The 54,821-nt window shown below is 73.6% G+C and carries 52 protein-coding genes, 1 tRNA gene and 3 pseudogenes (1 of these 56 cut by a window edge); 18 read left to right on the top strand and 38 right to left on the bottom strand.

All coding sequences use genetic code 11. From position 1 onward, the window contains the following. Position 1: 1 nt before the first annotated feature. From ACFWWU_RS21825 to ACFWWU_RS21760, 14 genes and pseudogenes are all read right to left on the bottom strand, one after another. Positions 2 to 86, bottom strand: a tRNA-Leu gene (locus ACFWWU_RS21825). 223 nt (positions 87 to 309) lie between these two features. After that, positions 310 to 1,365, bottom strand: a complete 1,056-nt coding sequence (locus ACFWWU_RS21820) for a sugar phosphate isomerase/epimerase family protein (protein ID WP_384147469.1) — start codon at positions 1,363 to 1,365, stop codon at positions 310 to 312. 58 nt (positions 1,366 to 1,423) lie between these two features. Next, a pseudogene (locus ACFWWU_RS21815) lies at positions 1,424 to 1,702 on the bottom strand (alkaline phosphatase family protein); the annotation flags it as partial. A 19-nt stretch (positions 1,703 to 1,721) separates the two neighbouring features. Continuing rightward, positions 1,722 to 2,523: pseudogene (locus tag ACFWWU_RS21810) on the bottom strand (inositol-3-phosphate synthase); the annotation flags it as partial. 126 nt (positions 2,524 to 2,649) lie between these two features. Further along, positions 2,650 to 6,396, bottom strand: a complete 3,747-nt coding sequence (locus tag ACFWWU_RS21805) for a ThuA domain-containing protein (protein WP_384147468.1) — start codon at positions 6,394 to 6,396, stop codon at positions 2,650 to 2,652. 328 nt (positions 6,397 to 6,724) lie between these two features. After that, positions 6,725 to 7,729, bottom strand: a complete 1,005-nt coding sequence (locus ACFWWU_RS21800) for a sugar phosphate isomerase/epimerase family protein (protein ID WP_329620311.1) — start codon at positions 7,727 to 7,729, stop codon at positions 6,725 to 6,727. A gap of 13 nt (positions 7,730 to 7,742) precedes the next feature. Beyond that, the gene (locus tag ACFWWU_RS21795; RefSeq protein WP_384147467.1) at positions 7,743 to 9,005 is read right to left on the bottom strand and encodes a Gfo/Idh/MocA family protein; all 1,263 of its coding nucleotides are present in this window, start codon (positions 9,003 to 9,005) and stop codon (positions 7,743 to 7,745) included. Positions 9,006 to 9,071: 66 nt separating this feature from the next. Further along, a complete protein-coding gene (locus tag ACFWWU_RS21790) occupies positions 9,072 to 10,118 on the bottom strand; it encodes a substrate-binding domain-containing protein (protein WP_384147466.1) in 1,047 nt (348 codons plus the stop codon). Between the two features lie 57 nt (positions 10,119 to 10,175). Next, positions 10,176 to 11,177, bottom strand: coding sequence for an ABC transporter permease (locus tag ACFWWU_RS21785; RefSeq protein WP_384147465.1), 1,002 nt, complete (start codon positions 11,175 to 11,177; stop codon positions 10,176 to 10,178). Then, positions 11,174 to 12,688 carry a sugar ABC transporter ATP-binding protein gene (locus tag ACFWWU_RS21780; RefSeq protein WP_384147464.1) on the bottom strand — a complete coding sequence of 505 codons (1,515 nt, stop codon included), beginning with the start codon at positions 12,686 to 12,688 and terminating at the stop codon, positions 11,174 to 11,176. Before ACFWWU_RS21780 ends, ACFWWU_RS21785 begins: the two co-directional genes overlap by 4 nt. A 116-nt stretch (positions 12,689 to 12,804) precedes the next feature. Continuing rightward, positions 12,805 to 13,986 (bottom strand): ROK family protein, encoded by a 1,182-nt coding sequence (locus ACFWWU_RS21775; RefSeq protein ID WP_384147463.1) that lies wholly within the window; start codon positions 13,984 to 13,986, stop codon positions 12,805 to 12,807. Between the two features lie 197 nt (positions 13,987 to 14,183). After that, positions 14,184 to 14,885 carry a class F sortase gene (locus ACFWWU_RS21770; protein ID WP_384147462.1) on the bottom strand — a complete coding sequence of 234 codons (702 nt, stop codon included), beginning with the start codon at positions 14,883 to 14,885 and terminating at the stop codon, positions 14,184 to 14,186. Positions 14,886 to 14,990: 105 nt separating this feature from the next. After that, positions 14,991 to 15,560 carry a hypothetical protein gene (locus tag ACFWWU_RS21765; RefSeq protein WP_384147461.1) on the bottom strand — a complete coding sequence of 190 codons (570 nt, stop codon included), beginning with the start codon at positions 15,558 to 15,560 and terminating at the stop codon, positions 14,991 to 14,993. A gap of 199 nt (positions 15,561 to 15,759) precedes the next feature. Next, entirely contained in the window at positions 15,760 to 16,716 is a 957-nt protein-coding gene (locus tag ACFWWU_RS21760) for a beta-ketoacyl-ACP synthase III (RefSeq protein WP_384147460.1), read from the bottom strand. Positions 16,717 to 16,952: 236 nt separating this feature from the next. Here ACFWWU_RS21760 and fdhD point away from each other — a divergent pair, with 236 nt between their 5' ends. Then, positions 16,953 to 17,780, top strand: a complete 828-nt coding sequence (gene fdhD / locus ACFWWU_RS21755; protein ID WP_384147459.1) for a formate dehydrogenase accessory sulfurtransferase FdhD — start codon at positions 16,953 to 16,955, stop codon at positions 17,778 to 17,780. 9 nt (positions 17,781 to 17,789) lie between these two features. Here fdhD and ACFWWU_RS21750 read toward each other — a convergent pair whose 3' ends face one another. From ACFWWU_RS21750 to ACFWWU_RS21740, 3 genes are read right to left on the bottom strand one after another with little or no spacing between them, the layout of a single operon-like run. Continuing rightward, positions 17,790 to 18,173 carry a hypothetical protein gene (locus ACFWWU_RS21750; RefSeq protein ID WP_056647137.1) on the bottom strand — a complete coding sequence of 128 codons (384 nt, stop codon included), beginning with the start codon at positions 18,171 to 18,173 and terminating at the stop codon, positions 17,790 to 17,792. Continuing rightward, the gene (locus tag ACFWWU_RS21745) at positions 18,170 to 18,691 is read right to left on the bottom strand and encodes an isochorismatase family protein (RefSeq protein ID WP_384147458.1); all 522 of its coding nucleotides are present in this window, start codon (positions 18,689 to 18,691) and stop codon (positions 18,170 to 18,172) included. The genes ACFWWU_RS21750 and ACFWWU_RS21745 overlap by 4 nt, the downstream gene beginning before the upstream one ends. A 25-nt stretch (positions 18,692 to 18,716) precedes the next feature. Next, positions 18,717 to 19,832, bottom strand: a complete 1,116-nt coding sequence (locus ACFWWU_RS21740; protein ID WP_384147457.1) for a bile acid:sodium symporter family protein — start codon at positions 19,830 to 19,832, stop codon at positions 18,717 to 18,719. Positions 19,833 to 19,949: 117 nt separating this feature from the next. Here ACFWWU_RS21740 and ACFWWU_RS21735 point away from each other — a divergent pair, with 117 nt between their 5' ends. The 7 genes from ACFWWU_RS21735 (at position 19,950) to ACFWWU_RS21705 (ending at position 29,370) form a co-directional block, all read left to right on the top strand. Then, positions 19,950 to 20,825: a LysR substrate-binding domain-containing protein gene (locus ACFWWU_RS21735; protein WP_384147456.1), complete on the top strand. Its 876-nt coding sequence runs from the start codon at positions 19,950 to 19,952 to the stop codon at positions 20,823 to 20,825. A 305-nt stretch (positions 20,826 to 21,130) separates the two neighbouring features. After that, positions 21,131 to 22,960 carry an AMP-dependent synthetase/ligase gene (locus ACFWWU_RS21730; protein ID WP_384147455.1) on the top strand — a complete coding sequence of 610 codons (1,830 nt, stop codon included), beginning with the start codon at positions 21,131 to 21,133 and terminating at the stop codon, positions 22,958 to 22,960. 113 nt (positions 22,961 to 23,073) lie between these two features. Next, positions 23,074 to 24,360 (top strand): ABC transporter substrate-binding protein, encoded by a 1,287-nt coding sequence (locus ACFWWU_RS21725; protein WP_384147454.1) that lies wholly within the window; start codon positions 23,074 to 23,076, stop codon positions 24,358 to 24,360. A 12-nt stretch (positions 24,361 to 24,372) separates the two neighbouring features. Beyond that, positions 24,373 to 27,195 carry an ATP-binding cassette domain-containing protein gene (locus tag ACFWWU_RS21720; protein ID WP_384147453.1) on the top strand — a complete coding sequence of 941 codons (2,823 nt, stop codon included), beginning with the start codon at positions 24,373 to 24,375 and terminating at the stop codon, positions 27,193 to 27,195. Then, positions 27,192 to 27,950: an ABC transporter ATP-binding protein gene (locus ACFWWU_RS21715; protein WP_384147452.1), complete on the top strand. Its 759-nt coding sequence runs from the start codon at positions 27,192 to 27,194 to the stop codon at positions 27,948 to 27,950. Before ACFWWU_RS21720 ends, ACFWWU_RS21715 begins: the two co-directional genes overlap by 4 nt. A gap of 99 nt (positions 27,951 to 28,049) precedes the next feature. Continuing rightward, positions 28,050 to 28,844, top strand: coding sequence for an aldo/keto reductase (locus ACFWWU_RS21710; protein ID WP_384147483.1), 795 nt, complete (start codon positions 28,050 to 28,052; stop codon positions 28,842 to 28,844). Between the two features lie 61 nt (positions 28,845 to 28,905). Next, on the top strand, positions 28,906 to 29,370 hold the full coding sequence (locus tag ACFWWU_RS21705) for an RICIN domain-containing protein (protein ID WP_384147451.1): 465 nt from the start codon (positions 28,906 to 28,908) through the stop codon (positions 29,368 to 29,370). Positions 29,371 to 29,386: 16 nt separating this feature from the next. Here the strand turns inward: ACFWWU_RS21705 and ACFWWU_RS21700 are convergent, their stop codons facing one another. Both ACFWWU_RS21700 and ACFWWU_RS21695 read right to left on the bottom strand, forming a co-directional pair. Then, the gene (locus tag ACFWWU_RS21700) at positions 29,387 to 30,352 is read right to left on the bottom strand and encodes a class I SAM-dependent methyltransferase (protein WP_384147450.1); all 966 of its coding nucleotides are present in this window, start codon (positions 30,350 to 30,352) and stop codon (positions 29,387 to 29,389) included. 88 nt (positions 30,353 to 30,440) lie between these two features. Beyond that, entirely contained in the window at positions 30,441 to 31,373 is a 933-nt protein-coding gene (locus ACFWWU_RS21695; protein ID WP_384147449.1) for a cupin domain-containing protein, read from the bottom strand. 151 nt (positions 31,374 to 31,524) lie between these two features. Between ACFWWU_RS21695 and ACFWWU_RS21690 the strand changes: the two genes are divergently transcribed. Beyond that, positions 31,525 to 32,403, top strand: a complete 879-nt coding sequence (locus ACFWWU_RS21690) for an NmrA family transcriptional regulator (protein WP_384147448.1) — start codon at positions 31,525 to 31,527, stop codon at positions 32,401 to 32,403. 81 nt (positions 32,404 to 32,484) lie between these two features. After that, positions 32,485 to 32,997 carry a hypothetical protein gene (locus ACFWWU_RS21685; RefSeq protein ID WP_384147447.1) on the top strand — a complete coding sequence of 171 codons (513 nt, stop codon included), beginning with the start codon at positions 32,485 to 32,487 and terminating at the stop codon, positions 32,995 to 32,997. Here the strand turns inward: ACFWWU_RS21685 and ACFWWU_RS21680 are convergent. Both ACFWWU_RS21680 and ACFWWU_RS21675 read right to left on the bottom strand, forming a co-directional pair. Continuing rightward, a complete protein-coding gene (locus tag ACFWWU_RS21680; protein WP_384147482.1) occupies positions 32,984 to 33,718 on the bottom strand; it encodes a class I SAM-dependent methyltransferase in 735 nt (244 codons plus the stop codon). The two genes, ACFWWU_RS21685 and ACFWWU_RS21680, sit on opposite strands and share 14 nt — an antisense overlap. Positions 33,719 to 33,769: 51 nt before the next feature. After that, on the bottom strand, positions 33,770 to 34,075 hold the full coding sequence (locus tag ACFWWU_RS21675) for a 4a-hydroxytetrahydrobiopterin dehydratase (RefSeq protein WP_384147446.1): 306 nt from the start codon (positions 34,073 to 34,075) through the stop codon (positions 33,770 to 33,772). 91 nt (positions 34,076 to 34,166) lie between these two features. Between ACFWWU_RS21675 and ACFWWU_RS21670 the strand changes: the two genes are divergently transcribed. Continuing rightward, positions 34,167 to 34,985 carry a helix-turn-helix domain-containing protein gene (locus tag ACFWWU_RS21670; protein ID WP_384147445.1) on the top strand — a complete coding sequence of 273 codons (819 nt, stop codon included), beginning with the start codon at positions 34,167 to 34,169 and terminating at the stop codon, positions 34,983 to 34,985. On the opposite strand, the gene ACFWWU_RS21665 is transcribed toward ACFWWU_RS21670, so the two are convergent. The 6 genes from ACFWWU_RS21665 to ACFWWU_RS21640 all read right to left on the bottom strand — a co-directional run bounded on the left by ACFWWU_RS21665 (position 34,975) and on the right by ACFWWU_RS21640 (position 39,464). Continuing rightward, the gene (locus ACFWWU_RS21665) at positions 34,975 to 35,397 is read right to left on the bottom strand and encodes a hypothetical protein (protein WP_384147444.1); all 423 of its coding nucleotides are present in this window, start codon (positions 35,395 to 35,397) and stop codon (positions 34,975 to 34,977) included. The genes ACFWWU_RS21670 and ACFWWU_RS21665 overlap by 11 nt on opposite strands. Before the next feature lie 82 nt (positions 35,398 to 35,479). Then, positions 35,480 to 35,794 (bottom strand): hypothetical protein, encoded by a 315-nt coding sequence (locus ACFWWU_RS21660; RefSeq protein ID WP_384147443.1) that lies wholly within the window; start codon positions 35,792 to 35,794, stop codon positions 35,480 to 35,482. A gap of 196 nt (positions 35,795 to 35,990) precedes the next feature. Continuing rightward, complete coding sequence (locus tag ACFWWU_RS21655; RefSeq protein WP_384147442.1) at positions 35,991 to 36,149, bottom strand: hypothetical protein; 159 nt, start codon at positions 36,147 to 36,149, stop codon at positions 35,991 to 35,993. A 59-nt stretch (positions 36,150 to 36,208) separates the two neighbouring features. Next, positions 36,209 to 36,595 carry a hypothetical protein gene (locus ACFWWU_RS21650; RefSeq protein WP_384147441.1) on the bottom strand — a complete coding sequence of 129 codons (387 nt, stop codon included), beginning with the start codon at positions 36,593 to 36,595 and terminating at the stop codon, positions 36,209 to 36,211. A gap of 115 nt (positions 36,596 to 36,710) precedes the next feature. Next, positions 36,711 to 38,813 (bottom strand): phage holin family protein, encoded by a 2,103-nt coding sequence (locus ACFWWU_RS21645; RefSeq protein WP_384147481.1) that lies wholly within the window; start codon positions 38,811 to 38,813, stop codon positions 36,711 to 36,713. 246 nt (positions 38,814 to 39,059) lie between these two features. Further along, positions 39,060 to 39,464 (bottom strand): recombinase family protein, encoded by a 405-nt coding sequence (locus tag ACFWWU_RS21640; protein ID WP_384147440.1) that lies wholly within the window; start codon positions 39,462 to 39,464, stop codon positions 39,060 to 39,062. A gap of 137 nt (positions 39,465 to 39,601) precedes the next feature. Here ACFWWU_RS21640 and ACFWWU_RS21635 point away from each other — a divergent pair, with 137 nt between their 5' ends. Further along, positions 39,602 to 40,381, top strand: coding sequence for an MBL fold metallo-hydrolase (locus ACFWWU_RS21635; RefSeq protein ID WP_384147439.1), 780 nt, complete (start codon positions 39,602 to 39,604; stop codon positions 40,379 to 40,381). Further along, on the top strand, positions 40,378 to 41,133 hold the full coding sequence (locus ACFWWU_RS21630; protein WP_384147438.1) for a DedA family protein: 756 nt from the start codon (positions 40,378 to 40,380) through the stop codon (positions 41,131 to 41,133). Before ACFWWU_RS21635 ends, ACFWWU_RS21630 begins: the two co-directional genes overlap by 4 nt. Here ACFWWU_RS21630 and ACFWWU_RS21625 read toward each other — a convergent pair. The 3 genes from ACFWWU_RS21625 to ACFWWU_RS21615 all read right to left on the bottom strand — a co-directional run bounded on the left by ACFWWU_RS21625 (position 41,113) and on the right by ACFWWU_RS21615 (position 44,870). Beyond that, the gene (locus ACFWWU_RS21625) at positions 41,113 to 42,183 is read right to left on the bottom strand and encodes an MBL fold metallo-hydrolase (protein WP_384147437.1); all 1,071 of its coding nucleotides are present in this window, start codon (positions 42,181 to 42,183) and stop codon (positions 41,113 to 41,115) included. The genes ACFWWU_RS21630 and ACFWWU_RS21625 overlap by 21 nt on opposite strands. A 55-nt stretch (positions 42,184 to 42,238) precedes the next feature. Then, entirely contained in the window at positions 42,239 to 43,474 is a 1,236-nt protein-coding gene (locus ACFWWU_RS21620; RefSeq protein ID WP_384147436.1) for an aminotransferase class I/II-fold pyridoxal phosphate-dependent enzyme, read from the bottom strand. A gap of 178 nt (positions 43,475 to 43,652) precedes the next feature. Further along, positions 43,653 to 44,870: a sulfite oxidase gene (locus tag ACFWWU_RS21615; protein ID WP_384147435.1), complete on the bottom strand. Its 1,218-nt coding sequence runs from the start codon at positions 44,868 to 44,870 to the stop codon at positions 43,653 to 43,655. Between the two features lie 185 nt (positions 44,871 to 45,055). Between ACFWWU_RS21615 and ACFWWU_RS21610 the strand changes: the two genes are divergently transcribed. Together ACFWWU_RS21610 and ACFWWU_RS21605 are read left to right on the top strand one after the other, a co-directional pair. Then, positions 45,056 to 45,598 (top strand): GNAT family N-acetyltransferase, encoded by a 543-nt coding sequence (locus ACFWWU_RS21610; protein WP_384147434.1) that lies wholly within the window; start codon positions 45,056 to 45,058, stop codon positions 45,596 to 45,598. A 90-nt stretch (positions 45,599 to 45,688) separates the two neighbouring features. Then, positions 45,689 to 46,525 carry a methyltransferase domain-containing protein gene (locus tag ACFWWU_RS21605; protein ID WP_384147433.1) on the top strand — a complete coding sequence of 279 codons (837 nt, stop codon included), beginning with the start codon at positions 45,689 to 45,691 and terminating at the stop codon, positions 46,523 to 46,525. Between the two features lie 21 nt (positions 46,526 to 46,546). Here ACFWWU_RS21605 and ACFWWU_RS21600 read toward each other — a convergent pair whose 3' ends face one another. Beyond that, entirely contained in the window at positions 46,547 to 46,780 is a 234-nt protein-coding gene (locus tag ACFWWU_RS21600) for a hypothetical protein (protein ID WP_384147432.1), read from the bottom strand. Between the two features lie 74 nt (positions 46,781 to 46,854). Further along, positions 46,855 to 48,807, bottom strand: a complete 1,953-nt coding sequence (locus tag ACFWWU_RS21595) for a DUF5107 domain-containing protein (RefSeq protein ID WP_384147431.1) — start codon at positions 48,805 to 48,807, stop codon at positions 46,855 to 46,857. Positions 48,808 to 48,984: 177 nt separating this feature from the next. On the opposite strand from ACFWWU_RS21595, the gene ACFWWU_RS21590 reads away from it, so the two are divergent. Then, a complete protein-coding gene (locus ACFWWU_RS21590) occupies positions 48,985 to 49,317 on the top strand; it encodes a DUF6204 family protein (protein ID WP_384147430.1) in 333 nt (110 codons plus the stop codon). On the opposite strand, the gene ACFWWU_RS21585 is transcribed toward ACFWWU_RS21590, so the two are convergent. From ACFWWU_RS21585 to ACFWWU_RS21575, 3 genes are all read right to left on the bottom strand, one after another. Then, on the bottom strand, positions 49,305 to 49,880 hold the full coding sequence (locus tag ACFWWU_RS21585; RefSeq protein WP_384147429.1) for a GNAT family N-acetyltransferase: 576 nt from the start codon (positions 49,878 to 49,880) through the stop codon (positions 49,305 to 49,307). The two genes, ACFWWU_RS21590 and ACFWWU_RS21585, sit on opposite strands and share 13 nt — an antisense overlap. Positions 49,881 to 50,167: 287 nt before the next feature. Beyond that, positions 50,168 to 50,518, bottom strand: a complete 351-nt coding sequence (locus ACFWWU_RS21580) for a hypothetical protein (RefSeq protein WP_384147428.1) — start codon at positions 50,516 to 50,518, stop codon at positions 50,168 to 50,170. Continuing rightward, on the bottom strand, positions 50,515 to 50,769 hold the full coding sequence (locus ACFWWU_RS21575) for a DUF1049 domain-containing protein (RefSeq protein ID WP_384147427.1): 255 nt from the start codon (positions 50,767 to 50,769) through the stop codon (positions 50,515 to 50,517). Before ACFWWU_RS21575 ends, ACFWWU_RS21580 begins: the two co-directional genes overlap by 4 nt. Positions 50,770 to 50,971: 202 nt before the next feature. Here ACFWWU_RS21575 and ACFWWU_RS21570 point away from each other — a divergent pair, with 202 nt between their 5' ends. Continuing rightward, entirely contained in the window at positions 50,972 to 51,748 is a 777-nt protein-coding gene (locus tag ACFWWU_RS21570) for a GntR family transcriptional regulator (protein WP_384147426.1), read from the top strand. 259 nt (positions 51,749 to 52,007) lie between these two features. After that, positions 52,008 to 53,096, top strand: coding sequence for an adenosine deaminase (locus ACFWWU_RS21565; RefSeq protein ID WP_384147425.1), 1,089 nt, complete (start codon positions 52,008 to 52,010; stop codon positions 53,094 to 53,096). On the opposite strand, the pseudogene ACFWWU_RS21560 reads toward ACFWWU_RS21565, so the two are convergent. From ACFWWU_RS21560 to ACFWWU_RS21550, 3 genes and pseudogenes are all read right to left on the bottom strand, one after another. Next, positions 53,093 to 53,401 (bottom strand): annotated as a pseudogene (locus tag ACFWWU_RS21560) (peptidase S15); the annotation flags it as partial. The gene ACFWWU_RS21565 and the pseudogene ACFWWU_RS21560 sit on opposite strands and share 4 nt — an antisense overlap. An 8-nt stretch (positions 53,402 to 53,409) precedes the next feature. Further along, complete coding sequence (locus ACFWWU_RS21555) at positions 53,410 to 54,363, bottom strand: LD-carboxypeptidase (protein WP_384147424.1); 954 nt, start codon at positions 54,361 to 54,363, stop codon at positions 53,410 to 53,412. Then, positions 54,360 to 54,821, bottom strand: partial view of a prolyl oligopeptidase family serine peptidase gene (locus ACFWWU_RS21550; protein WP_384147423.1) — the 3' end only. 1,554 nt of this gene lie beyond the right edge of the window; 462 of the gene's 2,016 nt are visible here — the last part of the coding sequence; its start codon lies beyond the right edge, outside the window; the stop codon is at positions 54,360 to 54,362. Before ACFWWU_RS21550 ends, ACFWWU_RS21555 begins: the two co-directional genes overlap by 4 nt.

The raw sequence follows: 54,821 nt of genomic DNA, 5'->3' as shown, positions 1-54,821 counted from the left end.
GTGTCCGAGGGGGGACTTGAACCCCCACGCCCGATAAAGGGCACTAGCACCTCAAGCTAGCGCGTCTGCCATTCCGCCACCCGGACAAGGTGTCTGTCGCTTCGGGGTTTCCCTCGCGGCGACAGAGATAACTCTACCAGGGGTTTGAGGTGCCCCTCACCAGGGTTTTCCGTGGTCAGCGGCGTGGAGCAGCCCGAATCTCCATGATCCAGTCCGAATTGTCCGATGGTACGCACAAGGTGTGTTCGAGCGCGCACGGAGAGTGGTCGGGCGGCCTCGGACCCCTGCGTGAGGGGCCCGAGGGATGGCTCAGCGGCCCTTCTCCCGCAGGGAGTGGAGGTGGGCGCTGGACCTGCGGGCGAAGTCGAGCGAGTCGACCGGGTTGTCGCGCTCGGCCTGCCAGTGGTGGGCGTGCCTGCCGTGGTGGGTGCGGTTGACCGCCGAGATGAAGCGCCGGTAGTCGATGTCCCCGTCCCCGACGTCGGTCATCCGGTAGCCGTAGGGAACGGCGGAGTCGTCGCGGTCGCCGTCCTTGACGTGGAACAGCGGGTAGCGGTGGGGCTGGGCGAGGACGTAGTCGAGGGGGTCGAAGGGGGCGGGGGTGCCGTCCGGACGCGTCGAGTAGCGGTACTGGCCCACGTAGGCCCAGAAGACGTCCATCTCCAGGTGGACGAGGTCCGGATCGGTCTCCGCGAGGAGGACGTCGTAGAGCCGCACGTCCGGGCGGTCGGTGGCGAAGGAGAACTCCTCGGAGTGGTTGTGCTGGTAGAACTTCATGCCGCGCCTCCGTGCCGCGGCGCCGAACCGGTTGAACTCCTCGGCGCAGCGCTTCCAGCCGTCGACGGTGGCGCCGTAGCGCCACGGGCCGGAGGCGGTGCCGATGTGGGGCAGACCGAGGGCCGCCGCGTCGTCGAGGACCCGGTCGAGGTTCTGGGCGAAGGTGTAAGCGCCGGGGTCGCTCGCGTAGTAGCCGACGTGGCTGCCGATGCCGCGCAGTCCGTGGTCGCGGGTGAGGCGCTTGAGTTGGGCGAGCGTGAGGGGGCCGCCGGTGCCCTGGGTGTAGCCGGCGTACTCGACCTCGTCGTAGCCGAACCTCTGGAGCTCGGCGAAGACCGCGGCGAATCCGAGGGCGGCGATCTTGTCGCGCAGAGAGTAGAGCTGGATGCCGAGGCGGCCGGGAGGCAGAACCGGCCTGCCGTGGCCCGTGCCATGGGGTGCGGCGGCAGGGGCCGCGGAGGCGGGGGTGGCCGCCGCGCCCAGCAGGGCGGCGGCGGTCGCGCCGGCGGCGACGCCGAGCATGTTGCGCCTGCTGAGCCGGTGGGTGAGCTCGGGGTCGGCGGCTTCCGTACGGCGGCTGAGATTCATCTGTGGACAACTCCTCGGGTGTCGGTGGGGGCTGCTTCACTGGAGTCAGGTCGGCACCTCAGGCGAGTCCGGCCCGTCGGAGCAGCAGGGACTTCACATCGGTGGCCGCGACGCGGCCGCTGACGGCGCGGGGGGTGGAGCACAGAATGAGCGGACCTACGTCATCGCTCGTGGGGAGGCGGCCATGGCTGCCGCGAATAGGTGAGGGGTCGAGGGGCACGACCGCGAGCCGGTAGCGCAGTCGGGCGTCGGCTCTTCGCCGGATGGTGGCGTGGACGTGCCGTGCGTGGTGCTCAGGGTCCGGCCGAAGGTGACGAGGGGGGTGTACTGGGCCGCGAGGGAGGCGGGCGGGGTGCCTGTCCTTCGACGGCGCTGCCGAGGGTGTCGGTGAGGACGCGTTCCTTCCCGGCGTTCTTTGGCGGCCGCTGCCGCCGGGTCGGCGAGGGCGGCTCCGTCGCCGCCGCCGAGGGTGCTGTCGGACCAGGCGCGTACGGTCAGGGCCCGTTGGAGGAACATCGGGGCGAGGACGGCCCGCAGGAGGGTCTGTCCGGTCTTGCCGTCGCGGCCCGCGTGGGGCAGTCCGCTCGCCGCGAGCGGTGCGGCGAGGGCGGGGTGGCGCAGTCCGGTGGACGGGGTGAAGTCGACGTACGGGCAGCCCGCGCGGAGCGCGGCGGCGGCGTAGAGGGTGCTGGGTGGGAGCCCGACGCCCCCCGACGCCGGCTCCGTGGAGGCCACACTGGCGACGACGACGCGGTCCAGGCCAATGCGTTCCCGGAAGTCCGTCAGGTCGGCGGTGAAGGTGGCGACGAGCTGTTCGTCGGTGCGGGTGTCGCCGGGGAGGGGCCCGCCGGGGCGGATCTCCCGGTCAGCGGCTTCGCGTTCGGCGGTGACGGCGCTCGCCAGGCCGTACGGGAGGACTCCGGCGGTGGTGAGCTGTTCGGCCCGCTTGGGCAGGGGGCTGTCGGTGGTGTCGTGTCCGCCGAAGACGAGTGTGGCGAGCGGTGGGAGGCCGGCGTCGGCGAGGTCGGGTGTCTCGGTGGCCATGCCGGTGGGCGGGTGCAGTCCGGCGACGAGGGCGGCGCAGCCGGCCACGGTGGTGGTGGCGACGGATCCTCGCGCGCCGATGAGCCAGATTCCCGTGCGGTGTCCGGTGGGCATGTCGACGGCCTCCCTGCTCGTCCTGCGGGGGGGGTGTGGGGGTGGTGTGTGGGGGGACGGTGGGCGGGGTACGGCGGCCCCGCCCACCGTCGGTCAGGGCGCGGTCAGGGCGCGGTCAGGGGGCGGTCAGGAGGAGAGCTCCCTGATCTGGATGTTGCGGAAGGCCGCCCGGTCCGCGGCTCCGTGGTTCTGGATGCCGATGTGGCCGCTGGTGAGGGAGCGGGCGGGGTCGGTGTTGGTGAAGTCGTTGATCTTGACGCCGTTGAGGATGACCTGGAGGCGTTCGCCCTGGACCCGGATCTCGTAGGTGTTCCACTGGCCGGGCGGGCGGAGGACGCGGTCGCGGGCGGTGAGGTTGGCCGTTTTGAAGCCGTAGATGGCGCCGGTGGTGCGGTCGGCGGTGTCGGTGGCGTCGATCTGGATCTCGTAGCCGTTGTTCACGGCCGACCAGGGGTCGTCGGAGGCGGGGAAGCCGACGAAGATGCCGGAGTTGTCGTCGCCGGTGAGTTTCCAGTCGAGGGTGAGGGAGTACGACCGGAATTCCTTGGCCTGGTACCAGAGGAGGCCCATGCCGCCGGTGGAGCGGAGTTCGCCGTCGGTGACGTCGAAGCCGCCGGGTCCGGCCTGCTTCCAGCCTTCGGTGGTTTCGCCGTTGAAGAGGCTACGGCTTCCGGTCCGGGGTCGGCAGTCGGCCTTGACCTGGCCGGTGGCGTACTGGAGTCCGCCCGACAGGTGCTGTCGGAAGGCGGGTTCGGTGTACGACTCCTTGGTGTGGCCTCCGCCGGTGTAGAAGGAGCGGCCGCCGCCGTAGGACTGGCACCAGGCGATGGGGTGGTCGCCCTTCATGGTGCCGCCCTGGTAGGTGGTTTCGTCGAGGGTGGCGAGGATGCGGGCCTGACCGCGGGGGTTGGTGCGGTAGTTGTACCACTCGTCGGTGCGCTGCCAGGGGCCGTCGAGGTGAGCGGTGGCGGGGTGGGTGTGGTCCTCGACGCGTACGGTCGCGGGCTGGATGTGGGGGTGGGACTGGAAGTGGGCGCCGACGAGGCCGCCGTAGAAGCTCCAGTCGTACTCGGTGTCGGCGGCGGCGTGGACACCGAGGTAGCCGCCGCCGGTGGAGACGTAGTTCTCGAAGGCGGTCTGCTGGGCGGCGTCGAGGACGTCGCCGGTGGTGGAGAGGAAGACGACGGCGTCGTAGCGGGCGAGGTTGTTGGTGGTGAACTGGCGTGGTTCTTCGGTGGCGTCGACGGTGATGCCGTGCTCGGCGCCGAGTTCCTTGAGGGCGGTGATGCCGGTGGGGATGGAGTCGTGGCGGAAGCCGGCGGTCTTGGAGAAGACGAGGACGCGTTTGGCGGTGCGGTCGGCGGGGGTGTGGGAGATCGTGAAGTCGTCGAGGTCGTAGAGGGCGCCGGTGCCGCCCTTGAAGACCAGGTAGAGCTGGGTGGTCTTGCGGGGTACGGCGCGGAGGGGGACGTCGACGTCCTGGAAGGTCTCCCAGCTGCCGGTCACGGGGACGGTGGTGGAGCCGAGGAGGGTGCCGGTGGGTGAGCCGGTGCGGACTTCGAGGTAGCCGCCGGTGCCGCCGGAGGAGACGCGGGCGGTGAGCTTGGTGGCGCCGGTGAGGTTGTACGGGGTGAAGGAGATCCAGTCGCCGTCGTTGATGTCGCCGACGGTGCGACCGCCGTTGGCCTGGGTCTTGTCGTAGGTGCGGATGCCGTTCTGGCTGTCGAAGTGTTCGGCCTGGCGGTGGCGGGGCTGGAGTTTGGCCTGGTCGCGGCCGGTGAGGGCGGCTTGTCCGCCGCCTCCGCCGTCGGTGTACTCGGCGGTGAAGACGGCGAAGATGTTGGCGTCGTCGTCGTGGCCGCCGTCGGCGGAGGTCTTGATGGTGCCGGTGCAGCCGTTGGCGGAGGTGACGGGATGGCCGTGGCTGTCGTGGCCGAGGACGTAGGTGACCTTGATCTTGGCGCAGTCGATGGGGCCGGTGGTGGCGTCTTCGGGGTCGGTGACGGTCACCTTGAAGGGGATTTCGTCGCCGAAGGAGAAGAGGGCTCCTTCAGCGGGGAGTTGGAGGTCGACCTTGGGTGCGGTGTTGCCGACGACGATGTGGGCGGAGGCTGATCCGGTGCGGCCGGTGGGGTCGTGGGCGGTGACGGTGGCGGTGTAGGTGCCGTTCTTGCGGTAGGTGTGGGTGGGGTTGGCGGTTGCTGCGGTGGTGCCGTCGCCGAAGTCCCAGGTGTAGGTGAGGGGTTCACCGTCGGCGTCGGTGGTTCCGGCGGAGGAGAAGGCGACCTTGAGGGGTGCGGTGCCGGAGGTCTTGTTGGCGGTCGCTTCGGCGACGGGTGAGCGGCCTCCGGTGGCGTTCTCGATGCGGTAGAGGCCGGAGTTGTCGTCGCCGCCGAACCAGGCGGTTCCGTAGTCGAGGACGTAGAGGGCGCCGTCCGGCCCGAAGGCCATGTCCATGATCTGGGTGCCGGTCCAGGGCACGGGGTTGATGGACTGGACGGTGCCGTCGGTGTCCTGGTCGACGCGCTTGATCCAGCGGCGGCCGAACTCGCCGGCGAAGAAGTCGCCGTCGTAGGCCTCGGGGAACTTCACCGGGGAGGTGTTGGCGGGGTCGTACCGGTAGACGGGGCCGCCCATGGGTGATTCGGAGCCGGTGCCGAACTCGGGTACGGAGCCGCCGTTGTAGGGGATCCAGGCGGGTTCGGCGGCGGGCAGGTCGACGAGGCCGGTGTTGTGGGGCGAGTCGTTCCTGAGGGCTCCGCAGTCGAAGGTGGCGCCGGAGGTGCCTGTGGCGAAGTCGTAGTCGACGTAGGGCTCGTTGTCGCCGGTGCAGAAGGGCCAGCCGAAGTTTCCGGGCTTGGTGACGCGGGCGAACTCGACCTGTCCGGCGGGGCCGCGGGTGGGGTCGGCGGCGCCGGCGTCGGGGCCGTAGTCGCCGACGTAGAGGATGCCGGTGGCCTTGTCGACGCTGAAGCGGAAGGGGTTGCGGAAGCCCATGGCGTAGATCTCGGGCCTGGTCTTGTCGGTGCCCGGGGCGAAGAGGTTGCCGGCGGGGACGGTGTACGTGCCGTCGTCGGCGACCTTGATGCGGAGGATCTTGCCGCGGAGGTCGTTGGTGTTGCCGGAGGTTCGGCGGGCGTCGAACGCGGGGTTGCGGCCGGGGCGTTCGTCGATGGGGGTGAAGCCGTCGGAGGCGAAGGGGTTGGAGTCGTCGCCGGTCGACAGGTAGAGGTTGCCCTGGGCGTCGAAGTCGATGTCTCCGCCGACGTGGCAGCAGATGCCGCGGGTGGCGGGGATGTCGATGACCTTCTTCTCGCTGGCGTTGTCGAGGGTGAGGTCGGCTTTCAGGGTGAAGCGGGAGAGGCGGTTGACGCCGTCGTACTTCGCGAGGTCGGCGGGGGTGCCGTCGTTGGGGGCGTCGCCGGCGGGGGTGGTGAGGGGTGGGGCGTAGTAGAGGTAGATGGCGTGGTTGCGGGCGAAGTCCGGGTCGAGGCCGATGCCTTGGAGGCCTTCTTCGTCGTGGGAGTAGACGGGGACAGTGCCGATGACGGTGGTGTTGCCGGCGGCGTCGGTGCGGCGGAGTTCGCCGTTGCGGGAGGTGTGCAGGACGCTGCGGTCGGGGAGTACGGCGAGGGACATGGGTTCGCCGACTTCGGCGGCGCCCTTGGCGAGGGTGACCTGCTGGAAGTCCTCGGCAGCGGCGGCGGGAGCGGCAGCCGTGGCGGGGTCGCGGGTGGGGGTCTCGGTGTCGGCGGCGTGGCCGGTGGGGGCGCCGAGGGTGAGGCCGGCGAGGGCGAGCACGCCGCTGGTGAGCAGGGCGAGGGATTTTCCGGCGAGCGGGGTCCTGGTGCGGGGCCGTCGTTGTCTGTGCACGAGTGTCCTCCGGGAAGGGGGCCGGTCGTACGGGGTCCGCCGTGCCATGGGGGGCGCGGGGCGGGGTGGGGTGGGTGCCGTGGCGCCCGGGAGCGGCGTGCGCCGTCACGCCGTCCGGGGGGCGATGGGCGCGGCGGGTGGGCCGCGACAAGAGGCGCCATGTACACATCAGGTTCGTCTGGGACCGTAGCGGTGTTCGTCCGGGTCGCAAAGCCCTTGTGCGCGAGGAGGTTCGAACTTTCTCCCCCCAGTGGACAAAGGCGTGCGCGGGCAGCACGGCCCGGCCCGGCGGCGCTGTCGCCGCCGGGCGTGGACCTGCGTGTTCAGTTCAGTCGGCGTTCCCGAAGGCCGCGTCGAAGGAGGCGGCGGGCGGGTCGAAGTCGTACCGCTTGAGGTGGGCGAGTGCCTCCGGGGCGCCGGTCAGGCGGTCCATTCCGGCGTCCTCCCACTCCACCGAGACGGGCCCCGCGTAGCCGATCGACCGGAGCATCCGGAAGACGTCCTCCCAGGGCACGTCGCCGTGCCCGGCGGAGACGAAGTCCCAGCCGCGCCGCGGGTCGCCCCAGGGCAGGTGGGAGCCGAGCCGCCCGTTGCGGCCGTCGAGCCGCTTGCGGGCCTCCTTGCAGTCGACGTGGTAGATCCGGTCGCGGAAGTCCCACAGGAAGCCGACGGGGTCGAGGTCCTGCCACACGAAGTGGCTCGGGTCGAAGTTGAGCCCGAAGGCCGGGCGTCGGTCGACGGCCTCCAGGGCTCGCTGGGTGGTCCAGTAGTCGTAGGCGATCTCGCTGGGGTGGACCTCGTGGGCGAAGCGCACGCCTTCGGCGTCGAAGACGTCGAGGATCGGGTTCCAGCGCTCCGCGAAGTCCTCGAAGCCGCGCTCGATCATGCGCTCGGGCACCGGCGGGAACATCGCCACGAGGTGCCAGATGGAGGAGCCGGTGAAGCCGATGACGGTGTCGACGCCGAGGGCCGCCGCGGCCCGTGCGGTGTCGGCGAGTTCGCGCGCCGCTCGCCGCCGTACGCCTTCGGCGTCGCCGTCGCCCCAGATCCGGGCGGGCACGATCGCCTGGTGGCGTTCGTCGATCGGATGGTCGCAGACGGCCTGTCCCACCAAGTGGTTGGAGATCGCCCAGCACTTCAGCCCGTACGCGTCGAGCAGTTCGCGCCTGCCCTTGACGTACGCGGGATCAGCGAGGGCCTTGTCGACTTCGAAGTGGTCGCCCCAGCAGGCGAGTTCGAGTCCGTCGTAGCCGAAGTCGCGGGCGAGCCGACAGACCTCCTCCAGGGGCAGGTCGGCCCATTGGCCGGTGAAGAGGGTGAAGGGTCGGGGCACGGTCGGACACCTCCTAGCTCGATGCGGGCGTGGGCAGCGGTGCGGGCAGGGACGAGGGCAGCGGCGTGGACAGGGATGTGGATACGGGGGTGTAGAGGGCGTTGTTCCGGGCGCTGTCCTCCACCGCGGCCAGGACCCGCTGGACCTGGAGGCCGTCGGCGAAGGAGGGTGCGGGGGCGGTGCCGCTCGCGATGGCGAGGACCAGGTCGCGGGCCTGGTGGGCGAAGGTGTGTTCGTAGCCGAGGCCGTGACCGGGGGGCCACCAGCCCTCCAGGTACGGATGGTCGGGTTCGGTCACGAGGATGCGGCGGAAGCCGGCGGAGACGGCGGGCTCGGTGTGGTCGTGGAAGGACAGCTCGTTGAGCCGTTCGAGGTCGAAGGCGAGTGAGCCCTTCTCGCCGTTGAGCTCCAGTCGCAGCGCGTTCTTGCGGCCGGCCGCCATCCGGGTGGCCTCGAAGGAGGCGAGTGCCCCGGAGGCGAGCCGTCCGGTGAACAGGGCCGCGTCGTCGACCGTGACCTGCCCGTACGCCTCCGAGCCCGCTCCCCCGCCGAGGCCGCCCGCCGAGGCGCCCGCGAGCAGCGGCCGCCTCCGTACGAAGGTCTCGGTGAGTGCCGACACCCCTACGAGCGGCTCCCCCACCAGGTACTGGGCGAGGTCGACGGCGTGTGCGCCGAGGTCTCCGAGGGCGCCCGAGCCGGCGTGTTCGCGTTCCAGGCGCCAGGTCAGCGGGAAGCCGCGGTCGACGAGCCAGTCCTGGAGGTAGGTGACGCGGACGTGCCGCAGCTCGCCGAGGCGGCCGTCGGCGACGAGCTGTCGCGCGTACGAAAGGGCGGGAACCCGGCGGTAGTTGAAGCCGACCATGGCGATCTGGCCGCGGGCGGCGGCGGCCTCGGCGGCCGCCGCCATCGTCTCGGCCTCGGCCACCGAGTTGGCGAGCGGTTTCTCGCACAGGACGTGCTTGCCGGCCTCCAGGGCGGCGACGGCGATCTCCGCATGGCTGTCGCCCGGGGTGCAGACGTCGACGAGCTGGACGTCGTCGCGGGCGATCAGGGCGCGCCAGTCGGTCTCGGTGGCGGCCCAGCCGTGGCGGCGGGCGGCGGCCCTGACGGCGTCGGGGTCGCGTCCGGCGACGGCGGCGAGGACGGGCCTCAGCGGCAGGTCGAAGGCGCGGCCCGCGGTGCGCCAGCCCTGTGAGTGGGCGGCGCCCATGAACGCGTAGCCGACCATGCCGACGCCGAGCGTCGGCGGTGCGGCCCCGCTCTCCGTCGTGTCCATTCGGTTCCTCCGTTTCGTGGTGCGGCGAGGTCCTGCTCCCGGGGGCGGTCGGGCCGCCCGGGCCGGTCAGCTGAAGCCGGTGGGCAGGTACTCGTCGACGTTCTCCTTGGTGACGACGGCCGAGTAGAGGGTGATCGAGGCGGGGATCTCCAGCTCGGCCATGCCGCCGATGCCCTTCTTCTGGCCGAGGGCGCGGGCGAGGTCGATCGCGGAGGCGGCCATGGTGGGCGGGTAGAGGACGGTGGCCTTGAGGACGCCGTCGTCGGCCTTGATGGCGTCCATGGCGGACTTGGCTCCGGCGCCGCCGACCATGAGGAAGTCCTTGCGGCCGGCTTGGGCGATGGCGCGGAGCGCACCGACGCCCTGGTCGTCGTCGTGGTTCCAGAGGGCGTCGAACTTCGGTTGGGCCTGGAGGAGTTGGGCCATCTTGGCCTGGCCGGACTCGACGGTGAAGTCGGCGGCCTGGCGGGCGACCTTGCGGATGTTCGGATAGTTCTTGAGGGCGTCGTCGAAGCCCTGGGTGCGCTGTTTGGTGAGTTCCAGGCTGTCCATGCCGGCGAGTTCGATCACGGTGGCGTTCGGCTTGTCCTTGAGCTGTTCGCCGATGAACCGGCCGGCGTTGAGTCCCATGCCGTAGTTGTCGCCGCCGATCCAGCAGCGGTAGGCCTGGGGGGAGGCGAAGATCCGGTCGAGGTTGACGACGGGGATGCCGGCCTTCATGGCCTGGAGGCCGACCTGGGTGAGGGCCTTGCCGTCGGCGGGGAGGATGACGAGGACGTCCACCTTCTTGTTGATGAGGGTCTGGACCTGCCCGATCTGGGCGGCGGTCTCGTTGGAGCCCTCGGTGATCTCCAGGGTGACGTCGGCGTACTTCTTCGCGCGCCGCTGGGCGTTCTCGTTGATGGCGTTGAGCCAGCCGTGGTCGGCCTGGGGGCCGGCGAAGCCGATGGTGACGGGGGTGCCGGGCTTGTCGTCGGCTCCGGGGGCGGAACTCGCGGCGGGCGCTGTGTTCTCGGGGTTCCTGGGCTCGTTGCTCGTGCAGGCGGTAAGGACGGCACCGGCGGAGACGGCCGCGCCGCCGAGGAGGAGGTGTCTGCGGCTGGTTTCGGGCATGGCGGTGGATCCCTTCTGGAGAGGGGTGGTGCGCGCGAGGGGGTGGGAGGGGGGTCGTCAGGTGTCGCCGTCGCGGGCCGAGCGGCGCTGGACGAGGACGGCGGCGACGATGATGGCGCCCTTGGCGATCTGCTGGACGTCGCTCTGCAGGTTGTTGAGGGCGAAGATGTTGGTGATCGTGGTGAAGACGAGGACGCCGAGGACGGAGCCGACGATGGTGCCGCGGCCGCCGCTGAGGAGGGTGCCGCCGATGATGGCGGCGGCGATGGCGTCGAGTTCGTACAGGTTGCCGTTGGTGTTCTGTCCGGAGCCGGCGAGGACGATCAGCAGGAACGCGGCGACGCCGCAGCACAGTCCGGAGAGCACGTAGAGGAGGAGGCGCTGGCGGCGGACGTCGATGCCGGCCAGGCGGGCGGCCTCGGGGTTGCCGCCGACGGCGACCGTGCGGCGGCCGAAGGTGGTGCGGTTGAGCAGCAGCCAGCCGGCGCCGGTGACGGCGGCGAAGACGAGGACCAGCGGTGGGATGCCGAGGACGTAGGCGTCGGGGACGCCGAGGTCGAGGACGGAGTCGACGGTGACGATCTGGGTGCGGCCGTCGGTGATCTGGAGGGCGAGGCCGCGGGCCGAGGCGAGCATGGCCAGGGTGGCGATGAAGGGGACCATTCCGCCGTACGCGATGAGGACGCCGTTCACGAGCCCGCAGCCCACGCCGACGACGACGGCCGTGAAGAGGATGCCGACGAAACCGAACTCCTGGGTGGCGAGGGTGGTGGCCCAGACGGAGGCGAGGGCGACGATCGCGCCGACGGACAGGTCGATGCCGCCGCTGGTGATGACGAAGGTCATGCCGACGGTGACGACGCCGATGACGGAGGCCTGGGTCAGGACGAGTTGGAGGTTGGAGGTGGCGAGGAACTCGGCGGGCCGGGTGAGGCCGCCGACGGTGATCAGGACGGCGAGGACGCCGAGCAGGGACAGGTTGCGGACGTCGGCCTTGAGTCCGAGTGCCCGCCAACGGCTGTCCTCGGCCGGGGCCTTGGCCGGGGTGGTGAGGGTCATGCGGTCGGGCTCCCTTCCATCACGAGGTCGAGTACGCGGTGTTCGTCGAGGTCGCGGGCGGGTGCCGTGTGGACGACGCGGCCTTCGCGGAGCACCAGCACGCGGTCGGCGAGGCCGAGGACCTCGGGCACCTCGCTGGAGACGAGGAGGACGGCGAGGCCGTCGTCGGCGAGGCGGCGGATGACGGCGTAGAGCTCGGCGCGGGCGCCGACGTCGACGCCGCGGGTGGGTTCGTCGAGGAGGAGGACGCGGCAGCCGCGGAGCAGCCAGCGGGCGAGGACGGCCTTCTGCTGGTTGCCGCCGGAGAGGGTGCGGACGCGGGCCTCGGGCCGGTCGGGGCGGAGCGAGAGCGTACGGGTGGCGGCGCGGGCGGCCTCGCGTTCGGCGGCGCGGTCGAGCCAGCCGGCCCGGGAGAAGCGGGCGAGGGAGGAGACGGAGACGTTGCGGGTGACGGATTCGAGGAGGAGGAGACCCTGTGCCTTGCGTTCCTCGGGTGCGAGGCCGAGGCCGGCGCGGACGGCGGCGGGGACGCTGCCGGGGCGCAGGGGCTTTCCGTCGACGAGGACGCGTCCCGCGGTGGGTCGCCGTGCCCCGTAGACCGTCTCCAGGATCTCGGAGCGGCCGGAGCCGACGAGTCCGGCGAGGCCGACGATCTCCCCGGGGCGGAGTTCGAGGTCGACGGGTTCGAACTCGCCTTTTCTGGCCAGGCCTTGGACGTGGAGGACGGGTGCGGCGGTGGGCGGGCGCACGGGCCGCTCGGGGAAGACGTAGGGGACGTCCCGGCCGGTCATGAGGGCGACGACGTCCCGGGTGGGTGTCGTGGCGGGCAGTCCGCGGGCGACGGCCCGGCCGTCCTTGAGGACGGTGACGCGGTCGCCGATGCGGCGGATCTCCTCCAGGCGGTGGGAGATGTAGACGACGGCGACTCCGTCGGCGGTGAGGTCGGCGACGATCCGGAAGAGGTTGGCGACCTCGTCGGGGTCGAGGGCGGCGGAGGGTTCGTCCATGACGATGAGGCGGACGTCGTGGGAGAGGGCGCGGGCCATGGAGACGATCTGCCGCTGGGCGGCGGAGAGTGCGCGGAGGTGCCGGTCCGGGTCGATCTCGGGGTGGCCGAGCCGTGCGAGGAGGGCGGCGGTGGCGGTGCGGGCGGCGCCGCCCCGGACGAACCCGGCGGTGGTGGGCTCGTGGCCGAGGTGGACGTTCTCGGCGACGGAGAGCCCTTCGACGAGGTCGAGTTCCTGGTAGATGGTGGCGATGCCGAGGCGGACGGCGGCGCTCGGGGAGCGGAGCCGGACCGGTTCGCCGTTCCAGGTGATCCGGCCCGCGTCGGGCTGGTGGGCGCCGGCGAGGACCTTGATGAGGGTGGACTTGCCGGCGCCGTTCTGGCCGAGGAGGCAGTGGACCTCGCCGGGGGCGACCTCCAGGTCGACGCCGTCGAGGGCGCGGACGCCGGGGAAGGACTTGGTGATGCCGTGCATCGTGAGCAGGGGCGGTTGTTCTTGGGGCATGACGGGGATCCCCTCGGCGGGTACGGGTGGCGCCGGAGCGGGTGGGTGAGGTGGGGCCCGGCGGTGCGGGCCGATGGGCACACACCGCCGGGGAGTCGGCGAGCTACTCGGACGCGCTACGCCGGGGAGAAGAGGTGGTCGCTGATGAGACGGGCCGCGCCGGTGACTCCGGCGGTCTGGCCGAGCTCTCCGAGGACGATGGGGAGGTTACCGGTGGCCAGGGGCAGGGACTGCCGGTAGACCTGGGTGCGGACACTGGCGAGGAGGTTGTGACCGAGGCCGGTGACACCGCCGCCGATCACCACCAGACCGGGGTTGAAGAAGCTGACGAGTCCGGCGATGACCTGCCCGACCCGGTTGCCGCCCTCGCGGATGAGGGCGAGTGAGGTGGCGTCGCCGGCGGCGGCGGCCGCCGCGACGTCGACCGCGGTGAGCCGTCCGGCCGCCGCGAGGCGGGCCGCCAGCTCCTCCGACCTGCCGCCCCGCGCCGCGTCCTCGGCGTCCCGGGCCAGGGCGGCGCCGCTGAAGTGGGCTTCCAGACAACCCGTGTTGCCGCAGGCGCAAGCGCGGCCGTCGGGGTCGACCTGGATGTGGCCGATGTCGCCGGCGCTGCCCGTCGTCCCGCGGTAGACCTCGCCGCCGACGACGATGCCGCAGCCGATGCCGGTGCCGATCTTGATGCAGAGGAAGTCGCCGACGGAGCGGGCGACTCCCGCGTGCTGCTCCCCCATGGCCATGAGGTTCACGTCGTTGTCGACCATGACGGGGCAGCCGAGTTCCTGGCTGAGGGCCTCCCTGACGGGGAAGCCGTCCCAGCCGGGCATGATCGGCGGGGCGACCGGGACGCCCTCGGGGAAGCGGACGGGGCCGGGGACGCCGATCCCGGCGCCGTCGAAGCCTTCCGCGATGCCGGTGTCGCGGAGCTTCGCCGCCATCGACAGGGCCTGTTCGAAGACGGCGACGGGCCCTTCGCGGACGTCCATGGGGTGGTTGAGGTGTCCGAGCACCTCCAACTCGGCGTTGGTGACGGCGACATCGACGGAGGTGGCGCCGATGTCGATGCCGAGGAAGCGGAGTTCGGGAGCGAGTCGGATGTTGTGGGAGCGGCGGCCGCCCCGGGAGGCGGCGAGACCGTCGGCGACGACGAGTCCCGTCTCCAGGAGACGGTCGACCTCGACGGCGAGCTTGGAGCGGGAGAGGTCGATCTGATCGCCCAGCTGCGCACGGGAGTTGGGACCTCCGTCGCGCAGCAGGCGGAGGAGTCGCGCCTGATGCCGGTTGGCGGGTCGTGCCGTCATGCGTCTCACGCGCCCCTCCCTCTCGTCGCACGCTCTCCTTCGGGCTTTCGGCAGGAACGTAGCAGCGGGGTTCCGGGGTGGGAAGAAGTCGCGCAGGAATCCGGGCAGACTTTTTCCCGGATGGGGACAAAGGAGGGGTATCGCGGGAAGAACGGAGGAAGGGAGGAGAAGAGGAAGAGAGGAGAGGAGGCGGGGCGTCAGCGGATCTCGACCAGGCGGGCCGAGACCACCACGTTGCCCTCGTAGCCGGTCGCCCGTGTGAAGGTGCCGCCGCAGGTGATGAGCCGCAGCTCGGGGAGGCCGGAGTCGCCGTAGACCCGTTCGGCGGGGAAGCCCTCCTTGGGGACGACCTCGACCCCGTACACGGCGAAGACCGCGGTCCGTCCGTCACGGCGGACGACTTCCACCCGGTGGCCCTTGCCGAGGGCGCCGAGGTCGTAGAAGACGGCACGGCCGCGCGGGGTGTCGACATGGCCGACGACGACGGCGGTGCCGCGCTCGCCGGGGGTGACCGCGCCGGTGAACCAGCCCGCGAGGTGGTCGTCCTCGGGGGGCGGGGCCTCGATCCAGCCGTCCGCGTCGAGGCCGACCTCCGTGAGGGGCGCGTCGACCCGGACCGCCGGGACGCGGACCCGTACGGGCGGCGAGGCGGGCAGCGGATCCGGTACGGAGTCGGTGACCGGCCCCGTACCGGCCGCCCGGGTGCCGTCGGGGGCGGCCACGGCGAGGGGCTGCGGGGGCCCTTCGGCGCGGAGCTCCTCCGCGCCGCCGCGCACGAGATGCACGCCGACCAGGAGGACGACGACTATGACGCCCCAGGCGCCGCGCGTCCCTGTGCCACCCGGCCCTGTGCCACCCGTCCCCGTTCCGTTCGACCCCGTTCCGTTCGACCCCTGCACGGCCGCGCTCCTCCGTCTCCGCGTGGGTGTGTGGGCGCCCCTCCGCCCCGGTCCTCGTCACACCGGGGTGGAGGGGCAGTCTCGGCCCCCCTGGTCCGGCTGTCGTCAGGCGTTGCCGTCGGCGCCGCGGCGTCGGGTCAGGACGACGGCGGCGCCGAGCGCTCCGGCGATCAGCACGACGCCGGTGACGAGTTCGGTGGCGCCGAGCCCTTCGTCGGCGGAACCGGCCTCGGAGCCGAAGCCGGCCTTCACGCCCTTGTGGGCGCCGGGGGACGTGTCGGGACCCGTGACGTTCCCCGGGTCGTGGCCCGGGCCGGTCGGCGGGGCGATCGTGAGGTTCGTGGTGCCGCGCTCGCCCTTGCAGTCGAAGGTGATCTCGTAGCGGGCGCCCGCCTTGGCGTCGACGTCGACGGTGGCGCTGCCGCTCCGGCCCTCGCTCAGGGTCACCGTGTCGAAGACACCGGAGGTGACGGTCACGGACGGCACTTCGCAGCCGTCGGAGGTGAGGGTGACGGTGCCGCCGGGGGCGACCGTCGCGGGGGTGACGGAGAACCCGAACGACGTGATGTTCGGTTCGTTCTCTTCCGCGAGCGCCGCCAGGGCCGGCGGCGCCGCCGCGAGCCCCAGGGCCGCGGCGGAGAGCAGGGCGGCGGAAGCGATACGTATCGCGCGCATGACGGTCCTCCCGATCACGCGAGGGTGCGGGGGCGAAACGATTCCGCGCCCGTCGACTGGACGACCCTCACCGCGATCGAAGCTAGGTGCGCCCCCGGCGCGCCGCCACCGGGCTCCGCCGAACGGGGCACGGCCGGCCGGCCTGAGCGCCGAAGCCCGCACCCCACCGCCCTTCGGCCCCGTCCCTCGTCCGTCCCGCCTACGGAATCCGGATGACCTGCCCCGCGTACGAGAGGTTGCCGCCGAAACCGAAGAGCAGGACCGGGGCGCCGGAGGGCAGTTCGCCCCGCTCGACGAGCTTGGCCAGGGCCAGCGGGATCGAGGCGGCGGAGGTGTTGCCGGAGTCGACGACGTCGCGGGCGACGATCGCGTTGACGGCGCCGATCTTCGCCGCGAGCGGTTCGATGATCCGCAGGTTGGCCTGGTGCAGCACCACGCCCGCGAGCTCCTCGGGCGCGATGCCGGACCGCTCGCAGGTCTTCCGGGCGAGTGCGGGCAGCTGCTGGGTGGCCCAGCGGTAGACGGACTGGCCCTCCTGGGCGAAGCGCGGCGGGGTGCCCTCGATCCGGACGGCGTGGCCCATCTCCGGGACCGATCCCCACAGGACCGGGCCGATGCCCGGGGCGTCGGCCGGATCGGCGTCGTCCACGGCCTCGACGATCGCGGCGCCCGCGCCGTCGCCGACGAGGACGCACGTGGTGCGGTCCGTCCAGTCGCACACCTCGGTCATCTTGTCGGCGCCGATCACGAGGACCCGGCGGGCGCCCCCGGCCCGTACGGCGTGGTCGGCGGTGGCCAGGGCGTGCGTGAAGCCGGCGCAGACCACGTTCAGGTCCATGGTCGCGGGCGAGGGCATGCCGAGGCGGTTGGCGACGCGGGCGGCCGTGTTGGGCGAGCGGTCGATCGCGGTGGAGGTGGCGACGAGGACGAGGTCGATGTCGTCCGGGGTGAGCCCGGCGGCGGCCAGGGCCTTGCCCGCGGCGTGGGCGGCGAGCTCGTCGACGGGCTCGTCCGGCCCGGCGACGTGCCGGGTGCGGATGCCGACCCGGCTGGTGATCCACGCGTCGTCGGTGTCGACCAATTTCGCGAGGTCGTGGTTGGTGAGCACCTTGGCAGGCTGGTAGTGCCCGAGCGCGGCAATGCGAGTGCCCGTCATACCGGGACCCCCTCGGTGGTTCGTTCGTCCGGCAGGACCCCCCAGTCTTGCCAGCGACTCATGGGTAACAGGTGACGTAAACCACCAACATTCCCCCGTACCGCTTGGCCGACCATGACAAGGGCCCTCGGTGGGGTACGGGCCCCCGGTGACGGAGAATGGCCCCGTCAGGGCCGTTTCCGGCGCGTTTTCGCGGCTCCACGGCCTTTCACACGAGAGAAACGAGTGCGATCACGATGGGACGGGTCACCGAGCGGCGGCGTGTCATGCGGATCCGCGGCGGGGCGGTGAACACGCGGCCCGACACCCTGGTGGCCGAGGAGCCGCTGGAGATCCGGCTGAACGGCAAGCCGATCGCGATCACCATGCGTACCCCGGGGGACGACTTCGCGCTCGCGGCGGGCTTCCTCGTCAGCGAGGGTGTTCTCGCCGCCGCGTCGGACGTGCGGAACATCGTGTACTGCGCCGGGGCCACGGACGACGGCCGGAACACGTACAACGTGGTGGACGTGCGGCTGGCGCCGGGTGTGGTCGTCCCCGACATCAGTCTGGAGCGGAACGTCTACACGACGTCGTCGTGCGGGCTGTGCGGGAAGTCCAGCCTGGACGCGGTGCGCACCACGGCGCGTTTCCCGATCGCCGACACTCCCCCCGTACGGCTCGCGCCCGCCCTGCTGTCCGTGCTGCCGGAGCGGCTGCGGGCGGCGCAGCGGGTCTTCGACTCGACCGGCGGGCTGCACGCGGCGGCACTGTTCGCGGAGGACGGCGAGCTGCTCGACGTGAAGGAGGACGTGGGCCGGCACAACGCCGTGGACAAGCTGGTGGGGCGGGCGCTGCGGGAGGGGCTGCTGCCGCTGGAGCGGGCGGTGCTGCTGGTGTCGGGGCGGGCTTCGTTCGAGCTGGCGCAGAAGGCGGTGATGGCGGGGATTCCGGTGCTCGCCGCCGTCTCCGCGCCGTCGTCGCTCGCCGTGGACCTGGCGGCCGAGACGGGTCTGACGCTGGTCGGCTTCCTGCGCGGGCCTGACATGAACGTGTACGCGGGCGAGCACCGGATCGCCGTGTAGCGACCGCGGTCAGTTCTTCGGCGGGTCGATCATCTGGAGGGTGAGGGTGGCCGGGGGCTTAGCGATGCCGGGGCCGCCGGCCGCCGTCCAGGCGAGGATGTCGTCGAGGCAGTCCTCGTCGAGGGTGAAGCCGATCCAGGCGGCCCGGCCGCCGCGTCGGCGGCCCTCGGTGGAGGGCTGGACGACGACGATATTGGCCTGGGCGCAGGGGCCGAGGCAGTCGCTCGTACGGACGGCCAGGCGGCCGCCGGAGGCCGCGGCGGCCTCGCGGAGCCGGGCGAGCTGGGCGTCGTGGTCGGTGCCGGGGTTCTTGCGGGCGTCGCCGCAGCAGCAGCCCCGGCAGACGACGAGGGAGCAGGGGCGGGCCCCGTACCGTATCGGGACGGGTGTCACTCGCGGCCGTCCAGGGTGATCGCCGAGACGGGTGCGACGGTGCCGAGGCGGGGGAAGTCGAGCTCGACGGAGGCCCGGTGCTCGTCGGCGGTGAGGGCGGTCATGGCGTCCTCGGCGAAGACGAGGTCGTAGCCGAGGTCGCAGGCGGCGCGGGCGGTGGACTCGACGCCGAGGTTCGTGGCGATGCCGCCGAGGACGAGGGTGGTGGCGCCGGATCCCGTGAGCAGTTCGTGGAGTCCGGTGTCGTGGAATCCGCCGATCGTGCGCTTGATCACGACGTGGTCGTCGTCCTCGACGAGGTCCGGGACGAGCTCGCTGCCGGGCGGCTGGGTGGCGACGTTCGGCCGCTCGACGCGGATGTGGACGACGGGTGCTCCGGCGGCCCGGAAGGTGTCGGCGAGCCGGGCCGCGGCGGCGAGGACGTCCGTGCCGGGGCGGGGGGCGAGGGGCAGCGCGACGATGCGCTCCATCAGGTCGACGAGGACGAGCGCGGTGCGGCCGGGATCGAGTGAGGGCATGGGAGCACCGTAGCGGCCCGGATGATCATCGTGGGGCGGGTGGGGGTGTGATCCGGCCGATGGGTGCGGGGCGCCGGGTGGAGGCGGCCGGGACCGGCTCCTCCGGGTCGTGGGAGCGGCGCTTGGCGATGACCGCGCAGACCATCAGCTGCATCTGGTGGAAGAGCATCAGCGGGAGTACGGCGAGCGAGGCGTGCGCGCCGAAGAGGACGCTGGCCATCGGCAGTCCGGCGGCGAGGCTCTTCTTCGAGCCGGCGAACTGGATGGTGACGCGGTCGGCCCGGTCGAAGCCGAGGCGCTTCGCTCCGTACCAGGTCAGTGCCAGCATCACGGCGAGCAGGACGGCCTCGACGGCGAGGAGCAGGCCGAGGCGCGCCGGGGTCACCAGGTGCCAGACGCCGGCGACCATGCCCTGGCTGAAGGCGGTGTAGACGACGAGGAGGATCGAGCCCCGGTCGACGTGTCCGAGGGTCTTCTTGTGGCGGACGAGGAAACCGCCCGCCCGTCGCCCGCCACCACCCTGTTCGACGCGCTGCGCGCGGCCCCTGCCGTTCCACCAGCGGCGCAGGAGCTGTCCGGCCAGGAAGGGCGCGAGGAGCTGGAGCACGATCGTGAGGAGGGAGTCGGCGGAGAGGCCGACCGTGCTGCCGCCGAGGAGGAGGGCCGCGAGGAGCGGGGTCAGGACGATGCCGGCGAGGGAGGAGAAGGAGCCCGCGCAGATCGCGGCGGGGACGTTGCCGCGGGCGATCGAGGTGAAGGTGATGGAGGACTGGATGGTGGAGGGCACGAGGCAGAGGAAGAGCAGCCCGCCGGCGAGCTGGGGGGTGAGCACGGTGGGTACGAGGCCTCGTGCGGCGAGTCCGAGGAGCGGGAAGAGCAGGAAGGTGCTGCCGAGGACGGTGAGGTGGAGCCGCCAGTGCCGGAGGCCGTCGAGCGCCTCGCGGGTGGAGAGGCGGGCGCCGTAGAGGAGGAAGAGCAGCGCCACGGCCCCGGTCGAGGCGCCTTCCGCGATGGTGGCGGCGGTCCCGGACGCGGGCAGGAGCGCGGCGAGGCCGACGGTGCCGAGCAGCGCCAGGGTGTACGCGTCGACGGGGAGCCACGACGGCAGGCGCGGGATGCGGAGGGGCGTGCGGCGGTTCATGGGGCTTCAGATCTGTGGAGTGCGGGTGGGCTTCCATCCTGGTCCGGAGGGCGGTGATCGGGAATCCCGTACAGTGCTCTGACTGTCATCGCGGTTCATGATGAGTACGGTCGTTCCATGTACGAACCGACGCAGCTCCGCACGTTCCTCGCCGTGGCCCAGACGCTGAGCTTCACGCAGGCCGCGCGTCGGCTCGGCGTGCGGCAGTCGACGGTCAGCCAGCACGTTCGGCGTCTGGAGGAGGCGACGGGGCGTCCTCTCTTCTCGCGGGACACGCACAGCGTGGAGCTGACGGAGGACGGCGAGGCGATGCTCGGTTTCGCGCGGGCGATCCTCCAGGCGCACGAGCGGGCGGCGGCCTACTTCGGGGGGACGCGGCTGCGGGGGCGGCTGCGTTTCGGGGCGTCGGAGGACTTCGTGACGACCCGGCTGCCGGAGATCCTGGAGTCCTTCCGGCGCGAGCATCCCGAGGTCGACCTGGAGCTGACGGTCGAGTTGTCGGGGACGCTCCAGGCGCGGCTGGCGGCCGGCCGGCTGGATCTGATCCTGGCGAAGCGGCGTGGCGAGGAGGGCGAGGAGAGCGAGGGGCGGCTCGTGTGGCAGGACTCCCTGGTCTGGATCGGGGCGCCGGGGCTGCGGGTCGAGCCGGACCGGCCGGTGCCGCTCATCCTGTTCCCGCCGCCGGGGATCACGCGGGCGCGGGCGCTGGAGGCGTTGCAGGCGCAGGGCCGGGCGTGGCGGATCGCGTGTACGAGTTCCAGCCTGAGTGCGAACGTCGCGGCGGCCCGGGCGGGGCTCGGGGTGATGGCGCACACGCGGGGCCTGGTGCCGGAGGGACTCGTCCCGGTACCGGCCCGCGCGGGGCTTCCGGAGCTGGGCGAGGTCGGGTTCGTCCTGCTCCGGGGGCGGCGGGGCGGGGCGGCGCAGGAGGCGGCGGACGCGCTGGCGGAGGCGATCCTGGCGGGCGGCGACCGTCTGCACCGGCCGCGCTGAGCGGGGCTCTCGGTGAGCCCCCGTGCGCAGGGGGTACAGATTCCGTGGAGATTCGCGCCGGGCGGGCGTACCGGGCGGTCTGCAACGAACCCGCCGCACCCGTGACTTGACTCTCCTACCCGCCCTGACCTGGAGGAACACGGAATGTCCCGGCTTGGTGAAGGCCCTCCCGCCGGGCAGGCGGGTGGGGTACCGTCACCCGCGCCGTACGGAGCGCGACAGCGGTCCCTTTCAGCCACCGAGCCACCGGTCCGCGGAGCCGTCGAGCCGACGAGCCGACGAGCCGTCGAGGGAGGAGCAGGCCAGTGCGCGAGTTCACCGTGCCGCCCGTCGCGGCGGCGCCTCAGGTCGGCGGCCTGGCGGACGCCGTGTTCGACCACGCCCTCGCCGACCCGGACCGGGTCGCGCTCGGCCGCAAGGGCCGGGACGGCGAGTGGCGGGACGTGACGGCCGCGCGGTTCCGGGACGAGGTCCTCGGGCTCGCCAAGGGGCTGATCGCGCAGGGTGTGCGGTTCGGCGACCGGGTCGCGATCATGTCCCGTACGCGCTACGAGTGGACGCTGTTCGACTTCGCGCTGTGGACGCTGGGCGCGCAGCCCGTGCCGGTCTATCCGACGTCCTCCGCCGAGCAGGTCTTCTGGATGCTGCACGACGCCGAGGTCACGGCGTGCGTGGTGGAGCACGAGGACCACGCGATGACGATCGGGTCGGTGATCGACCGGCTTCCCCGGCTCCAGCGTCTGTGGCAGCTGGACTCGGGGGCGGGGGCCGTGGCCGAGCTGACGGCGGCCGGCGCGGAGATCGACGAGGACGTCGTGCAGCGGCACCGGCGGGCGGTGACGCCCGAGTCGGTGGCCACGGTCATCTACACCTCGGGAACGACGGGCCGCCCGAAGGGCTGTGTGATCACCCACGCCAATTTCATGTTCGAGTCGGACATGCTGACCGGCCGCTGGGACCCGGTCTTCCGGTCCCGGCCCGGGGAGCAGGCGTCGACCCTGCTGTTCCTGCCGCTGGCGCACGTCTTCGGGCGGATGGTGGAGGTGGCGGCGGTCCGGGCCGGGGTGAAGCTCGGGCACCAGCCCGTGATGGCGGCTACGGAACTGTTGCCGGATCTGGCGGCGTTCCGGCCGAGTTTCGTCCTCGCCGTGCCGTACGTCTTCGAGAAGGTCTTCCACGCGGCCCGGCGCAAGGCGGAGAGCGAGGGGCGCGCGGCGCCCTTCGACAAGGCCGTGGAGGTGGCGGTCGCGTACGCGGAGGCGCTGGAGCAGAGGGCGTTCGGCACGGGCCCGGGGCCGTCGGCCGCGCTGCGCGTGCAGCACCAGTTCTTCGAGAAGACGGTGTACGGGAAGATCCGGGCGGCGCTCGGCGGGCGGATGCGGCACGCGATGTCGGGCGGTTCGGCGATGGCCCGCCGGCAGGGCCTGTTCTTCGCGGGCGCCGGGATCACGGTCTTCGAGGGGTACGGGCTGACCGAGTCGTCGGCGGCCGCCACCGCGAACCCGCCGGAGCGGACCCGGTACGGCACGGTGGGGCAGCCGGTCCCGGGGACGACGGTGCACATCGCGGAGGACGGGGAGGTGTGGCTGCACGGCGGGCAGGTCTTCTCCGGCTACCTCAACGATCCGCGGTCGACGTCGGCCGTCCTCAACGACGGCTGGCTCGCCACCGGCGACCTGGGCTCGCTCGACGAGGACGGCTATCTGACGATCACCGGGCGGAAGAAGGAGATCCTGGTGACCTCGGGCGGCAAGAGCGTCGCGCCGACGGGGCTGGAGGAGCGGGTGCGGGCCCATCCGCTGATCGCCCAGTGCATCGTCGTCGGCAACGACCGGCCGTACATCGCGGCGCTGGTGACGATCGATCAGGAGGCGGTGGAGCACTGGCTGGCGATGCAGGGTCGGGCGCCGCTCTCGCCGGCCGAGCTGGTGCGCGATCCGTCTCTGGAGACGGAGATCCGGCGGGGCGTGGTGGCGGCCAACACGCTGGTCTCACAGGCGGAGTCGATCCGTACGTTCCGGATCCTGGCGCATCCGTTCAGCGAGGAGCACGGGCTGCTGACCCCGTCGCTGAAGCTGAAGCGGAAGGCGATCGAGCGGGCGTACGCGGCGGAGGTCGAAGCGCTGTACGGGTGACCGGAGCGAAGGTCGAGAGTTTCTGACACCCCATCAATTGACGTTGCGTCAGTTATTGACGGTTCATCAGCTCGGTCACAGAATGCGGTCACCCGACGGAGGGACGACCGACCGTGTTGCGACCGACCCGCACCCTGCGACCGATCCGCACCCTCGCCGCCGCAGCAGCGGCCCTGCTCCTCGCGACAGCCTGCAACTCGGCCTCGACCGGAGGAACTTCGGAAAGGCCCGGCTCCCCCGGCGGCTCCGCACGCGGTGTCACCGCCGACGCGATCAAGGTCGGCGGCATCGTCTCCATGACCACGGCGAGCGGCTACTCGAAGAAGGACACCGATCTCGGCGCCAAGGCGCGCTACGACCGGGCCAACGCCGAGGGCGGGGTCAACGGGCGCAGGATCGACTACCTGGGCGCCGAGGACGACGGCCAGGACCCTGCCAGGAACCTGGCGGCGGCCCGCAAGCTCGTCCAGCAGGACAAGGTCTTCGCCGTCTCCCCCATGAGCTCGGTCACCTTCGCCGGAGCCGACTTCCTCGACGGCCAGAAGGTGCCCACCATCGGCTGGGGCACGCTCCCCTCGTTCTGCGGTCCGAAGTACCTCTACGGGTTCAACGGCTGCCTCGTCCCGACCCCGGGCGGCACCCTCAACCAGACCTGGCCGGAGGGGCTCGCCACCGTCCTCGGCGGCGCGCGGGGCAAGTCCGTCGCGCTGATCGCCGGCGACAACGACGCGGGAAAATTCGGCATCCGTACCTTCACCCAGGGCTTCAAGGCGGCCGGCTTCCAGGTCGCGTACGCCAAGGCCGCGGTGCCCGCGACCTCCCTGCCCAGCGACTGGTCGGCGTACACGAAGGAGATCCTCCGCTCGGGTCCGGGCGGCGGCGCGCCCGACGCCGTCGTCTCCGTGATGCAGACCCCGTACAACATCGGCCTGTTCACCGCCCTCAAGCGGTCCGGCTACAAGGGCGTCATCTCCGACCCGACCGACTACGACCCCGGGCTGCTCGCGAAGGACGCGACGCGTCAGGCGCTCGACGGGGTCCATGTGCTGCTGCAGTTCCAGCCGTTCGAGGCGGAGAGCCCCGCGATGACGCAGTTCAAGGCGGACATCAGGAAGGCCGCGGGCGGGAAGGCCGTACCGCTCAACATGCACATGATGACGGGGTACATGTCGGCCGACCTCTTCCTGTCCATCGCCGCGAAGGCGGGCAAGGACCTGACCGTCGAGTCCTTCCAGCGGGCGGCGGCCGGCTTCTCCGACACGGGCACGCTCGTCGGCGACCGGGCCGAGCCCAAGGGGCAGCAGGAGAGCTTCGGCTGCGGTGCGCTGGTCCGGCTGAAGAACGGACGCTACGAGGTGGCGGTGCCGTTCAGGTGCTACCCGCCGATCCCCTTCGGATGAGGGCGCCGCACCGTGGGTGACCTGCTGGGCTTCGTGCTGAGCGGGCTGGTCTCGGGCGCGCTGTACGCGCTGCTCGCGACCGGGCTCGTGCTGTCGTACTCCGCCTCCGGACTCTTCAACTTCGCGCACGGCGCCACCGCCTACCTCTGCGCGCTCGCCTTCTACGAGCTCCACTCCGGCTTCGGCTGGCCCGCCGTGCCGACGGCGCTCCTGCTCGTGTGCGTCGTCGCGCCCGCGCTCGGCTGGGGCCTGGACCGGCTGATGTTCCGCAAGCTGGCCCGGGTCGGCGAGACGGCGCAGATCGTGGCCACGATCGGCCTGCTGGTCGCGCTGCCCGCGGCCGGGCTGTGGGCGGTCGAGCTCCTGGAGCGGGCCGGTGCCCCGGTCCAGCCCGCCGAGAACCAGTTCGGGCTGCCCGGTGTCGGCCCGAGCCCCGCCGTGTCCTGGCAGCCCCTCGACGGCGTCGGCGTCGACTCCGACCAGCTGATCACCTGGGTCGCGACGGCACTCGTGGCGGCCGGTCTGTGGGTGCTGATGCGGCACACCCGGCTCGGGCTCCGGCTGCGGGCCGCCGTGGACAACCGCTCGCTGACGGAGCTGCGGGGCATCAGCGCGGACCGGCTGTCCTCGATCGCGTGGATGCTGTCGTCGGGCCTCGCGGGCCTCGCCGGGGTCCTCGCGACCCCGCTCCTCGGCCTCTCCGCCCACGACTACACGCTGTTCCTGTTCGTCTCGGCGACCGCGGCGGTGCTCGGCCGCTTCCTCTCCGTGCCGCTCGCGTTCGCGGGCGGACTCGGACTCGGGGTGCTCCAGAACCTGGTGGCGGGGTACGCGTCGTTCGCCGAGGACATCACCGGATTCCGTACGGCGGTGCCGTTCCTGATCCTCTTCGGCGGCCTCGTCGTCCTGGCGCGGCGCGGGCGGGCGGCGGGCACGGCCGCCGCGGATCCGCCGCCGGTCGACTATCTCGCCGGGAAGCGCTGGGGCCGCAGATGGGGCGTGTGGGTCGTCGCGGGCGTCCTCCTCGCCACCGCCTTCTACACGGTCACCACGCCGTTCTGGTCCGGGATCCTCGCGCAGGGCCTCGCGATCGGGCTCGTCTTCATGTCGTTCACGGTGGTCACGGGCCTCGGTGCGATGGTGTCGCTCGCCCAGGCGACGTTCGTGACGGGCGCGGCGCTGGTGGCGGGGCTGCTGATGAGCCACGGCTGGCCGTTCGCGGCCGCGGCGGCGGTCGGCACGGCCTCGGCGGCGCTGCTCGGCGCGGTGGTCGCGCTGCCCGCGCTGCGGCTCGGCGGCCGGTCGCTGGCGCTCGCCACCCTGGCCCTCGCGTTCCTGGCGGACCAGGTGCTGTTCCAGGTGGGGTGGTTGCGCAACGGGGACTCGGGGTGGGAGATCCCGCGCCCCGTCCTCGGCCCGGTGGACCTCGCCGACGACCGCGCGCTCGGGGTCGCGCTGGTCCTGCTGTCCGGGGCGGTCGTGTGCCTACTGACCTGGCTGCGCGGCTCCCGGTGGGGCCGGGCCGTGCTCGCGGTCCGGTCGGCGCCGGAGGCCGCCGCTGCCTCCGGGGTGTCGGTCGTCCACACGAAGCTCCTGGTCTTCACGGTGTCGGCGGGCCTCGCGGGCTTCGGGGGCGTGCTGTACGCCTCGTACAACACGCGGATCACGGCGACGGACTTCACGGCGATGACGGGTCTGGTGTGGCTGGCCGTGGTGGTCGCGGCGGGGGTGCGGCGCCCGCAGTTCGCGGTGGTGGCGGGGCTGGCCTTCGCGGTGGTCCCGCATCTGATGGCGACGTACGTGACGGAGTCCGCGCACCTGCCGGTGATCCTGTTCGGTCTGGCGGGTCTGGCCCTCGCCAACGATCCGGACGGGTACTGCGCGGCGCTGCCCTCGCGGCGGGCGGCCCGGGCGGCCGCGCGGGGGTCGGGAGTGCGGGGGTCGAGAGTGCGGGTGATGTCGGTGCCGGGGATGTCGGTGCGGGGGAACGCGCCGGTGCCGGTGCCCGTGCGGGGGTCGGCGTCGGCGCCTGACACGGCTCCCGCCGGAACCCCGGATCCCGCCGGAACCCCGATCGTCCGCCCGCGGAACGAGGCGGGACCGGAGCCCGACTCCGGGGTGCCCACGCTCGTGCCCGTGCCCGCGCTCGCGTTGCGCGGCGTGCGGGCCGGGTACGGGGGCGCGGCGGTGGTGCACGGGGTCGATCTGGAGGTCCGCGGCGGGGAGGTGCTCGTGCTGCTCGGGCCCAACGGGGCGGGGAAGTCGACCCTGTGCCGGGTGGCCGCCGGCCTGCTCCGGCCGTCCGCCGGGACCCTCCACGTGGGGGGCCGGGACGCCACCGGGGACGACACCGTCCAGCGGGCCCGGCGCGGGGTACGGCTCGCGCCCGAGGGGCGGGGAGTCTTCGCCGGACTCTCCATCGAGGAGAACCTGGCCCTGCAACTGCCCACGCCCGAGGACCGCGACGCCGTGTACGCGCGCTTTCCCGCGCTCGCGGGCCGCCGCTCCGTCGCCGCCGGCTCCCTCTCCGGCGGCGAACAGCAGCTCCTCGCGCTCGCCCCGCTCCTCCAGCGCCCACCCGCGGTCCTCGTCGCCGACGAACCCTCCCTCGGACTCGCGCCGCGCGTCGTGGACGAGGTCTTCCGCCTCCTCACCGAACTGCGGGCGAGCGGCACGGCGCTGCTCCTCGTCGAGGAGAAGGCGGCCGAGGTGCTCGGAATCGCCGACACCGTCGCGTACCTCTCACAGGGCGAGATCGCCTGGTCCGGGCCGCGGTCCGAGGTGGACACGGACCGGCTCGCCGAGGCCTATCTGGGGACGGGAGTCCGCCGATGACACGTGCGATGCTCCACGCCGCCGGGGTCGACGTCCGCTTCGGCGGCGTCCACGCCCTGCGTGACGTGACGATCTCCGTACGCCCGGGAGAGATCTGCGGCCTCATCGGGCCGAACGGCGCCGGAAAGACCACGCTGTTCGACGTCCTGTCCGGGATCCGGCGGCCCGACGGCGGAAGCATCACGTTCGCGGACGAGGACATCACCCGCCGCTCCCCCGTGTGGCGGGCCCGCCACGGCATCCGCCGGACCTTCCAGCGGCAGCAGCTCTTCGGGCAGCTGACGGTGACCGACAACCTGGTGGTGGCCCAGGACTGGCGGGGCGGGCTGCGGCCGGGGGCGCGCCGCCACCGCGAGCGGGCCGCCGCCGTGCTCCGTGAGTGCGGGCTCGACGCGCTCACGGACGCGTACGCCGGCGCGCTGCCGGTCGGGCAGGCCCGCATGGTCGAGCTCGCCCGGGCCCTCGCCGACCCGCCTCGGGTGCTCCTCCTCGACGAACCGGCCTCCGGGACGACCGCCGACGAGCGCCGCCGACTCGCCGCCGTCGTCCGCCACATGGCCGAGGAGGAGAACTGCGCGGTGCTGCTCGTCGAGCACAACGTGCCCTTCGTGATGGAGCTGTGCTCGCGCGTCGTGGTCCTGGACCTCGGCCGGGTCCTGGCCGAGGGGACGGCCGCCGGGGTACGGGCCGACCCGGCCGTACGGGAGGCGTATCTCGGCACGTCTCCGGGCGCCGCGGAATGCGAGGAGGACTGAGATCGTTGTACGGGGGATTGCCCCCGACGACGTAAGGACCGAGCGCACGTGAGCACGGACAACAAGGTCCCTTCCCGCACCCTGAACAACGGTGTGCCGATGCCGCAGCTGGGCTTCGGCGTGTGGCAGGTGCCGGACGACGAGGCCGCGACGGCCGTGGCCACCGCCCTGGAGGCCGGCTACCGCTCGATCGACACGGCCGCGATCTACCAGAACGAGCGCGGCACCGGGCAGGCCGTGGCCGCCTCGGGGATCCCGCGCGAGGAGCTGTTCGTCACCACCAAGGTGTGGAACGGCGACCAGGGTTACGACGCGACGATGCGCGCCTTCGACGCCTCGCTCGACAAGCTGGGCCTCGACCACGTCGACCTGTACCTGATCCACTGGCCGCTGCCGTCGAAGGACGCGTACGTCGACACGTACCGCGCGCTCGAGAAGATCCACGCGGACGGGCGGGCGCGGGCGATCGGCGTCTCGAACTTCCTTCCCGAGCACCTGGAGCGGCTCATCGGCGAGACGTCCGTGGTGCCGGCCGTCAACCAGATCGAGCTCCACCCGCAGCTCCAGCAGTCGGCCTCGCGCGAGGCGCACGCCCGGCACGGGATCGCGACGGAGGCGTGGTCGCCGCTCGGCCAGGGCAAGGGGCTCCTGGAGGTTCCGGCGATCGTGGCGATCGCGCGGAAGCACGAGCGGACGCCGGCCCAGGTGGTGCTGCGCTGGCACGTCCAGCTGGGGAACGTGGTGATCCCGAAGTCGGTGACCCCGTCGCGCATCCGCGAGAACATCGACGTCTTCGACTTCGCGCTCGACCCGGAGGACCTGGCGGCGATCGCCGCCCTCGACGAGAACCGCCGCATCGGGCCGGACCCGGCCGAATTCCACGTCGGTGCGTGAGCGGGCGGTGCGTGAGAGGTCGGTGCGTGAGAGGTCGGTCGTCGAGGCAGGGGGACATACGGTGAAGGGTGCCCCGGGGCCCGTCGAGGAGGGCCTCTACCGGGTACGGAACGTGGCGAGCGGGCTCCTGCTGGAGGTACCCGAGGGGTCGGGCCGCAGCGGCGCGAAGATGGCGCAGGGGCCCGAGAGCGGAACCCCCGGGCAGCACTGGCACATCGCGCCCGTGCCGAACGGCGGCGGCCTCTACCACCTGGTCAACGCGGCCAGCGGCAAGCGGCTCGACGTCATGAACGCGTCCACGGAGAACGGCGCGCTGATCCAGCAGTGGAAGCCGAACAACTTCGGCGCGCAGGAGTGGATCATCGAGCAGGACCTCCAGTCGCCGGGCACGGTGGCTCTCGTGAGCTTCGTCAGCGGGCTGTTCCTTGAGGTCGCTGACGACTCGCGGGAGGCCGGCGCGTCCGTACGCCAGTGGGAGGACACCGACTCCCCCTCCCAGTGGTGGCGGCTGGAGCCGGTGTCCTGACGTCGCACCCCGGCCGTCAGCCCTTGCGGGCGGTGTGGACGGTCCGGGCCGTGAGGTGGAAGACGTCCGTGCGGTGGTGCAGGGACCTCTCGTCGGCCGGGTCGAGGAGCCGGTCGAGCGTCTTGCGGTCGTCCGCGTCGAGCCGGTCGCCGAAGCCCTCGCGCAGCCGCTCGTAGTGCGAGACGGCCAGCTCCCGCACGACCGGGGGGACGGGCGCGGGGACGTCCGTGAGGAAGGTGCGGGTGCCGGCGGGGGTGAGGCCGGCGGAGGCGAGGAGCGCCCGCCAGTCGTCCGGCTCGTCGACGGAGCCGGGCAGTCCGGCGCGCATCTCGCCGAACGAGTCGGCGTGGGCGGCGTCGAGGCGTGCTTCGAGGCCCGGTCGGCCGATGCCGATGTGCCACGGCAGGTGGCGGGTGGGCAGGCCGCCCTCGACGAGCGCGATCAGGCCGCCGGGGCGCAGGATGCCGGCGAACTCCGCGAGCGCGGCCCGCTGGTCGCCGATGTGGTGCAGGGAGTTGCCCGCCCAGACGAGGTCGGCCTCGCCGAGGGTGCCGATGGCCTCGGGCAGTTCGGCGTGGAGGGTCGAGACCCGGGCGCCGAGACCACGGGCGTCGGCGCGGTCGCGGGCCCGTACGAGGAGTTCGGGGGTGCCGTCGACGGCGACGGTCTCGGCGGCCGGGAAGGCCTCCGCGAGCAGGCCGGTGACGACGCCGGGACCGCTGCCGATGTCGAGGACGCGCCGGACGCCGTAGACCGGGGCGAGGGTGCCGAGCCAGGCGGCGGCCTCGGCGTAGGCGGAGCTCGCGATCTCGGCCTGCCGCTCCAGGTGCGAAGCCAGCTGGTTCCAGTCCAGCGGGGTGCCGCCGTGGTGGTGGCCGGGCCCGTGGTCGTGGTCGTGGTTCGGACCGGCGTCGTGCTTCTGGCCGTGGTCGTGGTGCTGCCCGTGGTCGTGGCCGGGGTGGGATGCGCGGTGCTGACTCATGGTTCCAGGGTGCGGCGGGGCGGCGGAATGCGCGAGAAATGTTGCCGGTCCGGCAAAGCACACAGCACCGATCCGCCGCGCGCTCCGCTCAGCTCCGTGCGCGGTGCTCCTGCGGGCTGAGGCCGCGTACCCGTTTGAAGGCGGCGCTCAGGGCGAACGCGCCGCTGTAGCCGACCTGCCGGGCGACCGCCTCGACGGTGGTGTCCGTCTCACGCAGCAGATCGGCGGCGAGCGCGATCCGCCAGCCCGTGAGGTACGCCATCGGGGTCTCGCCGACGAGCTCGGCGAAGCGGCGGGCGAGCGCGGCCCGGGACACGCCCGCCTTGGCCGCGAGCGAGGCGACGGTCCAGGGGTGGGCGGGGTCGTCCTGGAGCAGCCGCAGCGCGCGGCCGACCACCGGATCGCCCATCGCCCGGTACCAGGCGGGCGCCTGGGCTCCGGGACGGGAGAACCAGGCGCGGACGCCGGCGATGAGCATCAGGTCGAGGACCCGGTCGAGGACGGCGCTCTGGCCGGGTTCGTCGCGGGCGATCTCCTCGCCGAGGAAGGGCATGAGCGGGCAGTTCCACGCGTCGGCGGGCAGGTGCAGCAGCCCCGGCAGGGCGTCCAGCAGCCGGCGGCCGACCTCGCCGTCCATCCGGTAGGTGCCGATGAGGACCGTGTTGCCGCCGGAGGGGGCGTTGCCCCAGGTGCGGACGCCGAGCCGCATGGTCTCGGCGAGCGGCTCCCCGGCGAGGGTGGTGCAGGCGCCGTCCGGGCCGATCACGGCGCGGGGCGGGGCGTCGGGGGCGTCGCCGACGGTGTACGGCTCGGGGCCGCGGGCCATGGCGATGTCGCCGGGCTTCAGCAGGACGGGTTCGCCGGTGTCGGGGACGATCCAGGCCTCGCCCTCGGTGACGCACATCAGGCAGATCGCCGCGCCGTCCTCGATGCGCACGGACCACGGCGGCTCCATGATCATGCGGAGGAGGAAGGCGCCCCTGGCGCGGGGCCCGTCGAGGAGTCCGGCGAGTGCGTCCATGGTCGGCAAGCCTAGGGGGTGTCCTGTCGATCACGCCGCGAGCCCGGCCTGGTCGGCGACAGACCCCCTAGGGGCGCACATGAGACGCAGGCGTAGGGGTGTGAGACTGCGGAGCATGGGCGGCGGGGGCCGTGGGCGGGAGTCTTGAGCCATGACGACGCACACGAACACGACGAGCGACCTGAACTCCGCGAACGACACGAACGACACGCGGCGGACGATCCTGGTGACGAGCGCCACCGGCAAGACCGGGCGGCGCGTGGCCGAGCGGCTCGCGGCGCGCGACGTGGCGGTCCGCGCCGGGTCCCGTACCGGATCGACCCCCTTCGACTGGGAGGCCCCGGAGACCTGGGGTCCGGCGCTGCGGGGCGCGGACGCCGCGTACGTGGCCTACTACCCGGACCTCGCCGCCCCCGGCGCGGTCGAGGCGATGCGGGAATTCGGACGCCTCGCCCGGGACAACGGCGTACGGCGGCTGACCGTGCTGTCCGGGCGCGGCGAGCCCGAGGCGGTCGCGGCGGAGGAGGCCTTGCGGACGGCGGCCTCCGGGGTCGAACTGACCGTCGTGCGGGCCTCCTTCTTCTCGCAGAACTTCTCCGAGGGGCTGCTCGCGGAAGGGGTCGCGGAGGGGACGGTGGTCTTCCCCGCGGGTGACACGCTCGAACCGTTCATCGACGCGGACGACCTGGCGGACGTGGTCGTCGAGACCCTGACGACGGACGGGCACGCGGGGCGGGTGCACGAGGTGACGGGGCCGCGGCCGGTGTCCTTCACGGAGGTCGCCGCGGAGATCGCGCGCGTCTCGGGTCGCCCGGTGGTCTACGAGGCGATGCCGGAGGCCGAGTACGCCGGACTCCTCACGGGGTTCGGCCTCCCGGCGCCGGAGGCCGAGTGGCTCGCGGCCCTGTTCGCGACGCTCCTCGACGGCCACAACGCCTCGGCGACGGACGGGGTGAAGCGGGTCCTGGGGCGCGAGCCCCGCTCGTTCGCCGCGTTCGCGGCGGATACCTGGGGCGGCCCGGTGGCCTGAGGGGTGCGGGGCCGCGGACCGACGAAGATCGCCGGCCTTCACTGACAGAAGGTGTCAGTGAAGGCCTCGTACAGTCCGGCCATGACTTTCACCGAGCAGCAGGACGAGCAGGAGAAGCACCGGGGTTTCGACTTCCTCGACGGGAAGTGGAACGTCCGCAACCGATGGCTCGGGGACTTCCTCGACCCGGAGAGCGGCTGGGAGGAGTTCGACGGGCACACGACGGGACGGCTGTTCTGGGACGGCCGCGCGCACGCCGACGAGATCGTGTTCCCGTCGAAGGGGTTCAGCGGTCTGACGCTGCGGCTGTACGAGCCGGAGACCGGTGAGTGGACGCTGAACTGGTCCAACAGCGCCACGGGGAGGCTCGATCCGCCGGTCAGGGGCCGCTTCGCGGAGGACGGTACGGGCACCTTCCACGGGACGGACACGTATGCGGGTCGCCCGGTCCGGGTGCGGTTCCACTGGTCGGGGATCGGCGCGGACGCGGCCCGCTGGGAGCAGGCCTTCGCGCCGGCGGACGGCGAAGGCGGGGACCCCGGCGACGGACCCGCGTGGGTGACGAACTGGGTGATGGACTTCAGCCGCGCCTGACGAAGCGGGCCAGCCGGTAGCGAGGGTCGTCACGGGGGCGGTCCTGGTCCGGGAGGGCCGTGAGGGCGGCGGCGAGCGCGTCGACGGACGCGGTGTCGCCGTCGAACCAGGAGGCGAAGTAGCCGCTGCGCAGCTTCCGTACGGTGTCGCGCGGGGTCCTGCCCTGTCCGTGGCCGGCGAAGTCGGTGCCGGGGGCGGGGTCGAGGCCGTGGGCGGCGGCGTGCCGGGTGATCAGGTCCGAGCGGTCGGTGGCGCCGGACTCCGAGCGGTGGGGGCGGAGGACCTCGTCGATGTCGCTGTCGACGTCGTGGGCGGCGTCCTTGTCGACGGTGGCGATCAGGACACCGCCGGGGCGCAGGACGCGGGCGGCTTCGGCGACGATCTCCGGTGCGAAGGGGACGAGGTGCAGCAGCCAGACGGCGGAGACCGCGTCCAGGGAGGCGTCGGGTAGCGGCAGCTGCCGGGCGTCGGCGCGGACGGTCCGTCCCGGCAGGCGCCCGGTGGCCGTCCGCAGCATCGCGTGGGCGGCGTCGGCCCCGTACACGCGCAGCCCGGTCCCGGTGAGGCGCTCGGTGACGAGGCCGGTGCCGCAGGCGAGGTCGAGGAGCGTACGCGCCCCGGGCGGCACGAGGCGCAGCACGGCCTCGGCCGCGGCCTCGGCGCGGGGCACACCTCCGCGGGTCCGGTCGTAGTGCGCCGCCTCGGCCTCGTAGTCGAGCATGGTGTCCGCCATGCCGGTGATCATATGGTCGGAAGAGAGGGGGCCGGCGGGTCAGTTGGCGCCGTGGCCCGGGGCGATTCCCTCCACTCGTTCGGCGAGCCGGAAGTCCTTCTCGGTGACGGTCCCGCCGGCGTCGTGGGTGTTCACGGACAGGGCCACGGTGTTGTAGCCGAGGGTCAGGTCGGAGTGGTGGTCGAGCTCCTGCTGGATCTGGGCCACGTGCACGACGAGGGCGGTCGCGGCGAAGTGGTCGCCGAGCCGGTAGGTGCGGTGGAGACGGTCGCTCTCGACGGACCACCCGGGGAGCTCCCGCAGTCGGTCCTCGATCTCCTTCTGCGACAGCGGCTGTGTGGGCACGGTGGTGCTCCCTCCGATGGGGTGGTGCGCGGTGCGGGACGGGGTCCCCCGGGGAAGCTACCCGGGTCCCCCTCTGGGATACCGTCTGGCCATGACAACTGTCGTGAGCGACACGGGGGTAGGGCCGCTGTTGCGCGGATGGCGTGAGCAGCGGCGGCTGAGTCAGCTGGAGCTCGCGCTGCGTGCCGATTCCTCGGCGCGGCACATCTCCTTCGTGGAGACGGGCCGTTCCCGGCCGAGCGAGGAGATGATCCTCAGGCTCGCCGAGCACCTGGACGTGCCGGTGCGGGAGCGGAACGCGCTGCTGCTGGCCGCCGGTTACGCCCCCCGGTACACGGAGTCGCCGCTCGGCGCCCCGCACCTGGAGGTGCTGCGGGAGGGCATCGAGCGGCTGTTGCAGGGGTACGAGCCGTATCCGGCGTTCGTGGTGGACGGCTCGTACACGGTGGTGGCGGCCAATCGGGGCATCGGGCTGCTGCTCGGCGGGCTGCCGGAGCATCTGCTGGCCCCGCCGCTGAACGCGATGCGACTCACCCTCCACCCGGAGGGCCTCGCGCCGCGGATCCGGAACCTGCGGGAGTGGCGGGGGCATCTGCTGGCGCAGATGGAGCGGCAGATCGCCCTGGCCCGGTCGGAGGCCCTGCGCGCGCTGTACGAGGAGGTGGCGGCGTATCCGCTGCCGCCGGGCGCGGAGGAGGAGAGCGTGCCCGACGCGGAGCCGTATCCGTACATCGCGCTGCCGATGCGGATCGAGCACGACGGGCGGATCCTGTCGTTCGTGTCGTCGATCTCGACGTTCAACACGCCGATGGACGTGACCGTCGCCGAGCTGGCCATCGAGACGCTGCTGCCGGCCGACGCGGAGACGGTCGCGTACCTCCAGTCCCTGGCGGCGGCGGTCAGCGAGTAGCCGGGACGGCTCGCAGGGCGGTCCACTGGAGCAGGGCGAACCCGGCGACGGTGGCGGCCTGCATCGGCGTCCACAGCAGCCCCGCGGTGGTCGGCTCCAGCCAGGCGAAGAGCGCGACGACGCTCAGGACGGCCCAGAGGGCGTTGAGGTCGACGACGAGCTTGACGCCGAGGGCGGGGGGCTGCGGGCGGCTCGCGAGCCAGGCGACGCCGGCGGCGTACGCGGTGAGGAGGACGCCGAGTTCGAGCAGCAGGGCCGCGTCGATGCCGAGGAGCTCGCCGAGGGGGCCGGAGGCCGTCAGGTAGGCGAGCCCGTTGGCCCCGGTGACCAGGGCGTCGAGGGCGAGGAACCGGCGCAGCGCGGTCTGCGGCCGGGCGGTGCGGGCAAGTCCGGTGAACAGGGCCTGGGACATGGCGGATCACCCTCCATGGGGGACGTCGGGGCTGGTGGTGGGTCCGGAGCCCGAGCGGAGTGCGCCGCCCGGGTTCCGGTGTTCACGAGCATGCCGCGCGGCCCGGGAGCGGTCGATTACCCGCGAGGTAATGCCGGACTCCGGACAGCCGTGTCGTCGTGCCCGTGACGTGAGCGGTCCCGGCGGGATGGTCGTGCTCGCGCCGCGCTGGTGGTGCCGGTGCTGCTTCGCGTGGCTGGGGAGTGTCGTACGGGCCGACTCCGGTGGGGTGTTCGCCATGCTGCGTCGTGTCGGCGGCGGTCCAGTCGGGTGACGGCTGGACCGCCGCCCGGCCGTCGACGGCGCCGGACCCGCACCGGTGGCCGTGCGGGGCGTCGACGCCGTAGGCGACGGTCATGTCGACGGCGGTCTGCCAGAAGGCGACGAAGGGGAACCAGCCGATCTCCGGCCCGGGCCGGACGCGGGTTCGGCGGACCGATCGGGGCTGGTGTTCCGGTCGGTCGAGGTCATGGGATCAGCCTCGTACGTCCGCACATCGTATGTCCGCGGGGCCCGCGTCGGCCCGCGCCCGCGCCCGGCTCGGATCCGGTCGTTCAGCGGGTGGGGTACTCCCGGGGGGCGGGCGGCTGCTCGGTCACCTGGGCGGGCCGCGCCGGTTCGGCGGGCTCGGCGGCGCGGCGGTCGGCGCGCTGGGCTCGGGAGGCCTCGGCGCGCAGCAGGGCCTGGAGGACGGCGTACGGGTCGACGGGCATGGCGGAACTCCTCGCGGGGGGGGGGATGGCTGGGCGGACTGCCGGGAGGTCCGGGCCTGTCAGCAGCGCATCACCACGCGCCGGAGCGCGTCGCCACGCGGGGCGGGTACGGGAGCGGGGGCGGTGGTACGGGAGCGGCGGCGGGCAGGACGGGGGCCGCTGCGCGGCGGGACGGGCCGGACGCGCGTGCGCCGCCGCCTGGCCCGGCCGGGAAGCCCCGCCTCCGCGGCTGCCGGGTCGAACGTCTCGCCGCCCGGGTCGGAGGCCGGGGCGGCGGCAGTGGCGCGGAGCTCGGCGCCACCGGGGAGGGCGTTGGCCGCGCCCGTGCCGAACAGGGCGGTGAGGATCAGGAAGAGCGCGACCCACCGGGATCCGCCCGGCGCGAGGCGCGTCCGGCGGCCCGCCGGGGTGGCGGGCGTCGCGGTCGGCTCGGGCACGGGGCTCACGGAGATGCGTCCTGCCCCGCGCGGGTCCGCACGCGGCGCTCCGGGGCCGAGATCCGCCCGGGCGGCCTACGCCCGGGGCCCCGGATTCACCGCACCGGCGGTCAGGGCGCCCACGTCAGGGGTTCTTGTCCCGCACGACCGGATCATCAACCGGATGACGTGATTCCGACGCGCCGATCGACGGCGAGATCTCCCGCGACCGCACCGGCCCCAGCGGCACCTGCGGGCCCGCCGACTCGCGCAGCCAGCGTCGCAGCACCCGGTGGACCCGCTCCGCGCCGACCAGTTCCTCCCCCGCGCCGACCGGCGCCGTCAGCTCCGGCGGCGACAGCAGGAAGGGGTGGGACTGCTCGCCGCCGAGCCCGCCGTGCGAGCCGATCTGCTCCTCGAAGGCGTGCACGGTGCCGGTCGCCGGGTCGTACATCGAGTTGACCATGATGTCCGCGACGTGCGGAAAGCCGTCCGTACGGCGCACGGCGTCCGCCGCGCCCCGCCCGAAGACCGCCAGCGGCCCGTCGTCGGCGAGCTCGGCGACGGGCACCTCCACGCCGTCGCGGGCGAGGACGAGCGAGCCGTGCTCGGCACTCGCCACGAGCACGAAGCCGACGCCCGGATGGTGGGCGAGGGTCCGCAGCAGCGCCGGGTGGCGCCGCTCGATCTCCTCGCGGGTCATCCGGTGCGGCACGTCGGGGAAGGAGATCAGGCCGAGGTTGCCCGAGGCGAGGACCACCGGCTCGGAGAGCTTGGCGGGCAGCTCCTTCGCCGCCTCGCCGGTCTCGTCGAGCGGCCGGTGCAGGGCGCTGCGCAGCGCGTCCCTGGCCGCGTCGCGCGCCTCCGAACCACTGCGGGTGCGCCGCACGCGGCGCGGCACCGGCAGCCCGCACCCGGCCCGTACGAGCTCCTTGAGCGAGAGGCCGTACGCCGACTCGAAGGTCTCGCCCGGGCTCTGCCCGTGGTCGGAGAGGAGCACGATCCGGTACGGCCTCGGGGCGTGCTCGGCGACGGTCGCGATCAGCGCGATCGCGCGGTCGAGGCTGCGCAGGACCTGGTCGGTGTCCCGGCCGTGCGGGCCGGAGTGGTGGGCCACCTCGTCGTACGCGACGAGGTCGGCGTAGACCGCGGTCCGCCCGGCCAGCATGTCCCCCATCACGGCGGAGACCACCACGTCCCGCTCGACGACCGTCGCGAAGGCGCGGACGAAGGGGTACGTGCCGCCGCGCGAGACCCTCGGCGTCTCGCGGCGCAGCAGCGCCCGGGTCGACTGGGACATCTCGCGGACGCACTCGGTGACGAGCGAGCCGGCGGTGCGGACGGCGTTGGCCGGGTCGGAGAAGTACGCGAAGTAGCCGGCCCGGGAGCGGTTGCGCCTGCCGCGCCGGGCGGCCATCGACAGGACCAGGGCGAGCTGGTCGGCGCCGCCGCTGAAGAGGTTGCCGCGGGAGGCGCCGTCGAAGGTGAGCAGCCCGCCGTCCCCGGTGCGGCGCACGGCCCGCCGCTGGAGTTCCACGGCGCTCGCGGGCCGGTTCGACACCATGAGCCGGCCGGTGTCCTTCTCGTACCAGCGGAAGGCGGGCACGTCCTCGTTGGAGCCGTGCAGGATGCCGAGCTGGCTGGCGCCGGTCTGGCTGGACCAGTCGGTCCGCCAGGGGGTGAGCCGGTGGCCGGCGTCGAGCCAGTCGGCGACGGTCGGCATGAGCCCGTCGGCAACGGCGGCGCGCAGCACGTGGTGGCCGACGCCGTCGAGCTGGAGGAAGACGGTGCCGGGGGCGGCCTCCGGCGAGTCCTCGGGGTCGCGGGGCCGGGTGCGGCCGGTGAGCCGGTAGAGGCGGCGCCGGTAGGCGTCGTCGTCGCGGACGGCGAGGGCCGTGGCGGTGGCGGAGGCGACGGCGGACATGACGGCGGCGACCACGACGGCGGTCTCGGGGTCGGCGGCGCCGCGCCCGTCGGGGGTCAGCCAGAGCGCGACGAGCAGCAGCGAGCCGTTGAGGAAGAACACCAGCAGGCCGAGGACGAGCGCCGGGACGAGGAGGAGGGCGCGGACGATCACCGGCCACACGAGCGCGCCGAGCAGACCGAAGACGCCCGCGGCGGTGGCGGCGGTGACGGCCGTCCTCGTCAGGCTGTCGCCGTCCACGGACTGGAGTTCGAAGTCGGGGAGCAGTCCGGCGAGGGCGAGCATGGTGAGGGTGGACACCGCCCAGACGACGATCATCCGCATCACCGCGCGGCCCGTTATCCGCCAGCGGCCGGCGCCACCCCATCGCCCGTCTCCCACGCCCGATTCACCTTTCGCCCGTTTCCTGCCCCAAGCGTGGCACAACGCCCACGGTCAAGACGGGAAACGGGTGACGGCGGACGGCCCGGGTGTGTCAGGTCGCGCGCTCGCGCGACGCGTGGTGCGGGCGGGTCAGGAGCCGTCGTCAGGGGTGGCGCGTCGGCGGCCGACGCACCCGGCCGCCGTGGGTCAGGAGCCGTCGTAGCCGGCGGTGGGCATCGAGAGCCGCCGGTGCACGCCGGCCTTGGCCGCCGTGTCGTACGCCGGTTCGTCGAGGCCGACGGTCTCGACCCGTACCCCGCGGCGCTCGCACTCGGCGCGGAAGCCGGACACCGACGTCAAGGCCCGGGCGAGGACCCGCTCGTTGGCGGCGACGAAGAGGTCCACCTCGCCCGCCTCCACGTCCTGCCACAGGGCCGCGTGGTCGGGACGGATGCCGTAGAACAGGAGTTGGCGGACGAGCGCGTACCCCTTGTCGACGACCCAGCGGGCGCACTGCTCGTGCTGGCCGCGGGTGTCCACCAGGAAGGGGTCGCTGTCCAGCTCTTCGAGCGGGGTGAGGCTGGCGATCGCCGCCACCCGAACGTCGTCCATGGACCGACCCTACTGGGGAACGGCACGGCCGAACATCCTCCGGAGCACGCTCCGGACATTTACCCTCGTTACGGAGGTACGGAACGGTCGCGGACATCGGGGCGCGGCGGCCGGAGCCCCCGACGACGGAAGGCGGCATGCCGGTGGAGGTCACCTGGTGGGGTCACGCGACCTGCACGGTCGAGGACTCCGGGGTCCGCTTCCTCACCGACCCGCTGTTCACCCGCCGGCTCGCGCACCTTCGGCGCCGACGCGGCCCCCTGCCGCCGCCCGAGGCCACCCGCGCCGAGGCCGTCCTCGTCTCGCACCTGCACGCCGACCATCTGCACGTGCCCTCGCTGGCCCGGCTCGCGCCCGGGACGCGGGTCCTCGTGCCGCGTGGCGCGCCCGCCGCCGTACCGGGGCTGCGGAGGCTCGACGGGAACGGGCTGCGGCTGACCGAGGTGGAGCCGGGCGACACGGTGACGGTCGAGGGCGTGACGGTACGGGCCGTTCCGGCGCTCCACGACGGGCGGCGGCTGCCGGTCGGACCGCACCGCTCCCCCGCGCTCGGGTACGTCGTCGAGGGCGAGGCGCGGACGTACTTCGCCGGGGACACCGGTCTGTTCGACGGGATGGCGGAGGCGGTGGGTCCGGTGGACGTGGCGCTGCTGCCGGTGGGCGGCTGGGGCCCGTACCTCGGGCACGGCCACCTCGACGCGGGCCGCGCGGCCCAGGCGCTCGCCGCGCTGTCGCCCGCGGCCGCGGTGCCCGTGCACTACGGCACGTACTGGCCGATCGGGCTCGACGGGGTCCGGCCGCACGAGTTCCACGCGCCGGGGGACGAGTTCGTCCGTCAGGCGGCACGGCTCGCGCCGAAGGTGGCGGTGCACCTGCTCGCCCACGGCGAGCGGGTGCGGCCGGAGGTCGCCCGGTGATCGACGGTCTCGTCCGGATCGCCGGGGCGGTGCGCGAGCTGCCGCCCGAGTCGACGCAGCAGGCGGTCGGCTACCCCTCGCTGTTCCTGCTCGTGGCGCTGGGCGCGCTGGTGCCGGTCGTGCCGACGGGCGCCATCGTCAGTTCGGCGGCGGTGGTCGCCTTCCACCAGTCCTCGCCGCTGTCGCTGCTCTTCGTCTTCCTGGTGGCGGCGTTCGCCGCGTTCCTGGGGGACATCGCGCTGTACTGGCTCGGGCAGCGCGGGGTCCGTTCCCGCAACGGCTCGCGGTGGCTGGCCGCGCTGCGGAGCCGGGCGACGCCGGAGCGGCTCGCGCAGGCGCAGCAGCGGCTCGACACCCATCAGGTGTCGGTGCTCGTGCTGTCCCGGCTGGTGCCGGCGGGGCGGATCCCGGTGATGCTGGCGTGCCTGCTCGCGAAGATGCCGCTGCGGCGCTTCGCGCGGGGGGACGTGGCGGCGTGCCTCGCGTGGGCGGCGACGTACCAGCTGATCGGGATCCTGGGCGGCTCGCTCTTCCCTGAGCCGTGGCAGGGCGTCGTGGCGGCGGTGGGTCTGACGGTGCTGTTCAGCGCGCTGCCGTCGCTGTGGCGCCGGGTGCGGGGATCTTCCGGACGGGTGGCGGGACCCTCTGGGGGTGCGGGGTCGTCAGGCGGTCCGGGGTCGGGGGGCGGCGGGTCGGCCGGCGGTGCAGGGGCCTCCGAGGGTGCGGGGTCGTCAGGGAGCCAGCACCCGTGAGGCGCCCACCGGGAGGTCCCACAGGTCCTCGCGGGGCAGCCCCGCCTTCTCCCAGGCGGCCCTGACCCGGGTGAGGGGTTCCAGGACGGGTTCGGCGGACAGGGCGAAGGTGGCCCAGTGCATGGGGGCCATCCGCCGTGCCCCCAGGTCCTGATGGGCGCGGACCGCCTCCTCCGGGTCCGTGTGGACGTCGCTGAGCCACCAGCGGGGGTCGTACGCCCCGATCGGGAGCAGGGACAGGTCGATGCCGGGGAAGCGGCGGCCGATCTCGGCGAACCAGTGGCCGTAGCCGGTGTCCCCCGCGAAGTGGACACGGCGCCCCGACGGGTCGGTGAGCACCCAGCCGCCCCACAGGGAGCGGCAGGTGTCCAGGAGGGTGCGCTTGGACCAGTGGTGGGCGGGGACGAAGTCGAAACGCACGCCGTCGAGTTCGGCCGCCTCCCACCAGTCGAGTTCGGTCACGCGGCCGAACCCGCGGCGGGTGAACCAGCGTCCGAGCCCGGCCGGGACGAACACGGGGGTGCGCCGGGGCAGTCGCCTGAGGGTGGGGGCGTCGAGGTGGTCGAAGTGGTTGTGGCTGATGACGACCGCGTCGACGGGCGGCAGGTCCTCCCAGCGGACGCCGACCGGGGTGAGCCGGGCCGGGGTGCCGAAGATCCGGCGGGACCAGACCGGGTCGGTGAGGACGGTGAGTCCGCCGAGCCGCAGGATCCAACTGGCGTGCCCCGCCCAGGTGACGGCGAGTGTGTCGGGTCCGGCGGACGGCAGCGGCCCCGGCTCGAAGGGGAGCAGCGGGACGTCGCGGAGGCCTTCGCGGCGGGGCCGCACGGCGCCCTCGCGGGCCAGCCGCGCCATGGCGCGGACGCCGGGGAGCGGCGCGGTGAGCCGGTCGACGAAGGTCCGGGGCCAATCCGCGCGCAGCCGGCCGATCGGCTGGAGTACGGAGGTGGGGGCGGGAGCCGGGAGCCGGTCGGGGGCGGTGGCCGCGGGGGCGTCGGAAGGGTACGGGGCCTGGGCGGCCCGGGCGGGGCGTGCCGTCCGTTCGGTCATCTGCGGGCTCCGTCCTGCGCGGCTCGTACGGGGTGGGCGGGGTGGCCGGGTTGGTTCACCGGAGTTCCTCCAGTGCTCCGCCGAAGTCCGTCAAGGCGCGGGCCACATGCGGGAGTTCCTCGGGGTTCCGGGATCCGAGGGTCTCGGCGCGCTCCTCGGCGGTGGCGCCCAGGAACATCTCGGTGCCGAACCGGGCGCGCAGGGCGCCGAGTTCGTCCCCGAAGCGGTGGCCTCCGGGGACGGGGGCGCCGAGTCGCACGGTCAGATGGCTCTCCAGCTCCAGGGAGTCGGTGACGCCGCGGGCGGCGAGTCCCGACCTCAGCCTGCCGAGGTCCACGTAGAGATGGCGTCCCGCCTGCGGGGGTCTGGAGAGGGCCCCGGCGGCGAGGGCGGTGCGGTGCGCGGCGGCGGCGAGCCGGCCGTGGACGGTGGCGGCGCGCCGGGCCCGTACGGTCACGTCCTCGGGTTCGTCGAGGGCGTGCGCGGCGGCCGGGGCGACGGGGCCCGGGACGACGGCGCCGATCGCGGTGAGGACGTCCAGGACGCGGGCCCTGCGGTCGGTCCAGCGGTCGGCGCGGGACGGGTCGGTGGGCGGGAAGCGGGCGACGGCACAGGGCCAGGCCGCCGGGGTGAGGGGCGCGCCGCCGAGGTCGCTGAGGACGGTGACGTCGTCCGGGCACATCTCGGCGGGGCTGATGAGCACGGTGTCGTGCGGGTGGTGGAGGGTGTCGCGCCAGGTCTCGTCGCTGATGACGTGGAGGCCCTCGGCGACGGCGGCCTCGCAGGCCTCGCGGACGATCTCGGGCGGGGCGACGGTGGCGGTGGGGTCGTCGGCGACGGAGAGCAGCAGGACCCGGGGGTCGCCGCCCTCGGCCCGGACCCGCCGGACGGTCTCCAGGAGGGCGTACGGGTCGGGGACGCCGCCGCATTCGGCGGGGGTGGGTACGTGGTAGGCGGGGCGGCCGAGGAGGCGGGCCTGCGGGGTCCACCAGGCGGGGCAGGGGCGGGGCAGCAGCAGGTCGCCGCCGTGTGCCGCGACCAGGGCGAGGAGGAGGGCGGGGGCGCCGGGGGCCGCGACCACGTCCTCGGCGTGCGTCCGCAGGCCGCGGCGCCACCAGTAGCCGGCCGCCGCCTCCCGCAGGACGGGTCCGCCGCCGGGCGGCTCGGGGGTGGTCCGGCCGGCCGCGGCCGCGAGGAGGGCGGCGAGCCCGGGGAGGACGGGCAGGCCCGCGTCGGGCGCGGGAGGGCCGTAGCGCACCGGGCCTCGGCCTTCCGGAGCCGTGTGGTGCATGTCCCGTACCTCCTGAGCACACGGGGGCACCGGGAACGGCGCCCCGAGCCCTTTATACGAAGATCCGGGCGGTTTCGCCGCTCCAGGAGGTGCTTCGGGAGCCGCCTCGGGAGGCGCTTCGGGTGCCGGACCGGGTGCCGGGCCGGGTGCCGGGCCGGGTGCCGCGCCGGCGATCGGCTCAGGCGACGGTCACCGGGTGGCGTACGACCGCGTCGAAGAGGTAGCCCTGGGTGTTGTGGACGGCCCGCTCGGGCTGGGTGTTGCCGGCGGCGTCGGTCGTACGGGACAGCAGGGTGACCGGCCCGGTGCGGTGCGGGCGCCACGGCGCGGTCCAGCGGACCCAGCCGTTCCGCCTCGGGGTGTCGAGGAGCCGGGCCCGCCGCCAGTGGGTCCCGCCGTCGGTGGAGACCTCGACCGAGCGGACGGGTGCGTGGGCGGACCAAGCGCGCCCGGTGAGCCGGTGGACGCGGTCGGCCTCCAGAGTGGCGCCGAAGGGGAGTTCGTACGCGGACTTGATCGTCTGGACGCCGATCGGGGCGCTGCCGCCGGACGGGTGGGCAGGTCCGAGGAGGCGGTACCAGTCCGTGGACCAGGGCGAGGTCAGCGGGCGGGTGGAGACCTCGATGTCGCCGAGCCACTTGATCGAGGCGATGCCGACCCAGGAGGGCACGACGAGCCGGACCGGGTGGCCGTGGTCGTACGGGAGCGGCTCGCCGTTCATCTCGTACGCGAGGAGGACGTCGTCGAAGGCCTTGGCGACCGGCAGCGGGCGGCGGACCCGGCCGAAGTCGACGCCCCCGGAGACGTACGGGTCGTCGAGGCCGCGCGGCTGGAGGGCGACGGCGTCGCGGGCGATCCCGGCGCGTCGCAGCACGTCGGCGAGGCGGACACCGCGCCAGCGGGCCGCGCCGACGGCGCCGAGGGTCCAGGAGGTGCCCGTGACGGGCTCACCCTGCTGGCTGGTGTAGAGGCTGCGGCCGTTTCCGGCGCACTCGATCAGGGCCGTTCGGGTGACGGAGGGCAGGTCACGGAGCTGCCCGTAGGTGAAGCGGACCGGGCCGCGGCCGAGGAGTCCGTCGCCCCAGAGCGTGAGACGCCAGTCGGCGGCGTCGATGACGGGCGTGGAGGTGTGGTTGCGGACGAAGAAGCGGTCGGCGGGAGTGAGGAGCCCGGTGTCCGCGAAGGAGTCGAACCGCGCCTCGGCGTTGGTGCCCCGGGCGGTGAACCACTCGGGCGGGAGCGCCTTGACGATGCCGGGCACGACGGCCCCGCTCGCGGGTGCCGCGAGCGCGCGTGCGGGCGCGGCGACGGCGAGCCCGCCGAGGGCGGAGACCGCGGGGGCCGCCGCGACCAGCTTCAGCAGGGAGCGGCGGTCGGGCGCGGGCGAGTACGGCACGGGACTCCTCGGCACGGGGGCAGGTGCGCCACCGGGCGGCGGCGGGCCGATCCTAGGGGCGGGGGGGGTGGCCGGGAGAGTGCCGGGACGATCCGTTCACGGTGCTGTCACACACGGGCCGCCAGGCCGGGGCGGCTCCCGGAAATACGGGAGCGCACCGCGGCCTTCCGGGCCGAGAATGCGGCATGCCGACAGCGATACGTGAAGCGTTTCCCGAGGACGCGGCGGCCCTCGCCGCCGTACACGTCCTGTCCTGGCGGGCCGCCTACCGCGACCTGCTCCCCGGGGCGTACCTGGACGCCCTGGACCCGGACGAGCGAGCCGCCGTGTGGCGCGCCCGCCTGGCGGCGCCGGATCGGCCCACGGTGCTCCTGGCGACGGCGGGCGGCGGGCGGGTGGTGGCCTTCTCCTGCTTCCGCGCCTGGGCCGAAGGGGCCGCCGACGAGCCCGGCGGGCTCGACCCCGCCGCCACCGCCGAACTGGCGGCGCTGTACTCCCTCCCGGAGGTGTGGGGCACGGGCGTCGGACGGGCCCTGCTCGCCGCGTCCACCGAGGCCCTCGCGGCGGCCGGGTTCCGTACCGCCGTCCTGTGGGTCCTCGCCGGGAACGCGCGAGGCCGGCGGTTCTACGAGGCGGCGGGCTGGCGGCCCGACGGCACGACCGTCCGTGACGTCACGGGCGGGCGAGAGCTGGAGGAACTCCGTTACCGGCGGGAGCTGTTCAGCTGAGCCGATGTCCACATCCCAAGACGCGGGTCTCACTATTCGGCGCGAGTGCGTACGGTGAAGGAACGCACCCACACCGAGGGAGTCGCTTCCATGACGCATGCCCCCGCCCCGTCCGCGGCCCACGAGACCGCGGTCTACACCCACGGCCACCACGAGTCCGTCCTGCGCTCGCACAGCTGGCGGACCGCCGCCAACTCCGCCGCCTACCTGCTGCCCGAGCTGCGTGCGGGACTGGACGTCCTGGACGTGGGTTGCGGCCCCGGCACGATCACGGCCGATCTGGCCGCACTGGTGACGCCCGGCCGCGTGACCGCGGTCGACGCCGCGAAAGACGTCCTGGACAAGGCCCGCGCGGTCGCCGCCGAACGCGGCCTGGAGAACGTCGAGTTCGCCGTGGCGGACGTCCACGCCCTGGACTTCCCCGACGACTCCTTCGACGTCGTCCACGCCCACCAGGTACTCCAGCACGTCGGCGACCCGGTCCAGGCCCTGCGCGAGATGCGGCGGGTGTGTCGGCCCGGCGGGGTCGTCGCGGCCCGCGACAGTGACTACGGAGCCTTCGCCTGGTTCCCCGAACGACCCGCGCTGGACGGGTGGTTGGATCTGTACCACCGGGTCGCCCGGGCGAACGGCGGCGAACCGGACGCCGGGCGGCGCCTGTTCGCGTGGGCCCGGCAGGCCGGCTTCACCGACGTCACGACGACCGCGGGCACCTGGTGCTTCGCCACCCCGGAGGAGCGCGCCTGGTGGAGCGGCCTGTGGGCGGACCGGACGACCGCCTCGGTCTACGCGGAGCTGGCCGTGCAGGGCGGCCACGCGACCGCCGCCGAGCTGACGGCGATCGGCGAGGCCTGGCGGGAGTGGGGCGAGCGGGAGGACGCCTGGTTCATGGTCCCGCACGGCGAGATCGTGTGCCGGGTGTCCTGACCACCACACCGCTGGAGGCGCTCAGTAGAGGGAGTCGTGGAACCCGAGGCAGTCCGGGTCCTGGACAGGGCACCTCGGATGCGGCGTGCGGTCGGGCTCGGGCGGTGCCGGCTCGGGGTCCAGGAAGCCCGGCTCGGGCGGCGGCAGCGCGAACGTCTCGCAGAGGCAGACGCCGCAGCGGCCCGCGAACCGGGGCTCCGCGTGACGGAAGCGCGGGTGTCCGCACCGGCACTCGGCCGTCGCCCAAGTGGCCATCTCGGACCCCCGTCCCTCCGCCCGCCACCGCTCTGCCCAGGATAGCGAGCCACCGCCCCGACCGGACCCTCCCGTCAGCTCGGACGCATCCTGAACTCGTAGGCGTACGGCAGTGGTTCGTCGGTGAACTCCGACCAGATCTCGCCGAGGATCTCGGCTCCCTCGCGCAGGTCCGCGACCTCGAAGCCCGCGTCGAAGACGGCGCGGGCCTCGCCCGTCCTGCCCTCGGCGAGGAGCAGCCGGGCCTCCAGGAGCCGGAAGGCACCCCTCCCCCTGACCTCTTCCGGAAGGCGCGTCCATGTCTCGCGCGCCCGGCCGGTCCGTCCGGCGGCGAGCAGCGCGACGACCGCCTCACGGCCGAGGGCGGCGGCGGCCACCTCGTCCTCGGCGGCCCGGTCGGCGTGGTCGGTGAAGGCCTCGGCGAACCGTTCGGCGGCGCGCGCCGGGTGTCCGTCCTCCCGGTCGGCGACGGCGAGGCAGTAGAGCAGTGGCCAGCGCACGGCGGCCTCGCGCAGGCCGCGTTCCCAGCTCCGTACCGCCTGGGCACGATCTCCGGCGTGCCACTGGGCGATGCCGAGGTGGTACTCGGTGGAAGGGTGAGCCGGGGCGGTCTCCAGCATGTCCCGCCAGGGCGCCGAGACCAGCGGAGCGCCGGGCGCGGCACCCTTCTCGGGGGCGGGCAGGACTCCGCTGTGCAGCAGTTCCCGCCAGGGTTCCTGCTCCGGACCGAGCGTCGACTCGGGGAAGGGGGTCCCGGGCAACTCGTAGTGTCCGCGCAGGACTTCGAGGGCGCCCCAGCCGGAGCCGACGGCGAGGACGGTCTCCGGCTCGGCGTCGGCGGCCCGCTCCCGCCAGGCCGTGTACGCCGCGTCGACCCCGGCACGCGGAAGCGCCCCGGCGAGGCCGCTCTCGACGGCCTCCCGGGCCGCGCCCCAGTCGTCGCCGAGCGCCGCGGCGGGATCGGCGGCGAGCGGTCCGTACGCCTCCAGCCAGCTGAACTCCCCGCCGCCCGGGAGCTCCAGGTGCTCCAGCTGGGTGCGGGCGAGGCCGGCCTGTATCTCGGCGTAGCCGGGGGTGCCGGGCTCGGTGAGCCACTCCTGCCAGCGCCGGCCGCCGCGCTCACGGCCCCACAGGAACAGCTTGCGGCCGCGCAGCGGATCGGTGGAGGTCTGGACGAGGCCGGTACCGTCGGCGTCGAGGGCGGCGATCCAGCGGCGCTGCCCGTCGGGCAGGTCGTAGAACCAGTCGGCCGCGTGGTCGCCGTTCAGCGGGTACGAGCGGTCGGTGCCGTCCGTGGTGACGGGGACGGGCAGGCGGCGCAGCCCGCGCTCGTAGCCGTGGTGCCAGGCCGAGTCGGCGGGGGCGATGACGCGGCGGTCCTCCGGTACGGCGGTGTTGGACCACCAGTAGAGGGGGGCGGGCCGCTCGTGGGGGTTGCGGACGCGGACGCCGACGTGGAGGAAGTCGGAGCCGTCCGGCAGCCACAGGTCGACCTGGAAGGGCAGGTCCCGCAGGCGCTCCCACTCCCACAGGCGGAGCATCGGACCGCCGTCGGGCGCCCGGACGACCGCCGCGTGCAGGGGCGAGCAGGAGAGGGTGGTGTGGCCGGTGGCTCCGATGTTCCACTCGATGCCGCCGGAGAACCAGGCGCCATTGAGGGCGAAGGCCGCCGGCTGGAACACCGGGTTGCGGTAGAGGAGTTCGCGTCCGGTGGGTTTGTGGTGCAGGGAGTGGACGCGGCCGCCGAGGCCGGGGAGCACGGTGGCCCGGAGCCGGTCGTTCTCGATCACGATCGCGTCGAGCTCCGCGGGGGTGCGTTCGCGCCCGTAGCCGTCCCGTACGGGGGCGGGCAGCAGGCTGCGCAGGGGTGCGCGTCCGATGCCCCGGGCCATGTCGCGCGGGAGTTCCGCGAGGGTCTGGTCGTCGACCGCGTGGGTCCCGTGGTGGGTCCGCAGGGCGGGCAGGGGGTTGTCCGGGCCCAACGGGGCCGCGGGCAGCGTCAGTACGGCACGTCGCACGGTCGTCATCCACCCATGGAACACGCCGGGGCCCGTCCTGACCAGGGGCTCTCGCGCCATGCTTCGACGGAGCGGGGCCGCGGGGGCGCCCGGATAATCCGGGCGGCGCGGCTGCCGGTCCGCGTACCGTGGAGGGTCGGCGCCGGCACGGCGACCGGGCGGACAGCGCGACAGGGAGTACGAGGAATGGGCACCCAGCACACCTACCGGGTCATCGTGCGCGGCACGTTCGACGGTCTGTCGGAGGAGAGCCGGACCCGGCTGCTCGCCGAGGCGGACGCGCACGGGCTGACCGCGATGCGGTTCACGGAGGAGGGTTCCCTCGCCTACGACCGGACGCTGAAGCACTTCTCGTACCGCCTGGTCGTCGTCTCCGACGCGGCGGACGGCGACGAGATGGCGGGCGCGCTGGCGGAGGACCGGGTGGAGACCGCGCTGAAGGAGCTCGGGCACGGGTACAAGGCGCTGCGCTCGGCCGTGACGGACCTCGACACGATGAAGATCAACTACAAGCGCTGACCGGTACCTTGGGGCTCCCGGGCGGTGATCGCCCAGCGCTCGTGGTCCCGCCAGGCTCCGTCGATGAACAGCATCGCGGGCGAGAAGCCCTCCAGGCGGAAGCCCGCGCGGCGGACGAGCGCACGGGAGGCGGTGTTGCCGGGCTGGATGTTCGCCTCCAGGCGGTGCAGCTCCAGGGGCCCGAAGGCGTACGCCAGGAGCAGCCCGAGGGCCTCGGTGAACAGTCCGCGTCCGGCGGCGTGCGCGAAGGCTCCGTAGCCGAGGGCGCCGCTGCGGAAGGCGCCGCGGACGATGTTGTTGATGTTGACGAAGCCGGCGATCCGGTCCCCCTCCTCGCCTTCGGCGTGCTCGCAGACGAGGAAACCCGCGCGCGCCGGGTCCTCGATGAGCACGCCCGCGTAACCGGCGTACGCCTCGGGGGTGCACGGAGGGAACAGCCAGGGCCGGTGGAGCTCCCGGCTCTCGCGGGCGCGGGCGGTGAACTCCTCCGCGTCGTCCGGCGAGAAGGGGCGCAGGCCCACACGGGGCCCGGCGGCGAGGAAACGGCCAAGATCGGCGGGCATGGTCCGAGGTTAGGGCCACCCCGGGCGAACCGCTCGCCCGGACGGACCCCTCGCCCGGACCGATCGCTCGCCTCGGCTGATCGCTTGCCTCGGCCGATCGGTCGTCCCGGCCGATCGCTCGCCTCGGCCGATCGCTCGTCCGGATGGACCGATCACCCGGGCCGGACCGATCACCCGGGCCGGACCGATCAGCCGGGCCGGGCCACTCGCCCGGACGGACCGCTCGCCCCGGCCGGGTCACTCGCCCGGACGTCCCGGTGCCTCCCGCAGGACCCTCCCCCGCCGGGTCAGCGGCGGGCGGTGCGGACGCGGGGCGGGCAGGTCTCGCCCTTGCGTACGACCCCGATCGTGACCGCGGCCCGCCGGTCGAGGACCGTGGCGGCCGCCGGGTACTGCGTGCACACCCGCCAGTTCGGCGGCCACAGCACCCGCCGGTCCCGTCCGCTCGCGTCGTGGACGTCGAGGCGGGTCCGGCCGTCGAGCCGGGTGAAGACCCGCCACAGCCGTACGCCCAGGAGGTCCGGCATGGCGCGCGCCCCGGCACCCCCGCCCGGTACGGCGGGTTCCTCGGCCGACGAGACGGCGACGGCAGCGAGCGCGAGGACGGCGCCCGCGCCCACGACGGCGGCCCGCTTCACTTCCGCCTCCGGCCCGCGACGTAGTAGCCGCAGGCCGCCCCGAGGACGGCGGTCGCGAGGAGCGCCAGATAGAGCGGCATGGACACCTCGGGGATCAGGATCCGGATCCTGACCTCCCGGGTGTTCTCGAAGATGAAGACGAGCGTGAGGACCGCGACCGCCGCCATCGCGATCCGGCCCGGGGTGAAGGCTCCGCTGAACCGGGACGTGCCGCTCGCGCGGGACGCCCCTGACGTGCCCTTGGGACTCATGCCCGGCCCTCTCCTCCGTCGTGCCGTCGGTGGTGCCCGTCGGTCGCACCCGGCCCGCGCCGCGGGACCAGCCGTGGGACCAGAATGGGGCGAGCGAAGCCCCACCGGGACGGTGGGAGGAGCCGTACGGGTGACTTGTCAGACAACGTGGGCCGACTACGGTGGTCCCGGACACCGGCAGGAACCAGACGAGGAGGCGGCCGTGGCGGTCAGCGGACAGCGGCGACGGCCGGTCGTGGCGCTGTACGAGCGGATCGCGGACGCCGTCCACGACGGCACCTACCCGCCGGGGTCGACGCTCCCCTCCGAGCCGAAGCTCGCCGCCGAACTGGGCGTGAGCCGGCCCGCCCTGCGCGAGGCGCTGCTGCTGCTCCAGGAGGACGGTCTCCTCACCGTGCGCCGCGGGGTCGGCCGGACCGTCAACGACCGTCCGCCGCGCAGGGGTTTCGAGCACATCCAGCCGCTGGAGGAGCTGATCGGCGCGGGGGGTCCGCTGCGCGTGCGGGCGCTGCTGCGGACGGTGGAGGAGCCCACCGACTTCACGACGCAGCACCTGCTCGCCCCGGCCCGCGCCGAGCTGCGGTTCTGGGAGTCCGTGCTGACCGGGGAGGGTACGGCGGCGGCGCTGAGCCACGAATGGGCGGCGGCGGACGAGGTGCTCGACCGGGTGCACCCCGAGTTCGCCCGCGCCCTGCGGGCGACGGAGCCGGACGCCTCCGCGCGAGGCGGCGGGCCCGGTCCCGCCGCCTCGATGCTCGCGGTCCTCGTCGGGGCCTCGCGCGAGACGGCCCTGAGCGCGCACAGCGGCATCACGGCGACGCTGCTCGGGCGGCGGCGCGGCGACCAGCTGGGCCGCCCGGCGGACACCCCGGCCGTCCTGGTCACCCAGGTCGTACGGGTCGGGGAGACCCCGGTCCTGGCCGCCAAGCACATGCTGCCGACGGGCACCCCCGCGCTGCCGGTGCTCCAGTCGCACTGAGCGGTCCGGAACCGCCGCCGCACCCGTACCCTCCCCACCCGGAGCACCCGGACCACCCGGCCACCCGGCCACCCAGCCACCCGGCCACCCGGCCACCCGGCCACCCGGCCACCCGGCCACCCGGCCACCCGGCCACCCGGGCCGAACGGACCAAGGGCGCTCCCGGACACCCGTCGACCGGCCTCCCGGACGCCCGTCGAGCGGCCTCCCGCACGGCCGTCGCCGCACACCCCTCGGCCGTGGCGTACACTTCCCCGCCATGCACTTGTCTGACAACCTTGCCACGCCTGCCGCCGCCACCGTCTCCGAGTGGATCCGCCGGGCCCCCAAGGCCGTTCTCCACGACCACCTCGACGGCGGGCTGCGCCCCGCGACGATCGTCGAGCTGGCGCGGGAGCACGGCTACACCGCGCTGCCGACCGAGGACCCGGCCGAGCTCGCGGTGTGGTTCCGGGACGCCGCCGACTCCGGCTCGCTGGAGCGGTACCTGGAGACCTTCGCCCACACCTGCGCGGTGATGCAGACCCGCGAGGCGCTGACCCGCATCGCGGCCGAGTGCGCCGAGGACCTGGCGGCGGACGGTGTCGTCTACGCCGAGATCCGTTACGCCCCCGAGCAGCACCTGGAGGGCGGGCTGACCCTCGACGAGGTCGTCGAGGCGGTCAACGACGGCTTCCGCGAGGGCGAGCGCCGCTCCGGCGGCCGGATCACCGTCCGTACGCTCCTCACGGGCATGCGGCACACGGATCGCTCCCTGGAGATCGCGCGGCTCACGGTCGCCCACCGGGAGAACGGCGTGGCGGGCTTCGACATAGCCGGCGGCGAGATCGGCAACCCGCCGGCCCGCCACCTTCCCGCGTTCCAGCACCTGAAGCGGGAGAACTGCCACTTCACGATCCACGCGGGCGAGGCCGTCGGCGCGGAGTCGATCCACGAGGCCGTGCAGGTCTGCGGTACGGAGCGGATCGGCCACGGCGTGCGGATCACGGACGACATCGCCGAGGACGGCACCCTGGGCGGGCTCGCCTCGTACGTCCGGGACAACCGCATCGCCCTGGAGGTCTGCCCGACCTCGAACCTCCAGACGGGCGCCGCCAAGGACTACGCCTCGCACCCGATCGACGAGCTGCGGCGCCTCGGCTTCCGGATCACGCTCAACACCGACAACCGCCTGGTCTCCGGCACCACCATGAGCGAGGAGTTCCAGCACATGGTGGACGCCTTCGGCTACGGCCCCGAGGTGTTCGAGGAGTTCACGGTCGCCGCCCTGGACGCCGCCTTCCTGCCGCTGCCGGAGCGGCAGAGGCTGATCGACGAGGTCGTCCGCCCGGGGTACGCCGCGCTCTAGCGCGAGGCCCAGGGGGGTGGCCAGCCGACCCTTCCGCCGACGATCGGCAGATCCAGCGTCCCCGTGTCCTCGGGGGCGCTGGTGACGATCACGGGCTAGACGCCCCGGTTGCCGACGTAGGCCGAGTCGCTGGCCGCGATCACGAACTCCCTGCGGTGACCGGTCTCGTAGCGGTGCGCGACGCGCGGCAGCTCCACCGTGAACGGGCGGGTCGCGTCCGGCACCCGCACAGGGGCGACGAGCCGGTCGACCAGGGTCTTCGTCCCGTCGTGCGCGACGTCGCAGAGCTTGGCGAAGAGGGCGAGGTCCCACGTCACAGCAGGGCCGGTACGTCGAGGGTGAGCGTGCCCGCCCCCGCGTCGAGCACCCCGGGCACCCCGAGCGGCACGGTCAGCGCCGTCGCGCTGTGGCCGAAGCCCAGCTCCTCCACCACGGGTATGCCGAGGCCGCCCAGCCGGTCGACGAGGACCGCCCGCACGTCCTCGTACGGGCCGCACTCCTCCCACGAGCCCAGGGCGACACCCGTGACGCCGTCCAGCCAGCCGGAACGCAGCAGCTGGGTGAGGATCCGGTCGAGCCGGTACGGCTCCTCCCCCACGTCCTCCAGGAGCAGCAGCCCCCCGCGCGCCGAGGGCCTGCCGTGCGGGGTGCCGAGGTCGGCGGCGAGCAGGCTGACGCAGCCGCCGAGCGTGACCCCGCGGGCGCGGCCGGGGACCAGCGGCCGCGCCGTCTCCAGGCCGAGCGTCAGCACCTTCTCCGGCTCGAACAGCGTGGCCCGCAGGGATTCCTGGGTGCGGGGGTCCGACAGGAAGGTGCCGGCGGCGACCATCGGTCCGTGGAGCGTGGCGAGCCCCGTCCGGACGGCGAACGCCTCGTGCAGGGCGGTGACGTCGCTGTAGCCGACGAACGCCTTGGGCCCGGCCGCCCTGATCGCCGGCCAGTCGACGAGGTCCACCATGCGCTGCACCCCGTAGCCGCCGCGCGCGCAGATCACGGCGGAGACGGACGGGTCGCACCAGGCGTCCGTCAGGTCGCGGGCCCTCGCCCGGTCCGCGCCCGCGAGGTAGCCGAGGGTGGGATGGGCGTCGAGGACGTGCGGGGCGACCACCGGGTCCAGGTCCCAGCCGCGCAGGATGTCGAGCCCGGCCCGGAGGCGCTCCTCGGGTACGGGTCCGCTGGGGGCGACGACGGCGACCCGCGCCCCGGGCCGGAGGCGCGCGGCCCGGGTCAGGGGCGCGGTGGCGGAGAGTGGTTTCGACGCGGTCACGAGCGGAGCTCCAGGGCGGTGACGTCGGTGCGGGCGACCCCGAAGGTCTCGGCGTACAGGGCGAGTTCGGCCTCCAGGGCTCTGATCATCGTGTCGGCCCTGCGGAAGCCGTGCCCCTCTCCCTCGAAGGCGAGGTAGGCGTGGGGGACGCCCCGGCCGGCCATCCGGGCGAGGAAGCGCTCGGCCTGGGCGGGCGGGCAGATGACGTCGTCGAGTCCCTGGAGCAGCAGGAAGGGGGTCGTGACCCGGTCGACGTGCTCGATCGGTGAGCGTTCCTCGTAGCGGGCGGGGACCTCGTCGAGGGGGCCGATGAGGCCGTGGAGGTACTGGGACTCGAAGTCGTGGGTCTCGTCGGTGGCCCAGCCCAGCAGGTCGAGGACGGGGTAGATGATCGTGCCGCAGGCGTACACGTCGGTGGTGACGAGGGAGGCCGCGGTCGTCCAGCCGCCCGCGCTGCC

It is taken from the genome of Streptomyces sp. NPDC058650 (assembly GCF_042717315.1).
In the GTDB taxonomy this organism is placed as follows: Bacteria; Actinomycetota; Actinomycetes; order Streptomycetales; family Streptomycetaceae; genus Streptomyces.
The sequence above is the reverse complement of the archived record's forward strand: the minus strand, read 5'-3'. Positions and strand labels throughout refer to the sequence as shown.

Coding starts and splice junctions, on each gene's coding strand:
- ACFWWU_RS21820 (WP_384147469.1), bottom strand. CDS start 1,365: ATGAATCTCAGCCGCCGTACGGAAGCCGCCGACCCCGAGCTCACCCAC.
- ACFWWU_RS21795 (WP_384147467.1), bottom strand. CDS start 9,005: ATGGACACGACGGAGAGCGGGGCCGCACCGCCGACGCTCGGCGTCGGC.
- ACFWWU_RS21790 (WP_384147466.1), bottom strand. CDS start 10,118: ATGCCCGAAACCAGCCGCAGACACCTCCTCCTCGGCGGCGCGGCCGTC.
- ACFWWU_RS21785 (WP_384147465.1), bottom strand. CDS start 11,177: ATGACCCTCACCACCCCGGCCAAGGCCCCGGCCGAGGACAGCCGTTGG.
- ACFWWU_RS21780 (WP_384147464.1), bottom strand. CDS start 12,688: ATGCCCCAAGAACAACCGCCCCTGCTCACGATGCACGGCATCACCAAG.
- ACFWWU_RS21775 (WP_384147463.1), bottom strand. CDS start 13,986: ATGACGGCACGACCCGCCAACCGGCATCAGGCGCGACTCCTCCGCCTG.
- ACFWWU_RS21765 (WP_384147461.1), bottom strand. CDS start 15,560: ATGCGCGCGATACGTATCGCTTCCGCCGCCCTGCTCTCCGCCGCGGCC.
- ACFWWU_RS21760 (WP_384147460.1), bottom strand. CDS start 16,716: ATGACGGGCACTCGCATTGCCGCGCTCGGGCACTACCAGCCTGCCAAG.
- fdhD (WP_384147459.1), top strand. CDS start 16,953: ATGGGACGGGTCACCGAGCGGCGGCGTGTCATGCGGATCCGCGGCGGG.
- ACFWWU_RS21745 (WP_384147458.1), bottom strand. CDS start 18,691: ATGCCCTCACTCGATCCCGGCCGCACCGCGCTCGTCCTCGTCGACCTG.
- ACFWWU_RS21740 (WP_384147457.1), bottom strand. CDS start 19,832: ATGAACCGCCGCACGCCCCTCCGCATCCCGCGCCTGCCGTCGTGGCTC.
- ACFWWU_RS21735 (WP_384147456.1), top strand. CDS start 19,950: ATGTACGAACCGACGCAGCTCCGCACGTTCCTCGCCGTGGCCCAGACG.
- ACFWWU_RS21715 (WP_384147452.1), top strand. CDS start 27,192: ATGACACGTGCGATGCTCCACGCCGCCGGGGTCGACGTCCGCTTCGGC.
- ACFWWU_RS21710 (WP_384147483.1), top strand. CDS start 28,050: ATGCCGCAGCTGGGCTTCGGCGTGTGGCAGGTGCCGGACGACGAGGCC.
- ACFWWU_RS21700 (WP_384147450.1), bottom strand. CDS start 30,352: ATGAGTCAGCACCGCGCATCCCACCCCGGCCACGACCACGGGCAGCAC.
- ACFWWU_RS21695 (WP_384147449.1), bottom strand. CDS start 31,373: ATGGACGCACTCGCCGGACTCCTCGACGGGCCCCGCGCCAGGGGCGCC.
- ACFWWU_RS21690 (WP_384147448.1), top strand. CDS start 31,525: ATGACGACGCACACGAACACGACGAGCGACCTGAACTCCGCGAACGAC.
- ACFWWU_RS21685 (WP_384147447.1), top strand. CDS start 32,485: ATGACTTTCACCGAGCAGCAGGACGAGCAGGAGAAGCACCGGGGTTTC.
- ACFWWU_RS21680 (WP_384147482.1), bottom strand. CDS start 33,718: ATGCTCGACTACGAGGCCGAGGCGGCGCACTACGACCGGACCCGCGGA.
- ACFWWU_RS21670 (WP_384147445.1), top strand. CDS start 34,167: ATGACAACTGTCGTGAGCGACACGGGGGTAGGGCCGCTGTTGCGCGGA.
- ACFWWU_RS21665 (WP_384147444.1), bottom strand. CDS start 35,397: ATGTCCCAGGCCCTGTTCACCGGACTTGCCCGCACCGCCCGGCCGCAG.
- ACFWWU_RS21660 (WP_384147443.1), bottom strand. CDS start 35,794: ATGACCGTCGCCTACGGCGTCGACGCCCCGCACGGCCACCGGTGCGGG.
- ACFWWU_RS21655 (WP_384147442.1), bottom strand. CDS start 36,149: ATGCCCGTCGACCCGTACGCCGTCCTCCAGGCCCTGCTGCGCGCCGAG.
- ACFWWU_RS21645 (WP_384147481.1), bottom strand. CDS start 38,813: ATGCGGATGATCGTCGTCTGGGCGGTGTCCACCCTCACCATGCTCGCC.
- ACFWWU_RS21640 (WP_384147440.1), bottom strand. CDS start 39,464: ATGGACGACGTTCGGGTGGCGGCGATCGCCAGCCTCACCCCGCTCGAA.
- ACFWWU_RS21635 (WP_384147439.1), top strand. CDS start 39,602: ATGCCGGTGGAGGTCACCTGGTGGGGTCACGCGACCTGCACGGTCGAG.
- ACFWWU_RS21625 (WP_384147437.1), bottom strand. CDS start 42,183: ATGACCGAACGGACGGCACGCCCCGCCCGGGCCGCCCAGGCCCCGTAC.
- ACFWWU_RS21620 (WP_384147436.1), bottom strand. CDS start 43,474: ATGCACCACACGGCTCCGGAAGGCCGAGGCCCGGTGCGCTACGGCCCT.
- ACFWWU_RS21610 (WP_384147434.1), top strand. CDS start 45,056: ATGCCGACAGCGATACGTGAAGCGTTTCCCGAGGACGCGGCGGCCCTC.
- ACFWWU_RS21605 (WP_384147433.1), top strand. CDS start 45,689: ATGACGCATGCCCCCGCCCCGTCCGCGGCCCACGAGACCGCGGTCTAC.
- ACFWWU_RS21600 (WP_384147432.1), bottom strand. CDS start 46,780: ATGGCCACTTGGGCGACGGCCGAGTGCCGGTGCGGACACCCGCGCTTC.
- ACFWWU_RS21595 (WP_384147431.1), bottom strand. CDS start 48,807: ATGACGACCGTGCGACGTGCCGTACTGACGCTGCCCGCGGCCCCGTTG.
- ACFWWU_RS21590 (WP_384147430.1), top strand. CDS start 48,985: ATGGGCACCCAGCACACCTACCGGGTCATCGTGCGCGGCACGTTCGAC.
- ACFWWU_RS21585 (WP_384147429.1), bottom strand. CDS start 49,880: ATGCCCGCCGATCTTGGCCGTTTCCTCGCCGCCGGGCCCCGTGTGGGC.
- ACFWWU_RS21575 (WP_384147427.1), bottom strand. CDS start 50,769: ATGAGTCCCAAGGGCACGTCAGGGGCGTCCCGCGCGAGCGGCACGTCC.
- ACFWWU_RS21565 (WP_384147425.1), top strand. CDS start 52,008: ATGCACTTGTCTGACAACCTTGCCACGCCTGCCGCCGCCACCGTCTCC.